The following is a 56,643-nucleotide window of genomic DNA, read 5'->3' as shown; positions in this document are numbered from 1 at the left end:
GACAGCGGTTTGCAGCGCCTGCCGGTGTTCGAGCCATCCACCGGCATGACGCGACTTGAGACGGTAAAAGTGTCGCGCGCGTCTGCCGATCAGCGGGCGGGTCGTGCCGGGCGAACCGAACCGGGTATCGCCATCCGGCTGTGGCATGCGGGTCAGACGGCTGCGCTTCCCGCCTTCACCCCGCCGCAGATCTTGGCGAGCGACCTCTCGGGCCTTGCGCTCGATCTTGCCCATTGGGGTGTGACCGATCCCACATCGCTGGCATTTCTGGATCAACCGCCACAGACCGCGCTCACGGAGGCCCGCGCGCTTCTGGCCAACCTTGGCGCGCTGGATGCGACGATGGCCATAACACCGCGTGGCCGGAAAATGCGCGAATTGGCCATGCCCCCTCGGCTGTCCGCCATGGTGATAGCGGCGCATGACGCTGGATATGGCAATGAGGCAGCCATGCTTGCTGTGCTCCTGACCGAACAGGGGCTCGGCGGCAGCGATATTGATCTGGAGGAAAGGCTTCGGCGCTTCAAGTATGAAAAGGGTGAACGGGCCGTAGCGGCCAAAGGTCTCGCCAGGCGGATTGTCTCCTCTATCGGGAATGCGGGGCGAAACACAGACGCCGCGCCTGTCACAGCCGGCGAACTTCTACTCCATGCCTATCCCGATCGCATCGCTTTTCAACGCGGGGCGCGCGGACGTTACGTGATGGCAAACGGCCGGGGGGCCGAACTTGCCGAAACGGAACGTCTGGCCACGGAAAAAATGCTCGTCGTGGCCGATGTGACAGGGCGTGCCGCGCAGCCGCGCATTCTGGCAGCGGCCTCGATACGTCGCGAAGATGTGGAAGAGCATGTGCCCGATGCGATCTGCACAGAGGACCAGCTGTTTTTCGACAAGGCCAGCGGTCAGGTCCGTGCCCGCCGTATCACCCGCATCGGCGCCATCGTTCTGGAGGAAACGCCGCTTGGAAAACCGGGCGGTGAAAAAGCCGCCCTTGCACTTGCCAACGGTATTCGGGAACACGGGCTTGCCATTCTGTCTTTCTCCAAAGAGGCACAGCAGTTGCGCCAGCGCCTTGGCTTTTTGCACAGGACGATTGGCGACCTGTGGCCCGATACGAGCAATGAGGCGCTGATTGCGCGTCTGGACGAATGGTTCGTCCCTTACCAGCATGACGCCAGAAGCCTTCAGGAAATCAGGCCCAGTGGCATCATGGACGGGCTTCTGTCGCTTGTCCCACATGCGGCACAGCGGGAACTGCCGAAACTGCTGCCGACCCATTTCGAAGCGCCGACCGGCCAGAAGCACCCCATCAGCTATGATGGAGAAGAGCCGACCATCACCATTCGCGTGCAGGAACTGTTCGGGCTGAAGCAACACCCCGCTGTTGCAGGCGGCAAATTGCCACTGCTTCTGGAATTGACCTCGCCCGCGCACAGGCCGATACAGACCACACGGGATCTGCCGGGTTTCTGGGCAGGCTCTTGGAAAGACGTGCGGGCGGATATGCGCGGACGCTATCCGCGCCATCCTTGGCCGGAAGACCCCGCCTCGGCGCAACCTACCAATCGCGTGAAGCCGCGCGGAACATAAATGTTTATTTTTCGCATGTGTTTATCGCAAACCGCTAAGCGAAATACATGCTTTAGAGGAGACGGGCGGATGGTAGCCCAGCCAGAAGAAAACACGCGGCTTGGCCGGGCCAGCCGTCACATCCGTCTGCAAACCATTGTCTGGTTACGCTGGCTGGCGGTGGTGGGGCAGAGCGCGACGATCCTGATCGTTGCCTTCGGGCTGAATTTTCCGCTGCCTCTTTTGACCTGCGCCGTGCTGATCGGCGCGCTTGCCGTCGCGAACCTTTTCCTGTCGGCACGTTTTCCGGCGACCTATCGTCTCGAACCGTGGGAAGCCACACTTCTCCTCGCTTTCGATCTGCTGCAACTGACGGCGTTGATCTACATCACCGGCGGGCTTTCCAACCCGTTTGCGCCGCTGATCTGTGTACAGGTCATCATTGCCTTTGCCTCGCAGCCGATGAAACATTCGTTGATGCTCCTGATCTTTGCGCTGGTTTGCGTGACGGCCATCGCGTTCTCGCCCTTTCCGGTTCCCTGGTATCCGGGCGAAACATTGCCCATCCAGCTCATCATCCATATCGGCATCTGGTGCTCCATCGTCGCCATGATGCTGTTTGCAGCCTTTTACGCCTATCGTGTCTCGCATGAGGCAAACCAGCTAGCGGATGCGCTGGCGGCGACAGAGCTGGTTCTGGAGCGGGAAAAGCACCTGTCGCAGCTGGATGGGCTGGCGGCGGCGGCGGCGCACGAACTGGGCACGCCCTTGGCCACCATCAGTGTCGTAGCCAAGGAAATGGAAAGAGAGCTGGGACAGGACGAACGCTTTCGCGAAGACGTGGCGCTGTTGCGCAGCCAAAGCCAACGATGCCGCGATATTCTCCGGCGGCTGACGTCACTATCTGCTGAGGGTGAAGAGCATTTGCGCAAGCTTCCGCTCTCTTCCCTCATCGAAGAGGTGATGGCACCGCACCGGGAATTCGGCATCAAGCTTCGGCTTGTCGAAAAGAGCGGTCGAAGCGGCGAGCCGGTTGGCGCACGCAATGCCGGCATTCTCTACGGCCTCGGCAATCTGCTGGAGAATGCGGTCGATTATGCGCGCGAATCGGTGACGGTCACCGTTGAGCATGACGCCCAGCAGGTGAAGGTGACGATCGAGGATGACGGCCAGGGCTACGCACCGGATATTCTGGCGCGGATCGGGGAGCCCTACGTGACCAAACGTCAGGACGTGACACGCGCTGGCGGGCTGGGATTGGGTCTTTTCATTGCAAAGACGCTGCTCGAGCGCTCCGGCGCGGCGCTCACCTTTGAGAACCGCGGACCAGATGCCGCAGGGGCAAGGGTCACAGTTGTCTGGCCTCGCGACATTATGGACGATAATAGAAGTAAGTGAGTTGATTGGGCGTCGCTAGCGGCAACACGGCCCAATACCTATATGTATAATGCAATGGTCAGGGAGATCAGGCATGAGCGACGAACACCAGAATCATGAGGCAGAACCCACAACCGTGGAAAATGCCAACCCGATCGGGCCTGACACCTCCCTGCTGATCGTCGATGACGATGGCCCGTTTCTGCGTCGTCTGGCACGCGCCATGGAAACCCGAGGCTTTACCGTAGAGACAGCCGAATCGGTGAGCGAAGGCATCGCCAAATCAAAGCTGGCACCGCCCAAATATGCCGTCGTGGATTTGCGGCTCGGTGATGGTAACGGCCTCGACGTAATCGAAGCCATCCGGCAGCACCGCGATGACACGCAGATTGTGGTCCTGACGGGCTATGGCAACATCGCCACTGCCGTGACTGCGGTCAAGCTCGGTGCGCTTGATTACCTGGCCAAGCCTGCCGACGCCGACGATGTCTTCAACGCGTTGACTCAGCGCGAAGGCGACAAGATGGACCTGCCGGAAAACCCGATGTCGGCAGACAGGGTGCGGTGGGAGCACATTCAGCGTGTCTATGAAATGTGCGAGCGTAACGTGTCGGAGACGGCACGGCGCCTCAACATGCATCGACGCACATTGCAGCGCATCTTGGCCAAGCGCGCACCGAAGTAATATTCAGTCGGAATAATCCTTGCCCGTAGACCACTCGGCCATCATCAGGCGCCGGGCGGCCGTGCGGGAAAAATCGAGCATCAGCGATTTGCGCGTTGCCGGTGGCAATTTATGCTCCGGCGCTTCGCGCACCATATGTGCGCCATAGCCATCCGAAACAAACAGCCCGCACTCTTCGGGAAAGATATCCAGCGGCACGCCACTATGGCTGGCGAAGAATAGTCGGTCGCAATGCTGGCGATAATCCGGCCATTTACGATCCACCTTGAAGTCCTCGATCGAGGATTTGATTTCGATGATCCATATCTCTCCCTTCACGGATACGCTGATGAGATCGGCTCTCCGACCGCTGGACAGCGCCAGTTCAGGCAGGACCGCGTGCCGCATCTCATTCAATAAAATCTGAACGCCACGACGCACGAGCATCGCATTTTGCGATTGGCGACCGTCGATTAACGGATTGTTATTGACGATGGAAAGAATAGTCATGGATAAATCCGGGCCATTGAGGCCTTCTCATGTTGCAAAAAGGCCATCCGGCCACAATTTCGCGCGCCATATTCTCTTGCTGCGATGCAACGGCTTGCCAACACAAGATTAATCGAAAATAACCCATCTATTCAATAGAGCTTCATGCATCGCCTGAAATGGCGATATTTCCCGCGAGAACATCATGCGACTTCGCACTATTTTGACTGCCCTCGGCCTGTCGTCGGTATTTGCTCTGGGCGGTTGCGCCTCGACATCGACACAGACCACGCCTGCGACCGCCTCGGCACCTGCCTATGTTGAAACGACACAGATCTTCGGCGACGAAGTTTATGGCGCGACGACCGATGCCGGTTACGCCCTTCCGGCCATTCCGATCAACCGCGTGGACAAGCGTTTCCACCGCCAGATCGTGAACTACGAAACACCGGAAAAGGCAGGCACGGTCATCGTCAACACCCGTGAGCGCTTCCTTTACTACATCCTGCCAGGCGGCAAGGCTGTTCGCTACGGTATCGGCGTTGGCAAGCAGGGCTTTGCATGGGCCGGTGAAGCCTATGTTGCGTGGAAGCAGGAATGGCCAATGTGGCATCCGCCCAAGGAAATGGCAGATCGCAAGCCTGAAGTTGCACGTTACGTAGAAGGCGGCATGGGCCCAGGCCTGACCAACCCGCTGGGTGCTCGCGCCATGTATCTCTTCAACGAAAAGGGTCAGGATACGCTGTTCCGCATCCATGGTTCGCCAGAGTGGGCATCCATCGGCACGGCCGCCTCATCAGGCTGTATCCGCATGATCAATCAGGACGTGATCGACCTCTACAGCCGTATCCGTCCAGGCCGCGGCTCCAAGGTCATCGTGATCCAGTAAGATCACCTGAAACAGTGATGAAAAAAGCCGCCGGGGATGTCCCCGGCGGCTTTTTTGTTGGGGGAGACGCCCTGGTTTCTACAATTCAGACAGGCCGTAAGGGTGGTGAAGCGCTGATGGCCCGCGCTTCACGGCATAGGATGCCTCATCCGTTGGACTTATTCGTTTTCAACTCAAGGCGGCGGCGATGCAGAACCGGCTCCGTATAGCCGTTTGGCTGTTCTCTGCCCTTCAGCACCAGTTCAAGGGCCGCCTGAAAGGCGATGGAGTTTTCGAAGTTCTTGGCCATCGGCAGATAGGCCATATCGCCTGCATTCTGGCCATCGACGACTGCGGCCATACGTTTCATGGTCTCGACGATCTGCTCTTCGCTCACTACACCGTGGCGAAGCCAGTTTGCCATGTGCTGGGCCGAGATGCGCAATGTCGCGCGGTCTTCCATCAGGCCGATATTGTTGATGTCGGGCACCTTGGAACAACCAACGCCCTGATCGACCCAACGCACGACGTAACCCAGAATGCCCTGCGCATTGTTGTCCAGTTCCCGCTGGATGTCCTCGGCGCTCCAATTGGGACGCACCGCAACCGGTACCGAAAGAATGTCGGACAGTTTTGCGCGTTCGCGGCTTTTCAGACCATTCTGAACCTTTGCCACGTCGACACTGTGATAGTGCGTGGCATGAAGCGTGGCAGCCGTGGGTGACGGCACCCAGGCCGTGTTGGCACCGGCTTTGGGGTGGGCGATCTTCTGTTCCAGCATCGCTGCCATCAGATCGGGCATCGCCCACATGCCCTTGCCGATCTGAGCATGGCCGGACAGACCGCATTCCAGACCGATATCGACGTTCCAGTTTTCATAGGCTGCGATCCAGGACGCCTGCTTCATGTCACCCTTGCGAATCATCGGCCCCGCTTCCATCGATGTGTGGATTTCATCGCCAGTGCGGTCCAGGAAGCCTGTGTTGATGAAGACCACCCGATCCCTGGCGGCGCGAATGCACTCCTTCAGGTTGATCGTCGTGCGGCGCTCCTCGTCCATGATGCCCATTTTGATGGTGTTGGGTGCCATGCCGATCAGTTTTTCCACATGTTGGAAAATCTCGGAGGCAAACGCCACTTCTTCCGGGCCATGCATCTTCGGCTTGACCACATACATGGAACCGGCGCGCGAATTCTGGCGGCGTCCATTGGGACCGACATCGTAGAGCGCAATCAGGCCGGTAATGACGGCATCCATAATGCCTTCGGGAATTTCCCTGCCATCGCGGTCAAGCACGGCGGGATTGGTCATGAGGTGACCGACATTGCGCACCAGCATCAGCGAGCGGCCCGGCACCGTCAGCGCAGAACCGTCTGGCGCCGTGTAATTGCGATCCGCATTCAGGCGGCGGGTAAATGTGGCGCCGCCCTTGGCGACCTCTTCGGTCAAGTCGCCACGCATCAGGCCGAGCCAGTTGCGATAGGCAACGACCTTGTCATCCGCATCGACCGCAGCCACGGAATCTTCGCAGTCCATGATCGTCGTCAGCGCCGATTCCACGACGACGTCGGAAATGCCTGCCGCATCGCTCTTGCCGATATTGGTCGACGGATCGATGACGATGTCGACATGAAGGCCGTTCTTCTTAAGAAGGATTGACGAGGGTGCAGACGCATCGCCACCGAAACCAGCGAACTGGGCTGGATCTTTCAAACCATTCCAATTGCCGTGAGCACCGATTTCCAAAACGCCATCGGTAATTTTGAAACCGGATATGTCAGACCAACTGCCACTTTCCAGTGGCGCGGAACGATCCAGAAAATCACGTGCCCAGGCAATGACCTTTGCGCCGCGCTTGGGGTTGTAGCCCCTGCCCTTTTCGGCACCGTCATCGTCAGAAATCGCATCCGTGCCGTAAAGTGCGTCATAGAGCGAGCCCCAGCGCGCATTGGCGGCGTTAAGCGCGTAGCGTGCATTCATGACGGGAACGACAAGCTGAGGACCGGCAAGGCGAGCGATTTCCGGATCGACATTTTGCGTGTCGACCGTGAAGGCGTCGCCTTCCGGCAGCAAATACCCGATATCGCGCAGGAAGCTTTCGTAAGCGGCAAGATCAACAGGCGCACCGTTGTCGCGATACCAGCTATCCAGCTTTTCCTGAAACGCATCCCGCTTGGCCAGCAGGTCGCGGTTTACAGGTGAAAGCGCATGAACGATCTCGGAGAAGCCAGAGAAGAATGCATTGGCATCCACGCCGGTCTCCGGCAGAACCTCGTCTTTCAGAAAATCATAGAGCGTTTTGTCGAATGAAAGACCATGTTCTTCAATACGGATCACCGTTGTATCTCCCTTGTCGGTATTCTTGCCGCCAAGAGTGGACGCTGAAAGCCCGTCTCGTCAATCACACGATGGTGCCAAAATCTTTTCTTTCCGGAAACAATCTGAAAAACATTGCGAAAGTTACAGGAGCTTTTGAAGCTCCGGCAGCTTATCGTTGACCAGCCAGCCGTAATAATTCTCTTCCGGAAACACCGGGGACCCGCCGCTCTGGCGGATCCTCTGGGCGAGTGCAGCGGCACGCTGTTGTGATCCGCCAAGGTTATAGAGCGTGGAGGTCAGGCCGGGGTTTTTCGAAATATCCATGTCGGCAATCGACTTGTAGTCATCGATGGATTTGCGGATGGCGGCGGCCATATACGCTAACGAATGGTCCGGCTCCATGATAGCCGTGTAAACCGCTGCCGCGTCATTCTCGTCCAGTTTTTCAAATCCCGACACGCGCGCCACCATATCCGACAGCATGAGCGCCGTCAGCGGGTTGATCTGCCCAAGACCGAAGGTCTGGCCTGCATAGAAAGGCTGGAAGAAAACCGCACTGAAGCGGTTGTCAGGGTAGCTGACGCCATCGACCTTCTTGCCCCGGAAACTGTCGTCCCAGACATCTTCGCGGCAGGTCCAGAGGCTGACGGAATCCCGCTTCGACTGGCATTTGGAAAATTGCGCATGCGTCAAAAATTGCGCAATGCTTTCATCCTTGTAGCCGAATCTGAAGCTGTTGCCGGCATAGGATGCAGCCTTGACGTAGTAGGATTGCAGCCGATCATAGGCATCGACATTGTAAGTGTGCTCGCCAACGATGGCACCGATCATGTGAATGGGATCGATACCATAGCGGTTGGCCGTCGATTTTATCTTGGAAATCAGCTGTTTGTCGGTAGAAAGGAGGTCCAGAACTTTCTGGTATTTACGCTCGAAGGTGGAGTTGGAGCCTTTCGTGCGGCGGGCCGACGAGCCCGGAACATCCGGTTGTTCGGCGTTGCGGTTGCCGGGTGGTACGATGGTTGCACCCTCCGCAAAGGATTGCGAGACCGCACCAAAAGCCACGACAGCAGCCAATGCCAGAAGAGTTTTACGCACGAGCAAATGCCTTTTTCTCGGCCGGTGTGATAACCGGACCATTTCTCCTAAGAGCCGTTAACGCTTTCATTAGCGAAAAGCGGGACCAGATGTCGAGAGAAGGCTGGTAAAATAAGAGTGCGGCAAAAATTGCCGCACTCGATATTCGTTTAGAGAATGTAGCGCGACAGGTCTGTATCGGCAGCGATGTCACCGACATGCTCTTTCACATAGGCCTGGTCGATCGTCACCGCCGAGCCACCGCGATCGGGTGCGTTGAAGGAAATATCGTCAAGCACGCGCTCCATGACGGTTTGCAGGCGACGTGCGCCAATGTTCTCCACCGATGCATTCAGATGAACCGCAACGTCGGCCAGCGCATCGATAGCATCATCGGTGAATTCGAGGTTCAGCTCTTCCGTCGCCATCAGCGCGATATACTGTCGGATGAGGCTTGCTTCCGTCTCCGTCAGAATACGACGGAAGTCTTCCTTGGTCAGTGGCTTCAGCTCGACGCGGATCGGCAGGCGACCCTGAAGTTCCGGCAGAAGATCCGACGGTTTCGATACATGGAATGCGCCTGACGCAATGAAGAGAATATGGTCTGTCTTAACAGGCCCGTATTTGGTCGACACGGTCGTGCCTTCCACCAGTGGCAGAAGATCGCGCTGGACGCCCTCGCGCGACACACCGGCACCCATGCCGCCATCGCGGGCTGCAATCTTGTCGATTTCGTCCAAAAAGACGATGCCATCGTTTTCGACTGACTTCACCGCTTCGCGCTGGATCAGCTCAGTGTCCAGCATCTTGTCGGACTCGTCGCGAATCAAATCCGCATAGGATTTTTCGACGGTCGTACGTACCTTTTTGGTCCGGCCGCCCATGGCTTTCCCGAACATATCCGACAGATTGAGAACGCCAATATTGGCACCGGGTGGCATGCCGGGAATATCGAAACCGGGCATGCCCGAACCCGTATCGGCCACTTCGATGTCGATTTCCTTCTTGTCCAGCTCACCATCGCGCAGCTTCTTACGGAAACTGTCACGCGTGGCTGGGGATGAGGTGGAGCCGACCAGCGCATCCAGCACGCGTTCTTCCGCGCTGGCATGGGCTTTCGCCTGTACTTCGACCCGCTTCTTTTCACGGATCAGCCCGATACCGATTTCGACGAGATCGCGGATGATCTGCTCGACGTCGCGACCGACATAGCCGACCTCGGTAAATTTGGTCGCTTCGACCTTAATGAAGGGCGCTCCTGCAAGCTTTGCCAGACGACGGGATATTTCAGTCTTGCCGACACCGGTCGGTCCGATCATCAGAATATTCTTCGGCATCACCTCGTCGCGCAGATCGTCATCCAGCTGCTGGCGCCGCCAGCGGTTGCGCAGCGCAATGGCTACGGCGCGTTTGGCATCATTCTGGCCGATAATGTGACGGTCGAGTTCCGAAACAATCTCGCGGGGAGAAAAAGTCGTCATCTGTTTCCTTTCGGCGTTCTGTTGCGGCCAGCCATAACGGCCCGGCCCGCAGAACCCATGGTTTTGGAAGGCGCAGTTACTCTGCGTCGAGCGTTTCAATCACGAGATTATGGTTGGTATAGACGCAGATATCCGCGGCGATATCGAGCGCCTGACGCGCGACATCTTCGGCCGACTTTTCCGTATCCATCAACGCGCGGGCAGCGGCAAAGGCATAGTTTCCACCAGACCCGATGGCGATGGCGCCATGTTCCGGTTCCAGCACGTCACCATTGCCGGTAATTGCCAGCGTGATCGACTTGTCTGCCACCAGCATCATGGCCTCGAGATTGCGGAGATATTTGTCGGTTCGCCAATCCTTGGCAAGCTCCACGGCTGCCCGCATCAGCTGGCCGGGATATTGCTCCAGCTTCTTTTCAAGGCGGTCGAGCAATGTGAAGGCATCGGCTGTGGCACCGGCAAAGCCTGCGATCACATCGCCGCCCTTGCCGATGCGGCGCACCTTGCGGGCATTGCCCTTCATCACGGTCTGGCCGAGGCTGACCTGACCGTCACCGGCCATCACCACTTGGCCCGCCTTTCTCACAGTAATAATCGTCGTCATCAAACACCTGTTTGCCCTTGAGCGGGCGTTGTCGGACCACCCCTGCGGTCCATTTCGAAGTTTATGTAAGTCCGGTTTTTGCGATTGCAAATCGACAGGCATGTGACTGCCAAGGTGCGATGCGGCAAGACGATGTAATGACTGGATATTTGCAGGCCTTGCTGATAAGGAACGCCCATATTGATACGGAGCAGCCAGATGGCAGAGCGTAGAGCCGAAATTTCTCGCAAGACGAACGAAACGAGTGTTTCCGTGCGCGTCGACGTTGATGGAAAAGGCATGTCGAAGATATCCACCGGGGTGGGTTTCTTCGATCATATGCTCGATCAGCTTGCCCGCCATTCGCTGATCGACATGGAGATCGAGGTCAAGGGCGACCTCCACATTGATGATCACCATACCGTCGAAGACACCGGCATCGCCATCGGTCAGGCCATCGCCAAGGCGCTGGGCGACCGGCGCGGCATTACCCGTTATGCCTCGCTCGATCTTGCCATGGACGAAACCATGACCAAAGCTGCCGTCGATATTTCCGGTCGTCCGTTTCTCGTCTGGAACGTCGCGTTCTCGGCGCCGAAAATCGGTACCTTCGACACAGAGCTGGTGCGGGAGTTCTTTCAGGCGCTGGCGCAGAATGCCGGGATCACCCTGCATATTCTCAACCATTATGGTGCCAACAACCACCATATAGCCGAAACGTGTTTCAAGGCGGTTGCCCGTGTGCTGCGGGCAGCGACCGAAATCGATCCGCGTCAGGCAGATCGCGTTCCCTCGACAAAGGGCATGCTGGCCTGAGCGGGATGAAATCGTCAGACCGGTGCCAAGGCAATAGCGCCTTTATCCGTGGCTGAGACCATTGTCAGGAAAACGGATGATATCTTATCTGGTTCTGGAAGCACCCGGCGGTCCTGATCGCGATCATCGCTCCACGCGGTTCATCGCCGACCGGTTTTCATGGCTCGCGCTGCTGTTTCCCTGGCTCTGGTTTGCCATTCAGCGCCTCTGGTGGCTGTCGATCGGCATCATTATCTTGCAGGTGGCGGCAAGTCAGGTTTCGCGCATCGAAGACCTTGGCATCGTAAACGCACTATTCGCACTAGGAGTCGGTTTGATAGCCGGATTCGAAGGTAGAAACATTGTGGTTCGCCATCTGGTTTCCCGGGGGTGGACACTGAAGACAGTCATTCACGCCCGCGATCTTGCCACGGCGGAAGAGATTTACTTCTCAAACCTGCCCGCAGAAGATTTCTCGCAGGCGTCCAACATCCCGCATCCGGACTGGAAGCGGGATCGCAAGACCGGCAACGGGTTCATGAGCAACGATCCTGCCGGATCGTTTCAGTTCGATCTGAATGGAAGGCGCTGATATGCGTGTGGCAATTATCGATTATGGCTCCGGCAATCTGCGCTCCGCGACGAAAGCCTTCGAGCGTGCCTCCCGCGAAGCCGGGATCGATGCGACCATCGACCTGACGGACAAGCCGGAGACTGTCGCCTCCGCAGACCGTATCGTCCTTCCCGGCGTCGGTGCCTATGCGGATTGCCGCGCTGGCCTCGATGCCGTGACCGGCATGCGTGAGGCGCTGATCGACGTCGTTGAAAACAAGGGCCACCCCTTTATCGGCATCTGCGTCGGCATGCAGCTCATGTCATCGCGCGGTCTGGAAAAGACCACCAGTGAGGGCCTCGGCTGGATCGAGGGTGATGTCGTGGAAATGACGCCGTCCGATCCGACCCTGAAAATACCGCAGATCGGCTGGAACACGCTGGACCTGCACCGCCATCACCCGCTGTTCGACGGCATCAAAACCGGCAATGATGGTCTGCACGCCTATTTCGTGCACTCCTATCATCTGGCCGCCAAACATGCCGACGATGTCATCGCCACCACCCATTATGGTGGCGCGATGACAGCGTTCGTTGGTCGTGACAACACGGTCGGCGCGCAATTCCACCCGGAAAAGAGCCAGACGCTCGGCCTCGCCCTCATCTCGAATTTCCTGCGCTGGAAGCCCTGACATGATCCTATTTCCCGCAATCGACCTCAAAGATGGCCAGTGCGTTCGCCTCAAGCTTGGCGATATGGAACAGGCCACCGTTTATAACGAAGACCCCGGCGCACAAGCCAAGGCTTTCGAAGACCAGGGTTTTGAATGGCTACATGTGGTGGACCTCAACGGCGCCTTTGCGGGTCAGACCGTGAATGGCGATGCCGTCGATGCTATTCTGAAGTCGACTAAGAATCCCGTTCAGCTCGGCGGTGGTATCCGAACCCTGGAGCATATCGAGGCCTGGCTGAGCCGTGGTCTTGCTCGCGTCATTCTCGGCACGGTCGCCGTGCGCGATCCAGTTCTGGTGATCGAAGCCTGCAAGCGTTTTCCCGACCAGGTTGCCGTTGGTATCGATGCCAAGGGTGGCAAGGTTGCGGTGGAGGGATGGGCGGAAGCGTCTGAACTCGGCGTGATAGAGCTTGCCAAGCGTTTCGAAGGTGCGGGCGTTGCCGCCATCATCTACACCGACATCGACCGCGACGGCATTCTGGCCGGCATCAACTGGGCCTCCACGCTGGAACTGGCAGATGCCGTCTCCATCCCGGTCATCGCCTCGGGTGGTCTGGCCTCCATCGAAGACATCAAGCGCATGCTGGAGCCGGATGCTGCCAAGCTGGAAGGTGCCATTTCCGGTCGCGCGCTCTATGATGGCCGCATCGACCCTGCCAACGCGCTGGCTCTCATCAAGGAGGCGCGCGCATGACCCTCAAGGCCCGTATTATTCCCTGTCTCGATGTGAAAGACGGCCGTGTCGTCAAGGGTGTGAACTTTGTCGATCTGATCGATGCCGGTGATCCGGTGGAGGCTGCAAAGGCCTATGATGCTGCCGGTGCCGATGAGCTATGTTTTCTCGACATCACGGCGTCCTCCGACAATCGCGATACGATTTTCGATGTGGTGTCGCGCACGGCAGACCATTGCTTCATGCCGGTCACGGTCGGCGGCGGTGTGCGTGCGGTCAGTGACATCCGCAAGCTGCTATTGTGCGGTGCCGACAAGGTTTCCATCAACTCCGCTGCCGTCAAGGATCCGGATTTCGTGGCGCAGGCGGCGGATAAGTTCGGCAATCAATGCATCGTCGTGTCCATCGATGCCAAAAAGGTATCAGGCGCTGGCGAGGCAGATCGTTGGGAAATCTTCACCCATGGCGGCCAGCAGGCAACGGGGATCGACGCCGTTGAATTCGCCATCAAGATGGTGGAACGTGGTGCGGGCGAATTGCTCATCACCTCCATGGATCGCGACGGAACCAAAAGTGGTTACGACATCGCGCTGACGCGCACCATTGCCGATCAGGTCCGCGTGCCTGTGATCGCCTCGGGCGGCGTCGGGACGCTGGACGATCTTGTGGCAGGCGTGAAGGATGGCCACGCGACGGCGGTTCTTGCCGCATCCATCTTCCATTTCGGCACCTATTCCATCGGTGAAGCCAAGGCCTACATGGCCGATCACGGCATAGCCATGCGCCTCGATTAAGCCAAGGTAGCGAGAGATGACCAGCTTTTCCCTTTCCGATCTGGAGCGCATAGTCGCTGAACGCGCCAGCGCCTCGCCCGAGCAGTCCTGGACGGCCAAACTTGTGGCGGCAGGCCAGCCCCGGGCTGCCAAGAAGCTGGGCGAAGAAGCGGTGGAAGCCGTCATCGCCGCCATTTCCAACGATCGCAAGAACCTGACCGATGAGGCCGCCGATCTGCTCTACCATCTGCTGGTGGTGCTGAAGATCGCGGATATTCCGCTTTCCGATGTCCTGTCCGAACTGGAGCAACGCACCGGCCAATCTGGCCTGCAAGAAAAGGAATCGAGGCCCAATCCATGACGACCGTGGCACGCATGGGAGGACAAGGCATGCCGAACACGCTCGATCATTTCCGCCCCGACGAATATTCGCCCTATCACTTCTTCAGCTCTGAAGAGTGGGCGAAATTTCGCGCCGACACGCCGATGACCCTCTCAGCCGACGAGCTGAAGCGGCTGCGCTCATTGAACGACCCTATCGATATGGATGAGGTCAAGCGCATCTACCTGTCGCTGTCGCGCCTCCTCTCCACCCATGTCGAAGCGTCGCAGGTGCTGTTTGACCAGCGCAACCGGTTTCTCAACATGGAAGGTGTCAACAAGACGCCTTTCGTGATCGGCATTGCCGGATCGGTCGCTGTCGGCAAATCGACGACGGCGCGCATTCTGAAAGAGCTTCTGGCGCGCTGGCCCTCAAGCCCGAAGGTCGATCTCATCACGACAGATGGTTTTCTCTATCCCAACGAGGTGTTGCGGCGGGAAAACCTGATGGAGCGCAAGGGCTTTCCAGAAAGCTATGACATCGGCTCCCTTCTGCGGTTCTTGTCCGCGATCAAGGCCGGGCAGCCGGATGTGAAGGCGCCGAGCTACTCCCACCTGACCTATGATGTGGTGCCCAACGAATTCACCACCATCGACCGGCCCGACATCCTGATTTTCGAGGGCATCAACGTCCTGCAATCTCGCGATTTGCCGGAAGGTGGACGAATTGTGCCGATCGTGTCCGATTTCTTCGATTTTTCGATCTATATCGACGCCGATGAGGCCTTGATCCACCATTGGTATGTCAACCGCTTCATGAACCTTCGTCAGACCGCGTTTCGCGATCCGTCATCCTACTTCAATCGTTACGCTTCGATTTCAGAAGAAGCGGCCATGGCGATTGCCGAGGGTCTTTGGGAAAACATCAACCTGAAAAACCTGCGGCGCAATATCGTGCCGACGCGCCCGAGAGCCGATCTGATCTTGCGCAAGGGACAAAATCACCTGATCGACACGGTGGCGCTTCGCAAGCTTTGACGGCTATTCCTTGTCAGGCCTGCTGCGCATCTTCTTGACGTCGGAACGACCGGATTTGGCTTTCAAACGTCTTTCCACCGAACCCTTGGTGGGCTTTGTTGCCCGGCGCGTAGGCGGCGGCGGTTCTGCGGCTTTGAGGACCAGTTCCTTCAACCGCTCGCGTGCATCCTCACGGTTCCGCTCCTGCGTGCGAAACCGGTTGGCTTCGATCATCAGGACGCCGTCTTTCGACACCCTCCTGCCGCCGAGATGAAGCAGGTTCGTCTTGACGCGATCCGACAAAGACGGAGAATTGGCAACATCGAAGAACAGCTGAACGGCTGTCGAAACCTTGTTGACGTTCTGCCCACCCGGCCCGCCAGCCAGCACGAATTGCTCGGCCAACTCCCATCCGGCAATCGTAATCCTGTTGCTGATAAATAGCGCGGCGCTGGCCATGTTCGTTCTCCGGCAGCGGTGATGCCACAGATCAATGCGGATGAAAACCACCGATAGAAACGAAAAACCCGGCGCGAGGCCGGGTTTCACGTGAATCCATTTTCAGATATTTACTCGGCAGCAGCCAGAACGCCTGGCGCTGCGTCGCGAACCTTGCCGTCCACGTGGTCTTCAAACTTGGTGAAGTTCGTAACGAACATGGAGACGAGCTTCTTGGCCTGCGCATCGTAGGCTGCGCCATCGGCCCAGGTCGAACGCGGGTCGAGAATGCCACTGTCGATGCCTTCGAGCGCTGTCGGAACCGCAAAGCCGAAATTCACATCGGTGCGGAACTGGCCGCTCTTCAGCTCACCCGTCAAGGCCGCGCTCAGAAGCGCGCGGGTTGCCTTGATGGGCATGCGCTTGCCGATGCCGTAGGCGCCACCGGTCCAGCCGGTGTTGACCAGCCAGCAATCGACGCCGTGCTTGCCGATGAGATCACGCAGCAGATTGCCGTATTCTGCCGGGTGGCGCGGCATGAAGGGTGCGCCGAAGCAGGTGGAGAAGGTTGCTTCCGGTTCGGTCACGCCCTTTTCCGTACCAGCAACCTTTGCCGTATAACCGGACAGGAAGTGGTACATGGCCTGTTCCGGCGTCAAACGCGCGATCGGTGGCAACACGCCGAAAGCGTCCGCCGTCAGCATGATGATCGTCTTGGGGTGACCGGCAAGGCCAGTATCAGATGCATTCGGAATGAAATGCAGCGGATAGGCGCTGCGGGTATTTTCCGTCAGCGACGTGTCGTTGAAATCCGGTACCCGGTTTTCATCGAGAACGACGTTCTCCAGAACCGTGCCGAAGCGACGCGTTGCAGCATAAATCTCAGGCTCGGCTTCAGCCGAAAGCTTGATGGCCTTGGCATAGCAGCCGCCTTCGAAGTTGAAGATGCCGTCTTCGCCCCAACCATGCTCGTCATCACCGATCAGTGTGCGCGATGGATCGGCAGACAGCGTGGTCTTGCCGGTGCCGGAAAGCCCGAAGAACACGGCAGCATCACCATCGGGACCGACATTGGCAGAGCAATGCATCGGCATCACGCCCTTGGCCGGCAACAGGTAGTTCAGAACCGTGAAGACGGACTTCTTGTTCTCGCCGGCATAGGAGGTGCCGCCGATCAGGACCAGACCCTTGGTCAGGTCGCAGGCAATGACGGTCTCGGTGCGAACGCCGTGACGGGCCGGATCGGCCTTGAAGCTCGGCAGATTGATGATCGTCAGCTTCTGCTTGAACGCGCCAAGCTTTTCACGCGATGGGCGGATCAGAAGATTGCGGATGAACAGGCCGTGCCATGCAAGCTCGGTCACGACGCGGGTCGGAAGCGCATTGTCCTCATCGGCACCACCGATCAGATCCTGCACATAAAGCGTCTTTCCGGCCGCATGGGCCAGCATGTCCTTGTGGAGGATATCGAAATGCTCAGGCGACAACGGCTTGTTGTTGTCCCACCAGATGCTGTCTTCCGTGGAGGCGTCGCGAACGACGAATTTGTCCTTGGGCGAACGACCGGTATGCTGTCCGGTAACCGCTCGAAGCGCGCCATCGGCGGTGATGTCGGCTTCGCCATTGCGGATGGCGTGCTCATACAATTCACCTTCGATGAGATTGTAATGCACGGCGGCAACAGCGGACAGGCCCAACGCCGACACGCCATTTTCAGGATTATGTACTCCAAGTTCCTTCACGGGCGCATTCCTTTTTCAAAAGACGAAAGCATTAAAATGTGCCCCGAAATTAATCCGGTCAATTTAAAAAAACAAGGCGTCAATTTAAATAATTGAACAAATTCAATATATTAATCGATTTAAAAGATTTTATTTCATTTTAAATCGGTTTAGTTCGTAACTCTCATCGACAAATTTCCGATCCACGAAAATTACTGCTCACAAATCGGCAGCGATACGTCCGTTTTTCTTTGCCACAATTTGTTCCACCTTTATACTCATGAGAAATGCTCACGGCGCACAACCTTGGCTGGGATGGGATGTCGGGAGTAAAATATTATGACGATGGAGACCAATTTTATGCAGACTATTGCGCTTGTGGACGATGACCGAAATATTTTGACGTCCGTTTCGATTGCGCTCGAAGCGGAAGGATACAAGGTCGAGACGTACACCGACGGCGCTTCCGCTCTGGATGGATTGATCGCACGCCCACCGCAACTCGCGATCTTCGACATCAAGATGCCGCGCATGGATGGCATGGAACTGTTGCGGCGTCTGCGTCAGAAGTCGGATCTGCCGGTGATTTTTCTCACCTCCAAGGACGAGGAAATCGATGAGCTTTTCGGCCTCAAGATGGGCGCCGACGATTTCATCACCAAGCCGTTCTCCCAGCGTCTTCTGGTGGAGCGCGTCAAGGCGATCCTTCGCCGTGCCAGCAGCCGCGACGCCGCCGTACCGGGTGCGAGCCCGCTGAAGCCCACCGCAGACCAGCAGGCCCGCACGCTGGAGCGTGGCCAGCTTGCCATGGACCAGGAACGCCACACCTGCACCTGGAAGGGCGAGCCTGTGACATTGACGGTCACCGAATTCCTCATCCTGCATTCGCTGGCGCAGCGCCCCGGCGTGGTCAAAAGCCGTGATGCCTTGATGGACGCCGCCTATGACGAGCAGGTCTATGTGGATGACCGCACCATCGACAGCCATATCAAGCGCCTTCGCAAGAAGTTCAAACTCGTCGATAACGACTTCGACATGATTGAAACACTCTACGGCGTAGGATATCGCTTCCGCGAAGCAGCCTGAGATAAGGCATGCATGGAATAACGCCGCGATATAGCGGCGCTGAGGGACGACGTTGCTGAACAAAATGCAGGACAGCGTATCGGATCATACCGATGCCGACGACCGTGAGAGCGGTCGACGGCATCGTATTCATCCGCTGACGATCGTCCGACGCATTTTCGGCAATGCCGTCTTTTCCAGCCTGACGCGGCGCATTCTGTTTTTCAACGTTGCGGCGACCGTCGTGCTTGTCGGTGGTATTCTCTACCTCAACCAGTTCCGCGAAGGACTGATCGATGCGCGCGTCGAAAGCCTGCTGACACAGGGCGAAATCATCGCGGGCGCGATCTCGGCATCCGCTTCAGTCGATACCAATTCTATCACCATCAATCCTGAAAAGCTGCTGGAGTTGCAGGCGGGTCAGAGCATCACGCCCGTCCCCAATGACGAAGACCTGTCCTTCCCGATCAATCCCGAGCGCGTTGCGCCGGTGCTGCGCAGACTGATCTCGCCCACAAGAACCCGCGCCCGACTGTTCGACGCGGATGCGAACATACTGCTGGATTCGCGTCATCTGTATTCGCGCGGTCAGGTCCTGCGCTATGACCTTCCGCCGGTCACGCCTGAAACGCAGACGTGGGGCGATTGGGTCGCCAGCATCTTCAACCGTATGCTTCAACCCAGCAGTCTGCCGCTCTACAAGGAAACGCCCGGTGGCGATGGCTCGATTTACCCCGAAGTGATGAATGCGCTGACCGGCGTGCGTGGCGCCGTCGTTCGTGTCACCGAAAAGGGCGAACTGATCGTTTCCGTCGCGGTGCCCGTCCAACGCTTCCGCGCGGTGCTGGGTGTGTTGCTCCTGTCAACGCAAGCCGGTGATATCGACAAGATCGTCCATGCCGAGCGCCTCGCGATCATGCGCGTTTTCGGTATCGCGACCCTTGTCAATATCGTGCTTTCGCTTCTGCTGTCGTCCACCATTGCAACACCTTTACGCCGCCTGTCCGCTGCCGCCATCCGTGTGCGGCGCGGCGCAAAGGCACGCGAGGAAATTCCTGATTTCTCTGCTCGTCAGGATGAAATCGGCAATCTCTCCATTGCCCTCCGTGAAATGACCAATGCGCTCTACGACCGGATCGATGCCATCGAAAGTTTTGCAGCCGATGTCAGCCACGAGCTGAAAAACCCGCTGACATCGCTGCGCAGCGCTGTCGAGACATTGCCACGCGCCAAGACCGAGGAATCCAAGCAGCGGCTGACTGAAATCATTTTCCATGATGTGCGCCGTCTTGACCGTTTGATCAGCGACATCTCCGACGCCTCGCGTCTGGATGCGGAACTGGCGCGCGTCGATGCCTCGCCTGTCGATCTGGACGTCGTGCTCGGCAATCTGGTGGAAATATCCCGGCAGATCAGCGCCAAGAAAAAGAGCGTCACCATCGATTTCGTGGTCGATCACAAGCCCGGCACCAAGACCAGCTACATCGTCAATGGCCATGATCTGCGGATCGGCCAGATCATCACCAACCTCATCGAGAATGCGCGTTCCTTCGTGTCGCAGGATGGCGGGCGGATCGTCGTGCATCTTCTACGCCAGAAGGATCGTTGCATCGTGCGTGTCGAGGACAATGGGCCCGGCATTCAGGCTGAGGACATCGACCGCATTTTCGAGCGTTTCTACACCGACCGTCCCGCCAGCGAAGGTTTTGGCCAGAATTCGGGTCTTGGCCTGTCCATCAGCCGCCAGATCGCCGAGGCCCATGGCGGCACACTGAAGGCGGACAATATTCTCGACAAATACGGCGTGATTTCCGGTGCACGTTTCAGCCTGTCGCTTCCTGCCGCCCATCATGAGCGTTGATCCTCCCAATCTTCACGCAACGGCCATCGTCATCGGCAAGACCGGATTGTTGTTCGTTGGACCCTCGGGCAGCGGCAAAAGCGAAATGGCCTTCAGCTTCATCACGGAAGCACAGCGCTGCGGCTTGGAGACGGCCCTGGTGGCCGATGATCAGGTGCTTGTGACCTGCACTGGCGGGACGGTGATCGCCAACCGTCCTGACGCCATCGCCGGGCTTTTGGAACTGCGCGGCAGCGGGATCATATCGCTGAAAAGCGTCGCGTCCGCCGAAATGCATTGTGCGATCACGTCGATGTCGTCGCCGGAGAGCCCTCGCCTGCCACCTGAAAACGAGAGGTTTGAGTTGGGTCGAAGCGCATCGCTGCCGCTCCTGCGCATTCCGCGTGACAGCATCACCCCCTATGGAAAATTTGCTGCACTTGCTCAGAATCTTTTCATAACCAAGGCAATGTGAACGGAAATCGGGCAATTTGGGGCTTGCGCTTCGTCTTTTCCTCATCAAGATGTGGCCCCACCGATAGACATGATTGCGGCATTGCGATAGTCGGCAATCAGAATGCGTGTGCAAGGGAGCGTTTCATGATCGGACTGGTGCTTGTCACTCATGGCAAGCTGGCTGAGGAGTTCCGCCACGCCGTAGAGCATGTGGTCGGGCCTCAGAAATTGATCGAGACGGTGTGTATCGGTCCCGAAGATGACATGGACCAGCGTCGGCAGGATATTATCGACGCCGTGACGCGCGCCAATGACGGCAATGGCGTCATCATCCTGACCGATATGTTTGGTGGAACACCGTCCAATCTGGCGATCTCAGTCATGAACAGCGGCAATGTCGAAGTCATTGCCGGCGTCAATCTGCCCATGCTCATCAAACTGGCGGGTATCCGCGTCGAAGATAACATGGAGAAGGCCTTGCAGGAGGCCTCAGATGCTGGCAGAAAATATATCAATGTCGCCAGCCGCGTTCTCAGCGGCAAATAAGAAGAAGATCGCTGGATGTCGTCTCTTTCGCGGGAATTGCTGATCGTCAACAAGCGTGGCCTCCACGCCCGCGCCTCCGCGAAATTCGTACAGATGGTCGATGGTTTCGATGCGGCCATTACCGTGTCCAAGGATGGCATGACCGTTGGCGGTACATCGATCATGGGCCTGATGATGCTGGCGGCGAGCCCCGGCTGCACCGTTCTGGTCGAGGCCAGCGGAAATCAGGCCGAAGAGGCCCTTGCAGCGCTCGAAACACTGGTCGCCGACCGCTTCGGTGAAGAAATCTGATAACCACGTCATATAAAGACATAAAGACTTCTTTATATCCTTATTGCCAGATTGCCCCTGGCCTGCTACACCGCAACCTGAATTTTCAGGCAGCGGCTGGCCCCTGCCATCTTGGAGCAGGAGACACATATGAGTGCCGACAAAGATTACATCGTAGCTGACATCAACCTTGCCGATTACGGTCGCAAAGAACTGGACATTGCCGAAACAGAAATGCCCGGCCTGATGTCCTGCCGTGAAGAGTTTGGTCAGACCAAGCCTTTGAAGGGTGCGCGGATCTCCGGTTCGCTGCACATGACCATCCAGACAGCTGTTCTCATCGAGACGCTGAAGGAACTAGGCGCCGACATTCGCTGGGCGTCCTGCAACATTTTCTCCACACAGGACCACGCAGCGGCAGCCATCGCCGCCAGCGGCATTCCCGTTTTTGCCGTCAAGGGTGAAAGCCTGACGGAATACTGGGAATACACCGACAAGATCTTCCAGTGGGCAGATGGCGGCGTTTCCAACATGATCCTCGATGATGGCGGCGATGCCACCATGTACATCCTGCTCGGCGCACGTGCTGAAGCTGGCGAAGACATTTTGTCCAAGCCCGATTCCGAAGAAGAAGAAATCCTGCTTGCCCAGATCAAGAAGCGCCTTGCCGCTTCCCCAGGCTGGTTCACCAAGCAGCGCGATGCCATCAAGGGCGTCACCGAAGAAACAACGACAGGCGTTCATCGCCTCTACGATCTCAGCAAGAAGGGCCTGCTGCCCTTCCCTGCCATCAACGTCAATGACAGCGTCACCAAGTCGAAGTTCGACAACAAGTATGGCTGCAAGGAATCGCTGGTCGACGGCATCCGCCGCGCAACTGACGTGATGATGGCCGGCAAGGTCGCCGTTGTCTGCGGCTATGGCGATGTGGGCAAGGGTTCCGCTGCTTCGTTGCAGGGCGCTGGTGCTCGCGTCAAGGTCACGGAAATCGACCCGATCTGCGCCCTTCAGGCGGCTATGGACGGTTTTGAAGTCGTTCGTCTGGAAGACGTCGTTGCGTCCGCTGACATCTTCATCACCACGACCGGCAACAAGGACGTCATCCGCATCGAGCACATGCGCGAGATGAAGGATATGGCCATCGTCGGCAATATCGGCCACTTCGACAACGAAATTCAGGTTGCGGCTCTCAAGAACCTGAAGTGGACGAACATCAAGCCACAGGTCGACATGATCGAGTTTGCCAAGGGCAACCGTATGATCCTTCTGTCGGAAGGTCGCCTGCTCAACCTCGGCAACGCGACGGGACACCCATCCTTCGTCATGTCCGCCTCCTTCACCAACCAGGTGCTAGGCCAGATCGAGCTCTTCACCAAGCAGGGCGAGTACAAGAACGACGTCTACGTTCTGCCGAAACACCTCGATGAGAAGGTCGCGCGCCTGCATCTTGAGAAGCTGGGCGTGAAGTTGACAGAACTTTCTGAGCTTCAGGCAGATTATATCGGCGTGTCCAAGACGGGTCCGTTTAAGGCTGAACACTACAGATATTGATTTTATGGTTAATATCCACATTTAATACACTAGATATGGTTATGGCGGGCTTGACAAAGCTCGCCATTTCTTTTTGGCCCCTCCCTTTCCGGGGGTTTCCGAAGGCGGTATTGTGACAAGACTTGATTCGTGCGCGGGCATGGCGCGCGGAAATGGGATGTCTTGTCGAGAATGCGGCACATAGGACGGAGACAGACCGGGGATGACGGTGGAAAATTCAGTCTCGCAAAAGCGAGCCAACGATGATGTCGCGCCAGACAATGGCGACGCACCTGCGCGAAAACGCTGGCTGACCTCTGTCACAGGGGCGACAGCGCGTATCCGTGCCAAGGCGGTGGCTTTTAAGGCGTTGATGTCTGGAACAGCATTGAGCGGTTTTGCGGTCACGGCACATGCCCAGCAAAACTCCGTTCTGCAAAGAGGCGAACGCTTGTTCTCCTCGTCGGAAACCATCACTTATTCCCTGTTTATCGGCGTCGTCTCGGCAACTCTGTTTTCCATCGTCTGGCTCGTTCGCCAGCGCGGCAATATCGAGGCCGAAACCAGCGAGTACCGCACGGCACTCGCGGAAGCCAATGCCAAGATTTCCAAATATGAAGCGCTGATCGCTGATAAATCCCGTCGCATCGTCATCTGGGAGAGCGCTGGCGAACGCCCTGAATTCATCGGGCAACTGCCGCCTGAAACCGGCGTTCCCTCTGCCGATCAGGATTTTCTCGCCTTCGGTCGCTGGCTTCGCCCGACCTCTGCCGGTCCGCTTGAAAAAGCCATCGAGAAATTGCGCAGCCACGCGCAGAGTTTCGATCTCACCATCGAGACGCAGCGCGGCGAAGTCATCGAGGTTCAGGGGCGCGTCTCCGGCGGCAAGGCGTTTGCGCGCTTCGTGGCCCTCAACAATCTGCGTGCCGAGCTTGCGGAATTGAAGATCGAGCGCGAAGGCCTGGTCTCGTCCATTTCGACATTCCAGGAGTTGCTCGATAGCATCGAGCAGCCGGTCTGGCGTCGCAACTCCGATGGTGCCCTGACGTGGGTCAACCACGCCTATGCGCAGAGTGTGGATGCCCGAACGCCCGAACAGGCAGTCACCGAGCAATGCGAATTGCTGAACACGGTTACGCGCCAGAAAATCCGTGCGAGCGCGACCCCCGAATCGCCCTACCACGACCGGATTTCCACCGTGGTTTCCGGCAACAGAACCTTTTTCGATGTGGTCGATCTCAAGACGCCGGGCGGTTCCGCCGGCATGGCCATCGATGCCACCGAAGCCGAGACTGTGCGTGAAGAGCTGAAGCGGACGTTGAAGAGCCACGCCGAGACGCTGGATCATCTGGCAACGCCGGTCGCGATCTTCGACGGTCAGCAGCGCCTGCAATTCTACAATCAGGCCTTCGTCACCCTCTGGGGCCTCGATCTGGTTCTTCTGGAATCCAAGCCCGACAATTCCGAACTGTTCGATCGCCTGCGCTCCGATGGCAAGCTGCCCGAACAGCTTAGCTGGAAAAGCTGGAAGGAAACCGCGCTTTCCGTCTACCGCTCGCTCGATACAAAGACCGATCTATGGCACCTGCCCAATGGACAGACGCTACGCGTGATAGCAACCGCGCATCCGCAGGGCGGCGCGACATGGGTCTTCGAAAACCTGACCGAACAGGTCGATCTGCAGATGCGCTACAACACGCTGGTCAAGGTTCAGGGCGAAACCATCGACCATCTGGCCGAAGGCGTTGCCGTTTTCGGTGCCGATGGACGCATGCGCCTGTCAAACCCGGCATTCCGCGCATTGTGGGGCATCACGGCCGACGAAGCGGAAGCGGGCAAACACATTCGCTCCATCGAAGAGGTCTGCGCGCAGTCCTACGACAAGCCGGATGGCTGGCGCGCGTTTAGCCAATTCATCACCAGTTTCGATGATGAGCGCCTGTCGAAACAGGGTACGCTGGAGCTGCTATCGGGCCTCGTGCTGGACTATGCGATCATTCCTTTACCGGATTCGCAGACGATGCTGACCTTCGTCAATATGACCGACAGCGTGCGTGCAGAACGCGCCCTCAAGGAAAAGAACGAAGCCCTGCGCAAGGCCGACGAGTTGAAGAACGACTTCGTCCAGCACGTGTCCTATGAACTGCGCTCGCCCCTGACCAACATCATCGGCTTTACCGATCTGTTGAAAACACCGGGGATCGGTGAGCTCAGCGAACGGCAGGCCGAATATCTCGACCATATCTCGACGTCCTCATCGGTTCTGCTGACGATCGTCAACGACATTCTGGATCTGGCAACGGTGGATGCCGGCATCATGCATTTGAACTACACCGAAAACGATCTCACAGACCTGCTGGATGACGTCTCCACCCATATTGCCGACCGTTTGCAGGAAAGCAGCGTCTCGCTCGAAATCGTGGCTCCCGCCCATCTCGGCGCCATTGTTGCCGACCATCAGCGTCTCAAGCAAATCCTCATCAAGCTTTTAACCAACGCCGCCAATTTCGCGCCGGAGGGATCGGCCATCACGCTGACCTGCCAGCGCAGCGAAGGCGACTTCGTCTTTTCTGTTGCCGACCGTGGACCGGGCATTCCCAAGGACATGCTGAAAACCGTTTTCGATCGCTTCTCGACGCGTGGCAATGGCGGTCGCCGCACCGGCGCCGGTCTTGGCCTGTCGATCGTCGAAAGCTTCGTCAGCCTCCACAACGGCAATGTCACCATCGATAGCCGTCCCGGTGAGGGCACGGTCGTCAGTTGCCGCATTCCATCCGGCTCGCATCCGCATTCCATCGCCGCCGAATGACCGAGACGGTTTTGCCTCTTTCCATAAGCCTTGCCGATGAAGCTGAGACGATCCGACTTGGCGAGGCGCTGGCGCTCACCGTCAAACCCGGCGATTGCGTAGCGCTGATCGGGGATCTCGGTGCCGGTAAATCCACACTCGCCCGCTCCCTGATCAGGGCTGTGGCTGGCGATGCCTTTCTTGAGGTCCCCAGCCCGACCTTCACCATCGTCCAGTCCTACGATCTTCGTATCCCCGTCGCCCATCTCGATCTCTATCGTCTCTCAGACGTGTCGGAACTGGACGAACTGGGCATCGACGAGATGTTGTCGGATGGCGTATGCCTGATCGAGTGGCCCGAAATGGCCGCGAGCGAACTGCCTGATGACAGCACCATCACCCTGCGCCTCACCCATCATGGTGACGGACGCATGGCAACCATCGACGCGCCCCACCGGCTGAGAGCCAGGCTGGGCCGCGTGCTTTCCATCGGCGATTTTCTGAAGCGCAACGGTAGAGAGAACGCCGTCAGGCACTATTTCAGCGGTGACGCCGCCTATCGCACATACGAGCTGATCAGTGACGACGATAGCCAATGCCTGCTGATGGACTGGCAACCGCCACCCAGAGGTCCGGTGATCCAGAATGGCAAGACGTACGCCGAGATCGTCCACCTCGCTCGCGACGTGAAACCCTTCGTCGCCATCGACAGTTTCCTGTCGCAGAAAGGGTTTTCGGTCCCCGCCATTCTCGCCCAGGATTTGGAACAGGGTATTCTGCTGCTGGAAGATATCGGCCGTGATGGCGTTCTGGACGCCGACGGCGATCCGATTGCGGAGCGTTATCTGGAAAGCGTCGCTTGCCTTGCAGCAATGCATGAGGCCCCTGCCCCCGGCAATATCGCTCTTCCCGATGGCACAATCTATCAAGTGCCGTCCTTCGACGCTGATGCGATGAAGATCGAGACGTCCCTGCTGCTAGACTGGTATGTCCCCCATATCCGTGGCGAGGAGATCAGTAGCGGTGAAAAACAAAGCTTCTTTGCGGTTTGGGACCAGTTGATCGAAACGCTTGGCGATGCGGAAACCGGTCTTCTCTTGCGCGATTTCCATTCGCCCAACATCATCTGGCAATCGCAAAAAACCGGCACCAACCAAGTCGGGATCATCGATTTTCAGGATGCGATGATCGGCCCGAAAGCCTATGATCTGGCTTCCATCGTTCAGGATGCGCGGGTGACGATTTCGCCTGAGCTACAGGCGCGGTTGATGGAGCACTATCTCGACATCAGGCGTAAAAACCGTGATTTCGATGAGGCCGCCTTCCTGAAAGCATTCGCCATCATGGCCGCACAGCGCAATTGCAAGCTCGTTGGCATCTGGGTTCGCTTGATGAAGCGCGATGGCAAGCCGCATTACATGACACACATGCCGCGCACCTTTTCCTACCTGCGCTCGGCACTGGAACACCCTGATCTCGCACCCTTGAACGACTGGTTCAGGAATGCGAGCATCGACATTCACTAACAGCAAAGTTTCCCATGACGATCAAACAAGCGATGGTGCTGGCAGCAGGTCTCGGCACGAGAATGCGCCCGATTACCGATACGATACCCAAACCTCTCGTCGGTATCGCGGGACGCTCGATGATCGATTATATCCTCGATCTTCTCGTTGCGGCGGGCGTGGAAACCATCGCCATCAATGTCCACCATCATGCAGATCAGATGATCGCCCATCTTCAATCGCGGGATGACATCAATATTCTGATTTCGGATGAGCGTGAGCAACTGATGAATTCCGGCGGCGGTCTTGCCAAGGGCTTGAAACTTCTGGAACCCGGCCCCGTCATCGTCATGAATGCCGACCTGTTCTGGATCGGCGAAACACCCGGCGAAACCACCAACCTGCAAAAGCTCGCGGCATTTTTCGACCCCGACACCATGGATATGGCGCTGCTTTGTGTCGATATGGACCGGACCACCGGCCATAATGGCAAGAAGGATTTCAACCTTGCTGACGACGGTCGTCTGACGCGATACAAGGACGGTGAGCCGCGACCGGTGGTGTATGCGGGTGCCATCGCGATGGATTCGCGGCTGCTGGACGACGCGCCTGCCGATGCTTTCAATCTCAACATCTATTTCGACCGCGCCATCGCCGGGAAACGGCTTTTTGGCGTGTCGCTTACCGGTCAGTGGATTACCGTCGGCACGCCGGATGCTATAGAGGATGCGGAACGAACCATCGCAGCCTTAGCAACCGACAAGTGAGATGACCCATTGGCGCATGCCAAGCGTATTCTAACCATCGCTCCCGGAACGCCGTTTCTCAGAACACTGGCGGCGGGCCTGTGTGATGGCAGTCTGACATCAGGCTTTCGTTATAATGCCGCCGATCCGCTGTCGCTGGCCAAGGTCACCATCTATGTCCCGACCCGCCGTTCCGCCCGCGTGCTGCGCTCCGAATTCGTGGATCTGCTGGGCGGGCAATCCGCCATTCTGCCGATTATCCGGCCCCTTGGCGAAACCGACGAAGATAGCGGCTTCTTCGACGTCGAGACGCCTGCCACCATCGATCTCGCACCGCCGATTTCCAGCACCGCACGGCTGGTCGAGCTGGCCCGTCTCATCCTCGCCTGGCGCAACAGTCTACCCGATGCGATCCGCGCCGTGCATTCCGATTCGCCGCTGGTTGCCCCCGCAAGCCCAGCCGATGCCATCTGGCTTGCGCGCTCGCTGGGCGAAGTCATCGATGACATGGACACCGAAGATCGGGATTGGGATGCGCTCTCCAGCCTCGACACCGCCGACCATGCCCAATGGTGGCAACTGACCGCAGACTTCCTGAAGATCGCCAGCGTTTTCTGGCCATCGCGGCTGGAAGAGCTCAATAAGTCGTCGGCTGGCCGACACCGCAACGCCATCTTGCGGGCGGAAGCCGAGCGCCTCACAAAGATCGGCTCCGATGACCCGATTATCGTTGCCGGTTCCACTGGCTCCATTCCCGCTGCTGCGGACCTGATTGCATCGGTCGCATCCCTGCCGCAGGGCACCGTCGTTCTGCCCGGTCTGGATGTCGAAATGCCGGAGGAACAGTGGCAGACCATCAACGAGAGCCCCGACGACCCGTCCAGTCGTACGCATTCGCAATATGGCCTGTTCGTTCTCCTCAAAAAGCTGGGCGTGTTGCGCAATGAGGTCGTGCAGATAGGGGCATTGGATGCCGATCTGCAAAACCGCGCCGCGATCTTTTCCACAGCCCTTGCACCCGCCAAGGCCACCAGCGAATGGAATGAGTGGCGCTCGGAAAAAAGCGAGGCCTTTTTCGATGACGCCTTCGCATCGGCATCCATCATCGAAGCAGCCAATGAGCGCGAAGAGGCAACGTCCATCGCCATTGCCCTGCGCCTTGCGCTCGAAAAACCGGGCATAGGCGGTGGCCAATCGCAGGCCGCGCTGATCACGCCGGACCGTGGCCTGGCGCGCCGCGTCGCAACCGAGCTTGCCCGCTTCGGCATCGAAGCCGACGATTCCGCCGGTACGCCGCTCTCTGCCACGCCGCAGGCGGGCGTTGTGATGCTGGCACTCGAGACGATTTTGCGCCCCGGCGACCCCGTTGCGGTCATGTCCCTGCTGAAACATCCCTTGACACGCTTCGGCCTTGGCGACGTGGCGGTCGGTCAAGCCGTCGCCGGTCTCGAACTTCTTGCCCTTCGCGGCGGGCGAACGGAAACGACGCTCGACACGCTGGAAGCCCTGCTGCAACGGCAGCTCTCTCTTCACATCGATGACCGGCATCCGCCGCAATGGCGCAAGTCGCTGGCCGAGGGCACCGACCTTGCCGCAGCCGATCTGGCAGGTCGCATCAGGACAGCCATCAATCCGCTGGATGCTGCTTTCGTGCGTAAAGACCCTGTCAGTGGCCGGCTAACCGCACGTTTGACGCTCGCCGACTGGGCCGAGCGCACGGGCCGGGTGATCGAAGCGATCTGCATCGATGAGAAGGGCGATCTGGCAAATCTCTGGTCCCACGAGGCGGGGGAGAAACTGTCCGGTCTTTTGGCCGAACTCATGGACTGCGGCAGCGTTCTAGAGGCTGACGGGCCGCAATGGATCGACATCATGACGGCCTTGATTGCCGGGGAATCGATCAAGCCACGCGCCATGCGCCATCCGCGCGTCTTTATTTTCGGTGCACTGGAGGCGCGTCTTCAAAGCGTCGATACCGTCATCATCGGCGGTTTGAACGAAGGCATATGGCCGGGCCAGACGGCCAATAATCCGTTCCTGTCGCGCAACATGAAAACTGCCATCGGTCTAGAGCCGCCGGAGCGCCGCATCGGTCAGCTGGCGCATGATTTCGAGATGGCAAATGGCACACGGCAGATTTTTTATAGCCGTGCTTTGCGACAAGGTTCCACGCCGGCCGTTGCGTCGCGCTGGCTGCAACGGCTTCTGGCGCTGGGCGGCGAAGAGTTTGCCGAAACATTGAAGGCGCGTGGCACCGTTTACCGCCATTGGGCCACCATGCTGGATGAAGGCGAAAGCCAGCCATCCGCCAAGCGCCCGTCCCCGACACCGCCTGCCGATCTACAGCCAAAATCCTATTCCTTCAGCGAAGTCGGCAGACTGCGGCGCGACCCCTATTCCATCTATGCGCGACGCATTCTCAAACTCGATCCGCTGGATGAGTTCAATCGCGATCCGGGTGCTGCCGATCGCGGCACACTCTACCACCGCATCATGGAACATTACTCCCGTGAAGAGCATGTCCCTGGCACGCCTGCTGCCGAAGAGGCCATGTTTCGTGTGCTGCATGCCTGTTTCGATGCGGAAAACCTACCGCCGCATATCGATGTTGTCTGGCGACCCCGCTTCGAGGCGGTGGCGCGAGAGTTTCTTCTATGGGAAAAAGACCGTCGTGCACTGGTCAAACGCAGCCACATCGAAGCAAGGGCGGGACAGGAAATTCCGGAAGCGGGCATTCGCCTGACCGGCGTTGCCGACCGGATCGACATCAAGACATCTGGCAAGGCCGATATCATCGATTACAAGACCGGGCTTTCGCCGTCCGTCAAACAGGCACGCTCGCTGCTAGACCCGCAATTGGCGCTGGAGGCCGCTGCCCTGATGCGCGGTGCCTTCCGGGATGCTGGCTCTCCGACACCGGAAGATCTGATCTATGTGCGCCTGCGGCCCGGTCAGCGTTTCGACACCGATACGATCAACAACGAACACGCCAAGGCAACGGCCAAAACCACGCCGAAATCGGCGGTAGAGCTGGCAACTGATTCCATCGACCAGCTCGCCAACTTCGTCATTTCGCTGCGCGAAGGCAAAAACGGCTTCGTCTCGCGGCTGATCCCTGAAGAGCAGCAGGCCTATGGCGGCGAGTACGATCACCTTGCCCGCGTCTCTGAATGGTCGACCGCAGAACCGGGAGATGGCGATGCTGAATGAAACAATCGACCACGGCCCCGGCCAGGACGATCCGAAAAGCTGGATCGACTGGACCAGCGCGCAACAGACCCGCGCTTCGGACCCCACCAGCTCCGCATGGGTGTCGGCCAATGCCGGTTCCGGCAAGACCCACGTTCTGACGCAGCGGGTCATTCGCCTGCTTCTGGCCGGTTGCCGCCCATCCGCCATTCTCTGCCTGACCTATACCAAGGCGGCGGCATCGGAAATGTCGAGCCGTGTCTTCGACCGTCTCGCCGATTGGGCCACGCTGTCCAATGCCGACTTGAGCAATCGCATCACTGCCATCGAAGGCCGCGTGCCTGATCTCATCAAGCTGAAAGAAGCGCGGCGACTGTTTGCAAAGGCGCTGGAAACACCGGGTGGCCTGAAAATTCAGACCATTCACGCCTTCTGCGAAGCGCTGCTGCACCAGTTCCCCCTGGAAGCCAATGTCGCGGGGCATTTCTCGGTTCTGGATGACCGGGCAGCGGCCACCCTTCTGGCAGAAGCACGCCGCACCCTTCTGACCGCCGTGTCCATGGAAGAGGATCAGCCGCTCGCGCAGGCGCTGGCCTATGTGCTCGATATCGCCGACGAAACCGGGCTGGAAGCTCTGCTCGGCGCCATCGTTTCCAACCGCAATGCGATCAGCGGTTTTCTCGAACAGGCACGCAAAAACGGCGGCATCGATACAACACTTCGTATGCGCGCAGGCATTGGCGCGCGAGAGACGGAAGAAACGGCAGCGGCGGCCTATTGGCCCCTGCCCGGCCTTTCCGGCCTGTCGATGGACACCTACCTGACCCTCGCGGACGAAATCGGCGGGTCCCGCGTCATCGATGTCGCCTATGCCCTTCGCGAAGCCGCCCGCGCAACCGATGTTTTCAAACGGGTCGAGTTCATCGAGGCAGCGCTTTTGACCTCGCAAGGCGCGCCCAAATCCGATGCTTACGTCATCAACAAGGCCATGCAAAAATCAGCGCCTGATCTGCTGGACGATCTGATAGCAGCGCGCGCCCATGTGGTGGCCTGCCGGGATCGCTACCGCACGATCCGCATGCTGGAGGCGACCAGACATGCGCTGACACTGGCCGAACGGCTGATCGGTGATTTCGAGGATCTGAAGAAGCAGCGCAGTCAGCTGGATTTCGAAGATCTGATCGAACGTGCAGCCACCCTGCTCAACCGCGATACGGCGGGTGCCTGGGTACATTACAAGCTGGATCAGGGTATCGATCACATTCTGGTCGATGAGGCGCAGGACACGAGCCCGGTGCAATGGTCGATCATTCAGTCGCTGGCTGCCGATTTCTTCCATGGTGAGACGGCGCGCATGGGCCAGCGCACGGTGTTTGCCGTGGGTGACGAGAAACAGTCGATCTATTCGTTTCAGGGCGCGCGACCCGAGCGCTTTTCGCAGGAAAGCCGGGAAACACAACGGCGCGTCACGGCGGTAGAACAAACATTCCATTCCGTGCGCCTGCCCCTTTCATTTCGTTCTACGGACGATGTTCTCGCCGCCGTCGATCAGGTCTTTTCCCTGCCAGAGCATGCCGAGGGTCTGAGCGCCGAGAAGGAACCCGTCGAACATCGCTCCAACCGCCAAGGCCAAGCCGGCACCGTCGAGCTTTGGGATATGATTGCCGCAGAGCCGGTGGAAAACGAGGAAGACTGGACCGCCCCCTTCGATGCGCTGCGAGAAAGCGCGCCACCCGCCATCGTTGCGCGCCGCATCGCTGCGCGCATTGCCGAGATGATCGGTAAGGAAACCGTGGTCGAAAAAGGCGTGGAACGCACCATCGAGGCGGGCGACATTCTCGTTCTGGTTCGCAAGCGCCATGCCTTCGTCAATGCGCTGACACGCGAGTTGAAACAGCGCAAGAACATTCCCGTCGCCGGTGCCGATCGCTTGCGCCTGACCGACCATATTGCCATTCAGGATCTGCTGGCGCTGGCCCGCTTCGTACTCTTGCCGGAAGACGACCTTTCCCTGGCGGCACTGCTGAAAAGCCCGCTGTTCAACCATTCCGAAGACGACGTCTTCGACATCGCCGCCAAACGTCCGCCTGATACGAGTGTCTGGCAGTATCTGAAGACGGTCTCGGTTCTGGAAGAAGGCCGTCATTTCGCAGCCTCCGTGGCGCTGCTGTCGCGTTTTCTCATCCTGTCGAAAACGCAGACGATCCATGACTTCTTCGCCGCCGTGCTCACCTTGCATGAAGGCCGTGCCAAGTTTCTCGGGCGTCTTGGCAACGAAGCGAGCGACGTCATGGACGAATTTCTGTCGTTTGCACTCGACCATGAAAAGACCGGCCTTCCCGGCCTGCAATCCTTCATTTCGGTGATGGAAACCGACGCGCCTGAGATCAAGCGCGAGCAGGACAAGGAGCGCGGCGAAGTCCGCATCATGACCGTACACGCTTCCAAGGGTCTCGAAGCGCCGGTTGTTTTTCTGGTCGATGGCGGCTCCAAAGCCTTCATTCACAGTCACCTGCCGAAATTGCGCTTTATCGAGACCGACAAGGTATCGCTGCCCATCTGGCTGCCCATCTGGCTGCCCGGCAAGGGCTTTGACAATGCGCTGGTGTCCAAGGATGAAGACCGCCTCAAGCTTTCAGCCGAGCAGGAATATCGCCGCCTTCTGTATGTGGCGATGACACGCGCCGCCGATCATCTGATCGTTTGCGGTTATCGCGGCCCCCGGGAGAACCTGGACTGCTGGCATGCGATGATTGCGCGCTCGCTGGCAGCAGATGAAAACCGCTGCAAACGGCAAGCGTTTTCCGCAGGCAGCGAGGAATGGGACGGTCTTTTGTGGCATTCCACCCCGCGAGACGCAAAAGCCATTACCCAGACCGAGCCTCCTCCCGCTCCGGTGCGAGAGGTGTTGCCACCATCGCTGATGCAACCCTTGCCGCCGCCACCCATCCTGCCGCGCCCGCTTAGCCCGTCCGGTGCCGGAACCATCATCGATGACGGTTCGGAAGATTTGCTCGTTACATCTCCGCTTTTTGCCAAGCAGGAAGTGTCATCCGGTCTTGCCCTGCAACGGGGACGCCTGGTGCACCGCATGCTTCAAACCTTGCCGGAATATCCGATCGGCCAGCGCGAAGAAGCGGCTCGCCGTTACGCGGAACGCGCAGCACGCTTCTGGCCCGACAACGAGCGTGAAAAGCTCATTCGCTCGACGCTGGCTGTGCTGTCGGAGCCTGCGCTTCAGTCCGCTTTCTCTGCCAACAGTCGTGCGGAAATCTCGATCATGGGAACCCTGCGCCTTGGCAATAAGGACTTTGCCGTATCCGGCCGCATCGACAGGCTGGCGGTAGAAGAAGACAGAGTTATTCTGGTCGACTACAAGACCAACCGCGTACCGCCCGTCAAGGACGCCGACATACCTCTCGCGCATAGAGCCCAGCTTGCCATCTACAAAAGCATTCTGGAGCCGCTTTATCCCGATAAGATCTTTATATGCGCGCTGGTCTACACTGAAAACGCCTCATTCGTGACGCTGAGTGACGATGCGCTGTCCGCTGCCCTTGCTGCAATCGAGACAAAGTGAGATACCGGACATTGAAAAAGCCTGCCACCGGCATCACATTCTAATCAACCAAGAGACACCGAAAGGAGAGCCATCCATGGCTACCGTGAAAGTCGATACGTCCAATTTCCAGGCCGAAGTTCTTGATTCTGCCGAACCCGTCGTCGTTGATTTCTGGGCTGAATGGTGCGGACCGTGCAAGATGATTGCCCCGAGCCTCGAAGAAATCGCCACCGAGCTTGCAGGTAAGGTGAAGGTCGTCAAGCTCAACATCGATGAGAACCCGGAACTGGCAGCACAGTTCGGTGTCCGCTCGATCCCGACGCTGGCCATGTTCAAGGGTGGCGAAGTCGCAGACATCAAGGTTGGTGCAGCGCCGAAGACAGCGCTCGCAGCCTGGATTTCCAGCGCCGCTTGATCTGGTACGCAGAGAAGAACGAAAAGCCTCGGAGCGATCCGGGGCTTTTTCTTTTGATGGGCTACTTCGGCACTGTGCCGTTCAAAGCCAGCGCATTACCCGCCAGATATAGCGAACCACCAATCAATATGCGTGGCGCAGGTTGTCCGGGCAAAAGTCGCTTCGACAACTCTTCCAGCGCTTCTTCAATGGATGATGTCGGGGCTGCCACCAGCCCGGCGTCGAAGACCGCATGGGCCAGCACCACCGGATCGATTGCAGCATCCGTCCCGTGGATCGGCACCGTAAACACATATTGGGCGATATCGGCGAAGGCCTTGAAATAGCCGACCTGATCCTTGGTGTTGATCATGCCCGCGATGAGAAACAGCGGGCGGGCCTGCTTCTCCTCAAAACCGGCCATGGCCTCTGCAATCACCTCGCCAGCACCGGGGTTGTGACCACCATCGATCCATATTTCAGAGCCAAAAGGCGCAAGATCGACAATATGCCCGGTTTTGATGCGTTGCAGGCGGCCCGGCCACTCGACCGTCGCCATCGCCATTTCGATCATCTTGTCCGATATCTCGAAACCCGCAGCCTTGACGGCGCGGATGGCGGCAGCGGCGTTTGCAAGCTGGTGTCGGCCGGGAAGACGTGGCAGCGTGGCATCCACCAGGCTGAATTCATCCTGATAGACCATGCGCCCAAACTCCTCGTGGGCGGAATAATCCTGCCCATAGACCGCGGTTGGACATTTCAATCGTTCCGCCGTCTGGACCAGAACATCGAGCGCTGCATCATATTCCTGGTGACCGATGACGACGGGTGATCCCGTTTTCATGATCCCGGCTTTTTCAGCTGCGATCAGTTCGACACTGTCACCGAGATAGGCCTGATGATCGAGCGAGATCGGCATGACCACCGAGACGGCGGGACTGGCGATCACATTGGTCGCATCGAAACGACCGCCTAGACCGACTTCGATGATCGCAGCATCGGCAGGCTGTTCGGCAAAAAGAACGAAAGTCACGGCTGTGAGGATTTCAAAGACGGTGATCATCTGGCCGTCATTGGCCTTGGCGACACGCTCGAGCGCGTCTGCCAGAACCGCGTCCTCGACATAGCGTCCCTTTTCACCACGGCGACCGAGGCGGTAGCGCTCGTACCAATTGACCAGATGCGGAGAGGTGTGGACGTGAACGGCAAGGCCTGCGGCTTCGAGAAGCGCACGGCTGAAGGCTGTCAAAGAGCCTTTGCCGTTGGTGCCAGCGACATGAATGACCGGCGGCAATCTCTTGTGAGGATTGCCGAGCTTTTCCAGGAGAATGGTGATCCTGTCGAGCGACAAATCGAAGCCTTTGGGGTGTAACCCCAAAAGCTTCTCGATGATCCGCTCTGCCTCGCTCTGGGCGGGCGTCGTCATATCCGTCATCGGCTCCTCCGGAGCCCAGCGACTGGCGTCAGGCCGAAGCTGCCAGGGGCAGGACTTCGCTCGACGTCTCGGCTGGCGCCTTCGTCATGATCTTCAACAGGCTTGCGAGCGTATCGACAATTTCGCGCCGATCCACGACCATATCGACCATGCCGTGATCCAGCAGATATTCCGATGTCTGGAAGCCTTCAGGCAGTTTTTCGCGGATTGTCTGCTCGATTACGCGCTTGCCGGCAAAGCAGATTTCAGCACCGGGTTCGGCAATGTGGACGTCACCCAGCATAGCGTAGGAAGCGGTGACACCACCTGTGGTCGGGTTGGTGAGCACGACGATGTAAGGCATGCCCGCTTCCTTGAGCATGTTGACCACGACAGTGGTGCGTGGCAGCTGCATCAAAGAGAGAATGCCTTCCTGCATGCGCGCGCCACCGGAGGCCGGGAACATGACCACCGGGCAACGCTCGGAAATGGCGCGCTCGAAAGCTTTGACGATGGCTTCACCAGCAGCAATGCCAAGCGAACCACCCATAAACTGGAACTCGTGCACGATGGCGACGATCTTCAAGCCCTTGAGCTTGCCGACGCCAGCCAGGATCGTGTCTTCCTGCTCGGTCTTCACACGGCTGTCGCGCAGACGGTCCGCATATTTCTTGGAATCGCGGAATTTCAGCGGGTCTTGGGCGACCTTCGGCTGAACCAGCGCTTCATAGACGCCGCCGTCGAAAAGATCCTCAAGCCGTGCCTTGGCTGGCATCTTCATGTGAAAGCCGGAAGCGGGTATGACCCACTTGTTTTCTTCCAGGTCCTTGTGAAAAACCATCTCACCCGTTTCGGGGCATTTGATCCAAAGATTTTCCGGCGTCTCGCGGCGGCCAAGCATGGAGTTGATCCGAGGCCGTACGTAGTTGGTGATCCAATTCACGTCTAATACTCCTGACTATCTGCGCTGGACCGATAGGGTTATTCGGCAGCCGCAAGGCGTGATGCACGCACACCTGTTGAAAGTCCCTTTACCAGCGTTGTGACAGAAGGAACAGTATCATTGGTCGCCCGACCGTCCTTGGTCAGGCTTCCGGCAATCTGATTGACGATCACCGAACCCACCACGACGCCATCGGCCACAGCACCGATTGCGCGGGCATGATCGGCTGTCTTCACGCCAAAGCCGACGCAGACCGGAAGTCCGGTGTGTGACTTGATGCGACCGACCGCACTCGAAATGGTCGAGGGATCTGGCAGGGCCGAACCGGTGATGCCGTTCATCGAGACGTAATAAACGAAGCCCGAGGTATTTTTGAGAACCGCAGGCAGACGCTTATCATCCGTGGTGGGCGTTGCGAGACGGATGAAATTGATGCCACGGGCAAGCGCGGGTACGCAAAGTTCGTCATCCATCTCGGGCGGCAGATCGACGACGATCAAACCGTCGATACCGGCTTCGATCGCATCATCGAGAAACTTTTCGACACCATAGATATAGATGGGGTTGTAGTAGCCCATCAGGACGATCGGGGTATCGTTGTCACCCTTGCGGAATTCGCGCGAAAGAGACAGCGTCGTCTTCAACGTCTGTCCACCCTTCAAGGCACGCTGCGCTGCCATCTGAATGGCCGGGCCATCCGCCATAGGGTCGGAAAACGGCATCCCGAGTTCGATCACGTCGGCACCGGCTTCCGGCAGCGATTTCATGATCCCGAGCGACGTATCGAAATCCGGGTCGCCACCCATGAAATAGGTGATCAGAGCGGGGCGGTTTTCAGCGCGCAGATCAGCAAAGCGCTTGTCCATACGTGCAGTCATGATTACGCACCCATTTCCAGAAGTTTCGCTACGGTGAAGATGTCCTTGTCGCCACGGCCGCACAGGTTCATGACGATGATCTGATCCTTGTCCATCTTGGGCGCGCGCTTGACGACTTCCGCAAGTGCATGGGCCGGTTCAAGCGCTGGAATGATGCCTTCGGTGCGTGTCAGCAACTGGAATGCTTCCAGAGCTTCGGTGTCCTTGATCGGCACATATTCGACGCGGCCCGTATCTTTCAGCCATGAATGCTCTGGGCCGATGCCGGGATAATCGAGACCAGCGGAGATCGAATGACCTTCCTTGATCTGGCCGTCACCGTCCTGCAGCAGATAGGTGCGGTTGCCATGCAGCACGCCGGGCGAACCTGCCGTCAATGATGCGCAATGCTCTTCGCCTTCAAGACCCTTGCCGCCCGCTTCGACGCCAATGATTCTGACACTCGAATCATCCAGAAACGGGTGGAACAGGCCGATGGCGTTTGAGCCGCCGCCAACAGCCGCGATCAGCATATCGGGCAGACGCCCCTCAGCCTTCATCATCTGCTCGCGCGTTTCACGACCGATAATCGACTGGAAATCGCGAACCATTTCTGGGTATGGATGCGGACCGGCGGCGGTGCCGATCATGTAGTAGGTGTCATCGACATTGGTGACCCAATCCCGCAGCGCTTCGTTCATGGCATCTTTCAGCGTGCCGTGACCTGATGTCACCGGAATGACCTCGGCGCCCAGCAACTTCATGCGAAAAACGTTCGGCGCCTGGCGTTCCACATCCGTCGCGCCCATGTACACGACGCAAGGAATCCCGAAACGGGCGGCAACGGTTGCCGAGGCAACGCCATGCTGGCCTGCGCCGGTTTCAGCGATGATGCGGGTCTTGCCCATGCGCTTGGCAAGCAGGATCTGGCCGAGGCAATTGTTGATCTTGTGCGAGCCGGTATGGTTCAGTTCATCACGCTTGAAGTAGATTTTTGCGCCACCCAACTCCTGCGTCAAACGTTCCGCAAAATAGAGTGGGCTCGGACGGCCGGTGTAATGGGTGTTAAGATGGGAAAGCTCCGCCTGGAACTCCGGATCGGTCTTGGCCTTGTTCCACTCGGCCTGAAGGTCGAGGATCAGCGGCATCAGCGTTTCGGCAACGAAGCGGCCTCCGTAGATACCGAAGCGACCGTCCTCATCGGGACCGGCGCGGAAAGAGTTGGGTTTCACCGTTTCGTTCACTCTCAAACTCCCTACGACCTTGCCGATCGTACCGCATCGAAAAATGCGTCGATCATGGCCAAATCCTTGACGCCCGGTGCGCTTTCCACACCGGAAGATGTATCTATTCCCAAAGCGCCGGTTTCGTCCAAGGCCTCGGCAACATTGTCTTTGTTCAATCCCCCGGAAAGCATGTAATCCACACTCTCGTCAAGAGTACGCAGCAAGGTCCAGTCGAAGGAAACGCCGTTACCGCCCGGAAGATCGGAACCCACCGGTGGCTTGGCATCGAACAGGAACTTGTCTGCTATTCCTATATAGGGATCAATTTTGGCAAGATCAGCGGCGTCGCGGATGGAAAATGCCTTTATGACAGGCAATCCGTAGAGAGCTTTGACGCTAAGAACCCTCTCTGGTGTCTCATGCCCGTGCAGCTGCAGCATATCAGGCTTCAAGAGATGGATGATTTCGTCCAGATCGTCATTGTCGGCATCCACCGTGACGGCGACGATCTTGACGCTGCCGCGGACTGCATCCGCCAAATGACCGGCAATATCAGGCTCTATATTGCGCGGGCTTTTTTCAAAGAAGATGAAGCCGATATGGCTCGCACCGCGTCGCACGGCGCGCTCGATGGCCTCAGCCGACTTCAATCCGCAAATCTTGATATCCGGTTTCATGGCTTCGGAGGTGCCATGAAATAACGGTGGAGTCGAGGCAAATCGAAGAGAAGTCTTATAGAGACAAATGTTTCACGTGAATCCAAACCGGTTTCGAAACGCACTACTCGAAATCGATGGCGTGCAGTTGCGAACCGTTGCGCTTTAACCATGCCTTGGAGGTTTCCGTTGCGGGGCAGAGTTTTTCGCACAAAGCCCAGAATTTCGGGCCGTGGTTCATTTCCCGCAAATGGGCGACCTCATGGGCGGCGAGATAGTCGATGACACTGTCCGGCGCCATGACGATACGCCACGAGAAACTCAAATTGCCTTCATGAGAGCACGAGCCCCAGCGGCTGCGGGTGTCCTTCATGGAAATCGAGCGCGCCGGTTTACCGACAGCTTTGGCATGGAGGGCGACCAGCCTCTCCAGATCGGCCCTCGCCTCTTTCTTCAAAAATGTTGCGATGCGTCGACCGAGATGTTCTGGCAGACCGCTGACCTTCAGCACCGGCTCTCCTTCTGCATGTTTGACGATATGCGTGACGCCACGCAATGTGCCGGTATGTTCAATGCGATGCGGCACACCGCGAATGGTAATCATACCGCCGTTCTCAACGCGTCCATCGTCGGAGAACTTCGACAGACGGGTTTTCAGCCAGCCATTGTGACGATCCAGAAAGTCATCCACGTCGCGGTGGTGGAGACCGTAAGGTATCGTCATTTTCAGCGCCTTGCCACCCGGCTCTATGCGAAGCGTGATGCGGGTCGCGCGCTGATTTTCCTTGATCGTGATGGGCAGGCTGCGGCCACCGACATCCACCATGCGCTGAGATGGTGCAGCCTTGACTGGCGAGGTGGATTTCGGGGACTTTCGGAGAAGCGAAAACATTGCCTTTCATAGCGATTCGCGCCGTAAAAAGCTATTGGGTCAACGTTATGCCGCAGTCTCATGTTTGCGGATGAAATCCAGCATGCGCGGCACGATATCGCGGCGGAAGCGCGAACCGTTGAAGACGCCGTAATGCCCGACATCCGGCTGTAAGTAGTGCTCACGCTTGTCGGCTGGAATGTTCACGCAGAGGTCATGGGCAGCCTTTGTCTGGCCCACGCCGGAAATATCGTCGTTTTCGCCCTCGACGGTGAACAACGCCGTTCGCCGGACCGAGGACGGCTCCACCGCCCTGCCCCGATGCAACATGCTGCCCGTGGGCAAGGCATGTTCGATGAACACGGTTTCGACCGTCTGAAGATAAAATTCGGCCGTCAGGTCCATAACGGCAAGATATTCATCGTAAAACTCACGATGCTTTTCCGTGGAATCGCCATCGTTCTTAACAAGGTTCATGTAGAAATCCTTGTGTGCGGTCATGTGTTTGTCGAGGTTCATCGACATGAAGCCGGTGAGTTGCAGGAAACCGGGATAGACCGCGCGGCCGAAACCTGGCTGTGGCCAGGGCACATGCATGACGACGTTATCCCTGAACCACTCGATTGGCTTGCCCTTGGCCATCTCGTTGACCGCCGTGGGATTGATCCGCGTATCGATCGGCCCCCCCATCAGCGTCATGGAGGCGGGCGCACATTTGTCGTCATTCGCTTCCATCAAGGAAACCGCAGCAAGGACAGGGACGGAAGGTTGGCAGACGGCAACGACATGCACGCTTGGCCCAAGGTGATGAAGCATGTCGATCAGGTAGTCTATGTAATCATCGAGATCGAAGCGGCCATCGTCCAGGGCGACGGTGCGCGCGTCGATCCAGTCGGTAATGTAGAGGTCGGCAGACGGCAGCAGTGCCTCGACGGTTCCGCGCAGCAGCGTCGCATAGTGACCGGACATGGGTGCGACCAGCAGGACTTTGGGATCGGCAGCGTGACCGACAGGCAGATCGCGTTTGAAATGCAGCAGATTGCAGAATGGCTGTGCCCAGACGATCTCTTCGCTGACCGCAACGGACTGCCCGTCAACAACGGTGCTCGGCACTTCGAACTGCGGTTTGCCATACCGACGCGTCAGGCGCTCGAAAACCTCGAAACCAGCGTCGAGGCTTCGTCCGAATGCCGTATTGGACAGGGGGTTGACGGGATTGTTAAAGGCCTGTCGCATCATATCGGCGCTGGCCCGCAGCGGCATCATGGCCGCGTGGTTCATTTCGTAAAACTGATAGAACATGGATGAACGCCTCCCGTCGTTTATCGTCGCCTTTCTGTCATGATAGCATCTTTTCGCACATGCACAAAATGCGTAAAGCGCCAGCGGTCTCCCGCCGGCGCTTACAGGTATCGGATCGTAGGATAGATGCCGCTCAGATATCAGCCACGAATGTCTGCTTCTGCGTCCCTAGCCCTTCGATGCCGAGCTCGACAACATCGCCTGCTTTCAGGAACCGCTGCGGCTTCATTCCCAGGCCTACGCCGGGCGGTGTGCCGGTGGAGATGATATCACCGGGATGCAGCGACATGAACTGGCTGAGGTAGGACACGACGTGGGCCACGCCATAGACCATGGTCTTGCTGGAACCGTTCTGCATCATCTCGCCATTGACCTTAAGCCACATTCCGAGATTTTGCGGGTCATCGATTTCATCCTTGGTTACGAGCCATGGACCGACCGGACCGAAAGTGTCGCAGGATTTTCCCTTCGTCCACTGCCCCTGACGCTCGGACTGGAAGGCTCGTTCCGACACATCATGCGACACGCAATAGCCGGCAACGTAGTCCAGCGCGTCTGCCTCGGAAACATATTTGGCCGTCTTGCCGATGACGACGCCGAGTTCGACTTCCCAGTCGGTCTTATTCGAACCACGCGGGATGACCACGTTGTCGTCAGGACCGACGATGGCAGATGTGGCCTTCATGAAGATCACCGGCTCCGATGGCACTTTTGCGCCCGTTTCGGCGGCGTGGTCGGAGAAGTTGAGACCGATGCAGATGAATTTTCCGGTGCCGGAGACGCAGGCGCCGATGCGCTCATCGCTAAGGAGCGGGAGGGTGGAAAGATCGAGAGCTGCTATCTTTTTGAGGCCTTCAGGAGAAATGGCCTCACCGGCAATGTCTTTCACATGCGCCGACAAATCTCGCGCCTTTCCGTCAGCATCGAGGATGGCTGGCTTTTCCTGACCCGGTTGGCCGACACGCAACAATTTCATGACATTTTCTCCCATTGCCTGACAAGTTCATGCATATATGAACGATGTATTTACCCGTGTCACCCCCCCTCTTCCGTGTCTAAAAGCATGGCTTTTCGGATTGTAGGACGCATTTTCCGCGTTGGGGGTGTATGACGTTTCTCAAGCGCCCGACGTCAGCGCCCGTCCACCATAACGTCGAACATTGTCGAGGAGATGATATGACTTACAGCAATTCACGCCAGTCCGAGTACCCGGTCGATCCGATATTTCTGGATCGCTGGTCGCCACGCGCGTTCGACGGAAAGGGAATGCCGAGGGAGCATCTGCTAACCATTCTTGACGCGGCGCATTGGGCACCGTCTTCGTCCAATCAGCAGCCCTGGCGTTTCGTCTTTGCTCATAACGGCACCGAAAACTGGGAGACATTCGTCAGCCTGCTGATGGAAGGCAATCAGCGCTGGGCGAAAAACGCCGCGGTTCTGCTTTTCGTTCTATCCCGCGACCATACGATTTCGCGTGACGGAGAAAAGAAACCCGCAACGACCCACTCCTTTGATGCCGGTGCCGCCTGGCTGTCGCTTGCCATGCAGTCGCATATGCTCGGCTACCATGCCCATGGCATGGCGGGGATCTTCAAGGACAAGATTGTCGAGACCCTCGGCATTCCCGAAGGCTTCGTCGTGGAGGCCGGTGTTGCTATCGGTACGATGGCCGATAAATCGAGCCTTCCGCCAGAGCTTGCGGAACGGGAAATTCCCAGCACCAGAATGCCACTTTCCGATGTGGCCTTCGAGGGCAAGTTCACCGGCAATCCGGAATAAGGCTCTACTCTGACCTGAGCCATATTGAAACGAAAAGGCCCGACGGAGCATGTCCATCGGGCCTTTTCTTAAGATTGCGTTTCACGTGAATCGTCCGAGACGACGATCCACTAGAAAACTAGATATCGAGGTTGGCGACGTTCAGCGCATTTTCCTGAATGAAGTCGCGGCGGGGCTCGACCTCGTCTCCCATTAGGCGGGCAAACAGGCTGTCGGCATCTGTCGCGTCTGGAATCTTGACCTGCAGCAGCGAACGTACATTGGCGTCGAGCGTGGTTTCCCAGAGCTGTTCGGCATTCATTTCGCCAAGGCCCTTATAACGCTGCATCGACAGTCCCTTGCGACCGGCGGCAAAGATCGCATCGAGAAGCGAGCGCGGGCCTGCTATCGTCATCGTGCCGTCCTTGCGCTGCAGAACGGGCGGCGTCTTGTAGATGTCGCCCATGCGGGTGGCCAGCTGGTCGATGTGTCGCGCGTCGGCGGACCCCATCAGGCCCATATCCAGCGTCGAGACTTCCTTGACGCCACGCACCATGCGCCAAAAGCGCAGGCCACCATCATCAAGAACTTCACCGGTCCAGCCGCGCTCCGTCTCTTCGGCAATCATGTCGAGACGACGCGCAACCTCAGCAACCGTTGCCTCAGCCTTGCTCGCATCTGCTGACAGTTCCGGGTTCAGCGCACCGGCGATGGCCGCCTGCTCGACAATAGAACGGCTGTAGCGTGAATGGAGATTGTCGATCAGCGAGCGCATGCGAACCGCGTCCAGAATGACCTCGCGCAAATCCTGGCCGACGCGGACTTCGCCGGAGCCCACCGTCAGCGATGCCTCTTCGATGCCCATGGAAATCAGATAGTCTTCCAGTGCCTTTTCGTCTTTCAGATACTGGACGGACTTACCGCGCGTGACCTTATAGAGCGGTGGCTGGGCAATATAGAGGTGACCGCGCTCAATCAGTTCCGGCATCTGACGGAAAAAGAAGGTCAGCAGAAGCGTGCGAATATGCGCACCATCCACGTCAGCATCGGTCATGATGATTATCTTGTGATAACGCAGCTTGTCGGCGTTGAACTCGTCCTTGCCGATGGACGTGCCAAGCGCCATGATGAGCGTGCCGATCTCCTGGCTGGACAACATCTTGTCGAAACGCGCACGTTCCACATTAAGGATTTTGCCGCGCAGTGGCAGGATAGCCTGTGTTTCACGTGAACGCCCCTGCTTTGCAGAACCACCGGCCGAGTCGCCCTCCACGAGGAAGACTTCGGACTTCGCTGGATCGCGCTCGGAGCAATCGGCCAGCTTACCCGGCAAGGACGAGATATCGAGCGCGCCCTTGCGGCGGGTCAATTCACGGGCCTTGCGGGCAGCTTCACGGGCAATTGCCGCTTCTACCACTTTGCCGACGAGAATCTTCGCTTCGGTCGGGTGTTCTTCGAACCAGGTGCTCAAGGCTTCGTTGACGAGGTTTTCGACAACGGGTCGAACTTCAGAGGACACCAGCTTGTCTTTTGTCTGCGACGAGAATTTCGGGTCGGGAACCTTGACGGAGAGAACAGCCGTCAAACCTTCACGGCAATCTTCACCCTGGAGGGAAACCTTTTCACGCTTGGTAATGCCGGAACTATCGGCGTACGACGTCACCTGGCGCGTCAGCGCACCACGGAAACCGGCCATATGCGTGCCGCCATCGCGCTGGGGAATGTTGTTGGTAAAGCACAGCATGTTTTCATGGTAGGTATCATTCCACCACATGGCGACTTCAACGGTAATGCCATCTTTTTCGCCGATGATATAGACCGGCTTGTCGACCAAGGGCTTCTTGGCTCTGTCCAGATACCGCACGAAGGCTGCAAGACCGCCATCATACAGCATCTCTTCCTGCTTGATGTCGGAATGGCGCTTGTCGGTCAAAAGGATACGCACACCGGAATTCAGGAAGGCCAGTTCGCGCAACCGGTGTTCCAGCGTCGCGTAGGTATATTCGGTCATGGTGAAGGTTTCGGTGCTGGCAAGGAATGTCACTTCCGTGCCGGAGCGACCCTCATAGTCGCCCACGATCTTCAGCGGGCCATCGGCGACGCCATGCGTGAAGGAGATCTCATGGATTTTTCCGTTACGGCGGATGCGCAGCTTTAGCCAGACCGACAGCGCGTTCACCACGGAAACACCGACGCCGTGCAGACCACCTGATACCTTGTACGAGTTCTGGTCGAACTTTCCGCCCGCATGCAACTGCGTCATGATGACTTCAGCCGCCGAGACGCCCTCGCCGGTGTGAATATCGGTTGGAATGCCGCGACCGTTATCCGTTACCGACACCGAACCATCGGCGTTCAGCGTGACCGTTACGAGATCGGCATGCCCAGCCAGAGCCTCATCGATGGCGTTGTCGACGACTTCGTAAACCATGTGGTGCAGACCGGAACCGTCGTCGGTGTCGCCAATATACATGCCGGGGCGTTTGCGCACCGCATCAAGGCCTTTCAGGACCTTGATCGAGTCGGCTCCATAGGCTGCACTGGCGGCGTTTTTTTCGCTCGACGTCGTTTCAGTCATAAGCACTCTTTCCAAATGTATCTGTCGCAGCGCCCTCTGAAACCAAGATAGCGCGGCAGCGAATCACTTTAAATCTGACGTGTGACTATAGAAATTCCGCCCCGATATCCAAAGTCCACAAGCGCCAAAACCAGCTAGAAAGCAGGGGATAGCGTGGGTTTCAATCGCAAGAACGGCTTTTTTGCAGCACCTCTGCCAATTCCTCTATCACAATTGGCGGCAGCTTGCGAATATTCCGCGCCAATCCGTTGGCGAAAGCGGTATATTCCTGCGGTAACCCGGCGGTATCAATGACGACACGTGGGTCGGATGTACCGGCCAGCGAGAAAAGCTCGTCCGCCTCATCCCAGATGATGTTGAAATAACCGGCGATGCGCTGAAGCAGATCGAAGCTTGGCTTGCCACGTTTTCCATGTTCCAGTGCAGAGAGATAGGCAGGCGATACGCCGATCGACAATGCCATCTGCTTTTGCGTCACGCCCTTCTTTTCGCGAAGAAGACGAACCGCCTCGGCAAACGGTGTCATGAGGTGTCTCCGCGTCGGCGGGCGAGACGGACATAGAGCGCGCCATCACCGCCATGGTTCATCGAGGCGTCCTCATAGGACGAAATGAGGTGGCGGTATTCCGGTTTGGAAAACCACATCGGTACCGCCCGTTTCAGGGCACCATCGCTGCCCATCGAGCGGCCCTTGCCAGTGATGACCAGAACGTGGCGCAGCCCGCGCTCATGGGCGCGGACCAGAAAATCGAGAAGAACCGCGTGGGCCTCGCTCTGGAACATGCCGTGAAGATCGATCCGCGCTTCGAGCGGCAATCGCCCGCGGGTAAGCTTGCGCTTTACAGGCTTTTCCAGTGGGCTGTGAATGCGCTTTTTGTCCAGTTCCATCGCGACCGGTTGCGGTACCGGCTCGATGATCATCTTCGGAAAAGGAGGAATGGGCTTTTTTGCGGGTGTTGCCGGGGGAGCGGGTTCGACCTCGGCTTCCAGGGCCTCGAAGGCGATAAGATCTTCGACGCGCCCGGAAATCAGCCGCGTCGTCTTGGCGACCTTTCCCCATAAGATGCGTTCGTCCCGACCGAGTTTGCGCCCACCCTTCATCTAGCGATACCTTTCCGCCGCCTCACGCGGAATAAGGATATAGAAATCAGCGTTGTTGCGCACCGTCCCGGCCAGTTCCCCTGCCTGATCACCGGAGCCGGTGAAAATATCGCCACGCGCAGGACCAACAATGGCAGAACCCGTATCGAGCGCCAGCATCAAACGCGCAAAAGGGCGCCCGTCATCCAGATGGGTCAGGCTTTGCGAACTGATATAAAACGGAAAGCCGAAGGTGTGGATCAGGCGATCAACCGCAAGCGCCCTGCCCGCAACCAACGGCACCTTGGCCGCCGCAACCGGTCCAAGCTCCAGGCCCTCCACATCCGCCTCCCGGAAGAAAATGTAGGATCGATTGTGCCACAAGACCTCGTTCACGTCATCAGGGTGGTCGTTGAGCCATTGGCGAATGGTCTGCATCGAGATGGTGGAGGGTTCAAGCTCGCCCCTGTCCAGCAAAAGGCGACCAATGGCTGAAAACGGGTGTCCTGCCTTTGCCGCATAAGTGATGCGCCTGATCGTTCCATCGGCATAACATAACCGCGCAGCGCCTTGCACATGCACGAAAAACAGATCGACCTTCGATTTTGCCCAGGCAATCTCAAGGCCTCGACCATCCAGATAACCCCGGTCGATCTCGCCCCTGTCGGGATAGGTCGAAATCCTATCACCACGCTGCAGGCCGAAGGCATAGGATGTATCCATATCGGGTGGCCTGTTCGCATCATCCAGATCAACCAGATCAGGTGGGCGGCGATAGATCGGATATTTGAAGGTCGCATCGGGCTTTGCCGCCACTGCGAGTTCCGGCTCGTAAAACGCGGTTACGAAGCCACTTTTGCCGTGAGAGGGCACTATCTTGAAGGGTACGCAATGGTCTTCGAAAAACAGCCGAGCCGAGCCTGCGTCCTTGAAGCTGGTTTCATCAGCTTTCTCCAGTATCGCAGAAAGCTCCTGTGCACTCAGTCCCAATGCGCCGGTGCGGTAGGGTTTAGCATGGCGCAGATGAGAGAGGACGGATTGCATGGCCGGAAACAGCGAAGAAGGATCGTCCGCCTGCCAACGTGGCAGTTGGTCGAATGACACCTCTTCTAAGACGAAATCCCGGCCAGTGCTGCTCATTGTTCGGATTCGGTCGCAATCAGCTTCCAGTTTGGATCGCGTGAGCGGATATCACGTGAGAAGGTCCAGATGTCGTCGACATCCGATACGCTTTCGGGGTCCCCATCGATCAGCTTGCCGTCCTTGTCGTAGGTGGCGGAAATCAACTGGCTGACGATGCGCAAGGTGATCTGCTCTTCGGAATCGCGAATGCTGGCCTGGGTAATATCGATCTTTTCAGTGCCGACGAATGTGGATTTCACCACTTCGCCACGGCTTTCCCGGTCGGAAATGGCGGCGTCGAAGCCCTCGTACACTTCCTTGGAAAGGAGGTCTTTGAGGATCTTTCTGTCGCCTTCGGCAAACGCCATGACAATCATCTCATACGCCATCCGCGCGCCGTTCAGGAATTCCTTCGGACGGAAGGTCGGATCAGTCTTGTTCAGTTCCCGTAAAGAATCATTGAGCGCAGATCCCACAGGTGCGACAGCGTCGATCTCCGCGAAGCGGTTTTCCTCTTCGTCGTCGCCGCGCTTCGGCAAGGTCACGACCTTGTTATCGTCAGCAGTAGGAGATTTGACCGCATCGCGCGGAGAATAGGGATCAACAGGCGGCTTTTCATTGCCGGTACGACGACCAAGGACACTGCGAAGCTGGAAGAAAACCAGCACCGCAACCACAAGAAAAAACAATGTTATAAGGTCGCTTGCGTTCATCTTTTACCGACACCACCATTTAAATTCAAATTTCTACACATCATATAGTCTGCATCTGTTCATCATTCAAATATGCAGATTCACGCGCTGGTCTCCCAAGGCGGGCAATTTGTCGATATGGTCCAGGTTCAAGCATCGGACGAACCTGAAACGCTTTGTGTTACGTCCGGTGCGCAGGTTCATTTCGTTGGGACATCTTCGTTTGCGTTCGGATGAGACGCACGGGTTCCGACAACACGCAAGGTTCGGATTATGCGTTTCTCTTTGTTGCCCGTCGTCGTCCTGTTGATGCCGATCCTGGAAATTGCCGGCTTCATCGTCGTTGGCAAGGCGCTCGGCGTCTGGCTGACGCTGGCGCTCATTCTGTTCACCTCGTTCCTCGGCCTCGTTATCTTGAGGTCCGGCGGCCTTGGGATGATGCGCAATCTTCAAAATGCCAGCCGCACCGGCGGCGAGCCAGCGCAAGCCATCGTCAATGGCGGCATGCGTGTCATCGCGGGTATTCTCCTGTTCCTGCCCGGCTTCATCACCGATACGATCGGCCTTCTTCTTCTTATCCCCGGCTTCCGGTCGCTGATCTGGAAATCCTTCGGTCCACGCATCGTCGTGGCAAGCTCGTTCAAATCGAGGGGATTTCGTCCCGGTGCGCAGGGCGAACCATCGGCAAAGGTGGTCGATCTGGATGAAGACGACTTCCACCGCGATGGTCCTGCGCAATCTCCCTGGTCGCAAAACCGGGATGACCGAGACTTGCCCAAACCCTGATGCCAACCCTCATATCAAAGGGTTGTAAGCCCATGGTCGAGATGATAGACGGGCTTCCAAGAATTCAATCCGCGAGGACATATTATGACCACTGAAAACGGTGCGCAGGACGGTGCAAACCCCTCCCTCAACATTCTGACCCAGTACACGAAAGACCTGTCTTTCGAGAATCCGGGCGCTCCCCGTTCGCTTCAGGCCCGCGATGGTGCGCCTGCGATCAACATCAATGTCAACGTCAATGCGAACCCGATTTCCGGTTCGGACTTCGACGTGGTGCTGACGCTAAACGCCGAAGCCAAGGATGGTGACAAGGTTCTGTTCGTGGCCGAACTGGTCTATGGCGGCGTCTTCCGCATCACCGGTTTTCCGCAGGAGCATATGCTGCCGGTTCTCTTTATCGAGTGCCCGCGTCTTCTCTTCCCATTCGCGCGCCAGATCATCGCAGACGTGACGCGCAATGGTGGCTTTCCGCCACTGATGATCGACCCGATCGATTTTTCGCAGATGTTTGCGCAGCGCGTTGCAGAAGAACAGGCCCGCGCCAAGGTTCAAGCCGTTCCGAACTGATCTTCAAACCATTGATCGAAAACAAACCCGGGTCTCAAGCCCGGGTTTTTTAATGCGCGGATTTTCCGACGCCACATCGACATGGTCAGTTCTGCTGATATTTGTTCCAGATCGCCTTTTCGCCCATCGACAGAACAAGCTTGCCGTGCGCCGCCGCTGCGTCGGCATCCAATCGCGATGGCAACGTTCTTTCCCGTGTTATCCCTTCAACCGGGATGTCGTCCACGATCCCTGTCGATTGAGTCTTCACGGCAGTTCCGAAACCCAGGGCCGTCTGCCGCCCGCCAATCATCTCGATATAGACTTCGGCCAGAAGTTCGGAGTCCAACAACGCGCCGTGCCTGGTGCGATGGGAATTGTCGATCCCATATCGACGGCAGAGTGCATCCAGCGAGTTCGGACCCATCGGGTGCTTGCGCCGCGCCATCGACAGGGTGTCGGTCACGACTTCAGGCGAGACGGCTTCGATGCCGAGCCGGGCGAATTCGGCGTTGATGAAGCCCATATCGAATGTCGCATTGTGGGCGACCCAGCGTGCGCCTTCGAAGAAATCTCTGATTTCCTGAACGACATCCTCGAATTTCGGCTTGTCCTGCAGGAACTCATCAGTCAGACCGTGCACGGCCAAAGCGTCAGGATGAACCTTGCGATCCCCCGGATTAATGTAGAGATGCAGCGTGCGGCCGGTTGGAAAATGGTTGAACAGCTCGATGCCACCGATTTCGATGATGCGGTCGGCCTTGGATTCCAGCCCCGTCGTTTCCGTATCGAAGATGATTTCGCGCATTGTCACATGTCCCCGTGTTGATCTGACCGCAAGGCGGCCAGCACTGCCATCACCTGTTCTTTCGCATCATCCAGGCTTTTGCCCGTATCGATGACGAAATCGGCACGCCTTCTCTTTTCCTCATCCGGCATCTGCCGCGCAAGGATCATCTGAAACTTTTCCTCGCTCATCCCCGGTCGTGAAAAAACACGCTGCCGTTGGATCTCGGGCGGACAAGAGACGACGACCACGGTGTCCACCCGCGCCTGCGCGCCGGTTTCATACAGCAACGGAATATCCAGAAGCCCGAACTCCGCACCCCTCAAGCGCTGCGCATCCAGAAACTGCTTCTGCTTCTTTTGGACGAGCGGATGAACCAACTGTTCCAGCACCTGAAAGTGAGCCGGATTCTCACGCAGTGTCCCAACCAGCCTTTCGCGATCCACGCGCCCGTTTTGCGTGGTGCCAGGGAACGCATTTTCGATCAACGGCACCGCCTCATCGCCGTAGAGATCATGCACCAGCGCATCGGAATCGCAGACGGCCACGCCCTCACCAGCAAACAGTCCAGCCGTGGTCGATTTTCCCATTCCAATGGAGCCTGTCAGGCCAATGGTGATCATGCGTGCTTGTCCATGTCAGCGATGATGATCGCCCGCAATTCTTCGTTTACGTCAGGTGTTTCTCCGAACCATTTTTCAAAGCCGGGTTTTGCCTGATAAAGAAGCATGCCAAGGCCATCGACGGTCGTGAAACCCTGGTCCTGCGCCGCTTTGAGGATCGGCGTCTTCAAGGGAATATAGACCACGTCCGTCACGACAGCATTCGAGAAAATGGCAGAAAAATCGATCTGTGGTGCTTCTGCGCCATCCATGCCCAATGAGGTCGTGTTGACGAACAGGCCTGCACCAGCGAGAACCTCCGGCAGTGCTTCCAGAGGATGGGCAAAGACACGCACGCCAAACCGACTACGCAATTCTTTTGCGCGACCAACCGTCCGGTTGACGACATTGATTTCGCCGATACCGCGATTGCGGAGCGCCTGAATAACCGAACGACTGGCACCGCCTGCGCCCAGAACCACCGCCCTGTCGGCCATATCCCAGCCTGGGCAGCGGGCGTCGAGATTTGACAGGAAGCCATAGCCATCGGTATTGGTCGCATGAAGCTGACCATCTTCCAACCATAAAGTGTTTGCGGCACCCAGCTCTTGCGCGACGTCATCAGGCTTGTCAGCCAATCGGTAGGCGGATTCCTTATGCGGTATCGTGACGTTGCCACCGACAAAGTTGCTCTTGCCAGACTTCAAATCGACGATGAAATCTTCGAACATCTCAGGCGCAACCGCAATCGCATCATAGGAACCGTCAAGACCGAAAGCTTTGAGCCAATAGCGGTGAATGAGTGGAGACCGGGAGTGTTTGATCGGGTATCCCGTCACAAAGGCCTTGATGGTTAATGTTTCACGTGAATCAACCATCGATCAGGCCCAGATCCCGCAGTTTTGTTAAGAGAGGCAAAAGCGGTAGTCCGAGAATGGTAAAATAGTCGCCTTCTATCGCACTGAACAGCTGGATGCCCTCCCCTTCCAACTGATAGGCGCCGACACTGGATAACACCTTCTGTCCCACCCGCTTCAGATGACGTTCGACGAAATCGTCGGTCAGCGGGCGAACCGTCAGGTCTGCAAATGTCACGGTTTCCCAGATAACAGTTCCTTTGTGCGCCAGGGCCGCACCGCAATTCAGGCGATGCGTTTTTCCAGACAACGAAATGAGATTAGCATGAGCCTCGGCTATATCTCTCGGCTTGTGATAAATGCGTGATCCCAGTGACATGGTTTGGTCACAACCCAGCACGAAAGCGTCCGATTGCGCTGCGCTGACGGCAAGGGCTTTTGCTCTGGCAAGTTCCACGGCAACACGGTCAGGCGTAGCGCCGTCTTTCACCAACTGCGTGTCTATGGCGCGCTCGTCGATATCGGCCGGCTGGGCCGTAAAGGTCAGACCGGCATTGCGCATCAGCATCTGCCGGGACGCACTCGTGGATGCAAGGATAAGGTCCGGTTTCATCAACCCAGTCTCCGAAGAAGGAAGCGAAGGGATTAACGTGTCCTTTGCCGAAGGGCAAGAATGGCGGCAGCTGTCTCTTCGATCGAGCGCCGCGTTACGTCAATCAGCGGCCAATCATTGCGGGCGCAAAGCGCGCGGGCATATTTCAGCTCCTCCATAATGGTCGCCCGGTCTGTATATTGTCTGCGGTCAAAACCGCCTGTTGTACCCAATTCGCGGTTTTCCCGAACCTGAGATATCCTATCGGACGTCGCGACCAGTCCGACGATCAGCGGCCTTGTGGCCTTATAAAGGCTCTCCGGCAAAGACACGTCCGGTACGACGGGAATGTTGGCGGTTTTGATACCGCGATTGGCGAGATAGATGCTGGTGGGTGTTTTCGATGTGCGGCTGATACCGATAATGACGACATCCGCTTCGTCATAACTTTCCGGCATCTGCCCGTCATCATGATCCATCGCGAAGTTCAGGGCCTCGATGCGGGCGAAATAATCCGCATTGAGTGCATGTTGTGCACCGACCCTGCGCCTGGATGTAGTGCCGAGATAGGTCTGGAAAATGCCGATGACCGGCTCCAGCACATTGACGCAGGGAACGCCGATCGCGTGGCATTGAAAATCCAGGAACTGCGCAAGCTGCTCATCGACGATCGTGTAGAGGACGATACCAGGTTCTTTATCGATGCTATCGATGACCTGCTGAAGCTGTTTCTGGTTTCTGATCATCGGATAAACGTGTTCCAGCGGCATCGCCGCGTGAAACTGGGCCGACACCGCCCTGCCCGCCGACATCAGAGTCTCGCCCGTGGAGTCAGAAATCAGATGAAGATGGAAGAAGCTTTTTGTGTTCTCCACGCTGTTTTCCGCTCCCTGTTGATAACACTGGACAACCTGCCGCGTTGGCCTTGGCCCTGAACCGTCCGGTGTAAAAGTGCCATTTTATCCACAATCGGGTTTTTGTGTAGCAAGTGAAAGGCGACTTGTGAATTGTGAGGAGAACTGAAAGCTCTCAAAAATCATGCCCCGCTTATCCACAGAAAGCTAATCACGGCATTAATATCTAACGAACTGAAAAAAAAGATTAATTCAGATTTATCCCCAATAGCTCCCGAGCTGATGGTTGAACGTTCCAACGCCCTGACAGGTTTTGTCTCCATGCGGCATATCCGCCGGACAGGATTTAATCCTTGCTACTCACAGACTCTAAGAAATAGAAAATCTTTAAGAATCTCTTTTATTATATTTTAGAAAAGATGGGCTGATGGCTGAACGGAACGTTTTGAAGGTATTGAACGGGGAGACACTCACCCCTCCTCCCATCTGGCTTATGAGGCAAGCGGGTCGGTATCTCCCGGAGTATCGAGAAACGCGGAAGGTCGCAGGAAGTTTCCTTGATCTTTGCTATAATCCTGCGCTGGCGACGGAAGTCACCCTTCAGCCTATCCGTCGTTTCGATCTGGATGCAGCGATCCTTTTTTCCGATATTCTGGTGATCCCCGACGCGCTGCATCGCAATGTCACCTTCACCGAAGGGCGCGGTCCGGCGATGGACCCGATCACGGCCGATGAGATTTCGGCACTGAAGGCCGACAATGTTTTGCCGCATCTTGCACCGGTGTTTGAGGCGGTGACACGGCTGAGGCGTGAGCTGCCGTCCAAGACGACACTGCTTGGCTTCTGTGGCGCTCCCTGGACGGTCGCCACCTACATGATTGCGGGACACGGAACACCTGACCAGGCACCTGCGCGGCTGTTCGGCTACCAGCATCCGCAGGCTATGGAACACCTGCTGGCGTTTCTTGCGGAGGCGTCTGCCGACTATCTCGTTTCACAGCTGGATGCGGGTGCAGATGCGGTGCAGATTTTCGATTCCTGGGCGGGTGTTCTCGGTGAAAAGGAATTCGAGGATTATGCGATCAAGCCGGTCGCGCGCATCATCCAGTCCGTTCGGGCCCGGCGCCCTGATGCCAAGATCATCGCTTTTGCCAAGGGTGCCGGTATTCTGTTGAAAGATTACCGCCAGAAAACCAAGGCTGATGCCATTGGCCTCGACTGGAGCGTCCCGCTTTCCTTTGCCCGTGATCTTCAAAAGGACGGGCCTGTGCAGGGCAATCTGGATCCGATGCGCATGGTGGCCGGCGGCAAGGCGCTGCAAGACGGTATCGATGCGATCCTGGAACAGCTTGGCAATGGTCCACTGATCTTCAATCTCGGCCACGGTATTACGCCGCAGGCCGATCCGGAAAATGTAACGAAACTGGTGGCGCGGGTGCGCTCTTACGGGGAGCGGCGATGACACGGGAGAGAGCGACGTCTGACACATCAGGTCGCAAGGCGCGTTTGCGCGCGGCTGCCGCTCTTGTGGTCTTCGTCGGCCTGATTGCCGCTGTCCTGCATGTCGATCCAGCAGATGCCTATCTCTGGATCAAGGCTCTGCACATCATCGCCGTGATCTCTTGGATGGCCGGGTTGTTCTACTTGCCACGGCTTTTCATCTACCACACCGATGCTGAGCCTGGTTCGGACAAGTCCGAGACCTTCAAGGTGATGGAGCAGCGTCTGATCAAGATCATCATGAACCCTGCGATGATGATCTCCTGGGTGTTGGGGC

The 56,643-nt window shown here is 57.6% G+C and carries 53 protein-coding genes (2 of these 53 cut by a window edge); 28 read left to right on the top strand and 25 right to left on the bottom strand.

Translation table 11 applies throughout. The features are described 5' to 3' along the window. The 3 genes from hrpB to RMR21_RS14395 form a co-directional block, all read left to right on the top strand. Positions 1–1,590, top strand: the 3' portion of a protein-coding gene (gene hrpB, locus RMR21_RS14405) for an ATP-dependent helicase HrpB (protein WP_498670183.1). 882 nt of this gene lie to the left of the window's left edge; only the last 1,590 of its 2,472 coding nucleotides appear in the window; its start codon lies off the left edge, out of view; its stop codon occupies positions 1,588–1,590. A gap of 69 nt (positions 1,591–1,659) precedes the next feature. Beyond that, complete coding sequence (locus RMR21_RS14400) at positions 1,660–2,967, top strand: ActS/PrrB/RegB family redox-sensitive histidine kinase (protein ID WP_498668653.1); 1,308 nt, start codon at positions 1,660–1,662, stop codon at positions 2,965–2,967. A 73-nt stretch (positions 2,968–3,040) separates the two neighbouring features. Then, positions 3,041–3,631, top strand: a complete 591-nt coding sequence (locus RMR21_RS14395; protein ID WP_498668652.1) for an ActR/PrrA/RegA family redox response regulator transcription factor — start codon at positions 3,041–3,043, stop codon at positions 3,629–3,631. Positions 3,632–3,634: 3 nt separating this feature from the next. Here the strand turns inward: RMR21_RS14395 and RMR21_RS14390 are convergent, their stop codons facing one another. After that, the gene (locus RMR21_RS14390) at positions 3,635–4,120 is read right to left on the bottom strand and encodes an MmcB family DNA repair protein (protein WP_498668651.1); all 486 of its coding nucleotides are present in this window, start codon (positions 4,118–4,120) and stop codon (positions 3,635–3,637) included. 184 nt (positions 4,121–4,304) lie between these two features. Between RMR21_RS14390 and RMR21_RS14385 the strand changes: the two genes are divergently transcribed. Then, positions 4,305–4,988, top strand: a complete 684-nt coding sequence (locus tag RMR21_RS14385; protein ID WP_498668650.1) for a L,D-transpeptidase — start codon at positions 4,305–4,307, stop codon at positions 4,986–4,988. A 145-nt stretch (positions 4,989–5,133) separates the two neighbouring features. On the opposite strand, the gene RMR21_RS14380 is transcribed toward RMR21_RS14385, so the two are convergent. From RMR21_RS14380 to hslV, 4 genes are all read right to left on the bottom strand, one after another. Continuing rightward, a complete protein-coding gene (locus tag RMR21_RS14380) occupies positions 5,134–7,305 on the bottom strand; it encodes a malate synthase G (RefSeq protein ID WP_498668649.1) in 2,172 nt (723 codons plus the stop codon). A 123-nt stretch (positions 7,306–7,428) separates the two neighbouring features. Continuing rightward, positions 7,429–8,385 (bottom strand): DUF1402 family protein, encoded by a 957-nt coding sequence (locus RMR21_RS14375; protein WP_498668648.1) that lies wholly within the window; start codon positions 8,383–8,385, stop codon positions 7,429–7,431. Positions 8,386–8,534: 149 nt separating this feature from the next. Continuing rightward, positions 8,535–9,845: an ATP-dependent protease ATPase subunit HslU gene (gene hslU / locus RMR21_RS14370; RefSeq protein ID WP_498668647.1), complete on the bottom strand. Its 1,311-nt coding sequence runs from the start codon at positions 9,843–9,845 to the stop codon at positions 8,535–8,537. Positions 9,846–9,921: 76 nt separating this feature from the next. Further along, positions 9,922–10,449 (bottom strand): ATP-dependent protease subunit HslV, encoded by a 528-nt coding sequence (hslV, locus tag RMR21_RS14365; RefSeq protein ID WP_498668646.1) that lies wholly within the window; start codon positions 10,447–10,449, stop codon positions 9,922–9,924. Positions 10,450–10,647: 198 nt separating this feature from the next. Here hslV and hisB point away from each other — a divergent pair, with 198 nt between their 5' ends. The 7 genes from hisB (at position 10,648) to coaA (ending at position 15,314) form a co-directional block, all read left to right on the top strand. After that, positions 10,648–11,244 (top strand): imidazoleglycerol-phosphate dehydratase HisB, encoded by a 597-nt coding sequence (gene hisB / locus RMR21_RS14360; protein ID WP_498668645.1) that lies wholly within the window; start codon positions 10,648–10,650, stop codon positions 11,242–11,244. Between the two features lie 76 nt (positions 11,245–11,320). Continuing rightward, positions 11,321–11,815, top strand: a complete 495-nt coding sequence (locus tag RMR21_RS14355) for a DUF2628 domain-containing protein (RefSeq protein WP_498668644.1) — start codon at positions 11,321–11,323, stop codon at positions 11,813–11,815. A 1-nt stretch (position 11,816) separates the two neighbouring features. Then, positions 11,817–12,467 carry an imidazole glycerol phosphate synthase subunit HisH gene (gene hisH / locus RMR21_RS14350; protein ID WP_498668643.1) on the top strand — a complete coding sequence of 217 codons (651 nt, stop codon included), beginning with the start codon at positions 11,817–11,819 and terminating at the stop codon, positions 12,465–12,467. A gap of 1 nt (position 12,468) precedes the next feature. Beyond that, positions 12,469–13,203, top strand: a complete 735-nt coding sequence (gene hisA, locus RMR21_RS14345; protein WP_498668642.1) for a 1-(5-phosphoribosyl)-5-[(5-phosphoribosylamino)methylideneamino]imidazole-4-carboxamide isomerase — start codon at positions 12,469–12,471, stop codon at positions 13,201–13,203. Then, complete coding sequence (gene hisF, locus RMR21_RS14340; RefSeq protein ID WP_498668641.1) at positions 13,200–13,976, top strand: imidazole glycerol phosphate synthase subunit HisF; 777 nt, start codon at positions 13,200–13,202, stop codon at positions 13,974–13,976. Before hisA ends, hisF begins: the two co-directional genes overlap by 4 nt. A 16-nt stretch (positions 13,977–13,992) precedes the next feature. Then, positions 13,993–14,316, top strand: coding sequence for a phosphoribosyl-ATP diphosphatase (locus RMR21_RS14335; protein ID WP_498668640.1), 324 nt, complete (start codon positions 13,993–13,995; stop codon positions 14,314–14,316). A gap of 14 nt (positions 14,317–14,330) precedes the next feature. Then, a complete protein-coding gene (coaA, locus tag RMR21_RS14330) occupies positions 14,331–15,314 on the top strand; it encodes a type I pantothenate kinase (protein ID WP_498670182.1) in 984 nt (327 codons plus the stop codon). A gap of 3 nt (positions 15,315–15,317) precedes the next feature. Here coaA and arfB read toward each other — a convergent pair whose 3' ends face one another. Together arfB and RMR21_RS14320 are read right to left on the bottom strand one after the other, a co-directional pair. Continuing rightward, positions 15,318–15,752, bottom strand: coding sequence for an alternative ribosome rescue aminoacyl-tRNA hydrolase ArfB (gene arfB / locus RMR21_RS14325; RefSeq protein ID WP_498668639.1), 435 nt, complete (start codon positions 15,750–15,752; stop codon positions 15,318–15,320). A 110-nt stretch (positions 15,753–15,862) separates the two neighbouring features. After that, a complete protein-coding gene (locus RMR21_RS14320) occupies positions 15,863–17,473 on the bottom strand; it encodes a phosphoenolpyruvate carboxykinase (protein WP_498668638.1) in 1,611 nt (536 codons plus the stop codon). Positions 17,474–17,812: 339 nt separating this feature from the next. On the opposite strand from RMR21_RS14320, the gene chvI reads away from it, so the two are divergent. The 12 genes from chvI to trxA all read left to right on the top strand — a co-directional run bounded on the left by chvI (position 17,813) and on the right by trxA (position 35,364). Beyond that, positions 17,813–18,538: a two-component system response regulator ChvI gene (chvI, locus tag RMR21_RS14315; protein ID WP_108722659.1), complete on the top strand. Its 726-nt coding sequence runs from the start codon at positions 17,813–17,815 to the stop codon at positions 18,536–18,538. 64 nt (positions 18,539–18,602) lie between these two features. Continuing rightward, positions 18,603–20,378 (top strand): sensor histidine kinase, encoded by a 1,776-nt coding sequence (locus tag RMR21_RS14310; RefSeq protein WP_498670181.1) that lies wholly within the window; start codon positions 18,603–18,605, stop codon positions 20,376–20,378. Then, entirely contained in the window at positions 20,368–20,832 is a 465-nt protein-coding gene (locus RMR21_RS14305; protein ID WP_498668637.1) for an HPr kinase/phosphorylase, read from the top strand. The genes RMR21_RS14310 and RMR21_RS14305 overlap by 11 nt, the downstream gene beginning before the upstream one ends. 125 nt (positions 20,833–20,957) lie before the next feature. Continuing rightward, entirely contained in the window at positions 20,958–21,359 is a 402-nt protein-coding gene (locus RMR21_RS14300; protein WP_045231065.1) for a PTS sugar transporter subunit IIA, read from the top strand. Positions 21,360–21,374: 15 nt separating this feature from the next. Further along, positions 21,375–21,650: an HPr family phosphocarrier protein gene (locus RMR21_RS14295; protein ID WP_498668636.1), complete on the top strand. Its 276-nt coding sequence runs from the start codon at positions 21,375–21,377 to the stop codon at positions 21,648–21,650. A 129-nt stretch (positions 21,651–21,779) separates the two neighbouring features. Beyond that, positions 21,780–23,180 carry an adenosylhomocysteinase gene (gene ahcY, locus RMR21_RS14290; protein ID WP_498668635.1) on the top strand — a complete coding sequence of 467 codons (1,401 nt, stop codon included), beginning with the start codon at positions 21,780–21,782 and terminating at the stop codon, positions 23,178–23,180. A 352-nt stretch (positions 23,181–23,532) separates the two neighbouring features. Beyond that, positions 23,533–25,968: a sensor histidine kinase gene (locus tag RMR21_RS14285; RefSeq protein ID WP_498670180.1), complete on the top strand. Its 2,436-nt coding sequence runs from the start codon at positions 23,533–23,535 to the stop codon at positions 25,966–25,968. Next, positions 25,965–27,473, top strand: coding sequence for a tRNA (adenosine(37)-N6)-threonylcarbamoyltransferase complex ATPase subunit type 1 TsaE (gene tsaE, locus RMR21_RS14280; protein WP_498668634.1), 1,509 nt, complete (start codon positions 25,965–25,967; stop codon positions 27,471–27,473). Before RMR21_RS14285 ends, tsaE begins: the two co-directional genes overlap by 4 nt. Before the next feature lie 14 nt (positions 27,474–27,487). Continuing rightward, a complete protein-coding gene (locus RMR21_RS14275) occupies positions 27,488–28,219 on the top strand; it encodes a nucleotidyltransferase family protein (protein WP_498668633.1) in 732 nt (243 codons plus the stop codon). Between the two features lie 9 nt (positions 28,220–28,228). After that, positions 28,229–31,408 carry a double-strand break repair protein AddB gene (gene addB / locus RMR21_RS14270; RefSeq protein ID WP_498668632.1) on the top strand — a complete coding sequence of 1,060 codons (3,180 nt, stop codon included), beginning with the start codon at positions 28,229–28,231 and terminating at the stop codon, positions 31,406–31,408. Next, positions 31,398–34,967, top strand: a complete 3,570-nt coding sequence (gene addA, locus RMR21_RS14265; RefSeq protein WP_498668631.1) for a double-strand break repair helicase AddA — start codon at positions 31,398–31,400, stop codon at positions 34,965–34,967. The genes addB and addA overlap by 11 nt, the downstream gene beginning before the upstream one ends. Before the next feature lie 76 nt (positions 34,968–35,043). Further along, positions 35,044–35,364 carry a thioredoxin gene (trxA, locus tag RMR21_RS14260; RefSeq protein WP_498668630.1) on the top strand — a complete coding sequence of 107 codons (321 nt, stop codon included), beginning with the start codon at positions 35,044–35,046 and terminating at the stop codon, positions 35,362–35,364. Positions 35,365–35,425: 61 nt separating this feature from the next. On the opposite strand, the gene RMR21_RS14255 is transcribed toward trxA, so the two are convergent. The 8 genes from RMR21_RS14255 to RMR21_RS14220 form a co-directional block, all read right to left on the bottom strand. After that, positions 35,426–36,769 carry a bifunctional folylpolyglutamate synthase/dihydrofolate synthase gene (locus tag RMR21_RS14255; protein WP_498670179.1) on the bottom strand — a complete coding sequence of 448 codons (1,344 nt, stop codon included), beginning with the start codon at positions 36,767–36,769 and terminating at the stop codon, positions 35,426–35,428. Positions 36,770–36,806: 37 nt separating this feature from the next. Next, positions 36,807–37,700: an acetyl-CoA carboxylase, carboxyltransferase subunit beta gene (accD, locus tag RMR21_RS14250; RefSeq protein ID WP_498668629.1), complete on the bottom strand. Its 894-nt coding sequence runs from the start codon at positions 37,698–37,700 to the stop codon at positions 36,807–36,809. A 38-nt stretch (positions 37,701–37,738) separates the two neighbouring features. Next, positions 37,739–38,578 (bottom strand): tryptophan synthase subunit alpha, encoded by an 840-nt coding sequence (trpA, locus tag RMR21_RS14245; RefSeq protein ID WP_498668628.1) that lies wholly within the window; start codon positions 38,576–38,578, stop codon positions 37,739–37,741. Between the two features lie 2 nt (positions 38,579–38,580). Further along, a complete protein-coding gene (gene trpB, locus RMR21_RS14240) occupies positions 38,581–39,801 on the bottom strand; it encodes a tryptophan synthase subunit beta (RefSeq protein WP_498668626.1) in 1,221 nt (406 codons plus the stop codon). A gap of 11 nt (positions 39,802–39,812) precedes the next feature. Continuing rightward, positions 39,813–40,460, bottom strand: a complete 648-nt coding sequence (locus RMR21_RS14235) for a phosphoribosylanthranilate isomerase (RefSeq protein WP_498668625.1) — start codon at positions 40,458–40,460, stop codon at positions 39,813–39,815. A gap of 103 nt (positions 40,461–40,563) precedes the next feature. Continuing rightward, the gene (locus RMR21_RS14230; protein WP_498668624.1) at positions 40,564–41,331 is read right to left on the bottom strand and encodes a M48 family metallopeptidase; all 768 of its coding nucleotides are present in this window, start codon (positions 41,329–41,331) and stop codon (positions 40,564–40,566) included. A gap of 45 nt (positions 41,332–41,376) precedes the next feature. Beyond that, the gene (locus RMR21_RS14225) at positions 41,377–42,612 is read right to left on the bottom strand and encodes a polyhydroxyalkanoate depolymerase (RefSeq protein ID WP_498668623.1); all 1,236 of its coding nucleotides are present in this window, start codon (positions 42,610–42,612) and stop codon (positions 41,377–41,379) included. Positions 42,613–42,745: 133 nt separating this feature from the next. Beyond that, positions 42,746–43,588 carry a fumarylacetoacetate hydrolase family protein gene (locus RMR21_RS14220; protein WP_498668622.1) on the bottom strand — a complete coding sequence of 281 codons (843 nt, stop codon included), beginning with the start codon at positions 43,586–43,588 and terminating at the stop codon, positions 42,746–42,748. Between the two features lie 200 nt (positions 43,589–43,788). On the opposite strand from RMR21_RS14220, the gene RMR21_RS14215 reads away from it, so the two are divergent. Continuing rightward, a complete protein-coding gene (locus tag RMR21_RS14215; RefSeq protein ID WP_498668621.1) occupies positions 43,789–44,391 on the top strand; it encodes a nitroreductase family protein in 603 nt (200 codons plus the stop codon). A 118-nt stretch (positions 44,392–44,509) separates the two neighbouring features. On the opposite strand, the gene gyrB is transcribed toward RMR21_RS14215, so the two are convergent. From gyrB to RMR21_RS14190, 5 genes are all read right to left on the bottom strand, one after another. Beyond that, positions 44,510–46,948 (bottom strand): DNA topoisomerase (ATP-hydrolyzing) subunit B, encoded by a 2,439-nt coding sequence (gene gyrB / locus RMR21_RS14210; protein WP_498668620.1) that lies wholly within the window; start codon positions 46,946–46,948, stop codon positions 44,510–44,512. Positions 46,949–47,108: 160 nt separating this feature from the next. Then, positions 47,109–47,474 carry a helix-turn-helix domain-containing protein gene (locus RMR21_RS14205; protein ID WP_498668619.1) on the bottom strand — a complete coding sequence of 122 codons (366 nt, stop codon included), beginning with the start codon at positions 47,472–47,474 and terminating at the stop codon, positions 47,109–47,111. Then, positions 47,471–48,049 carry a Smr/MutS family protein gene (locus tag RMR21_RS14200; protein ID WP_498668618.1) on the bottom strand — a complete coding sequence of 193 codons (579 nt, stop codon included), beginning with the start codon at positions 48,047–48,049 and terminating at the stop codon, positions 47,471–47,473. Before RMR21_RS14200 ends, RMR21_RS14205 begins: the two co-directional genes overlap by 4 nt. Then, complete coding sequence (gene mltA, locus RMR21_RS14195) at positions 48,050–49,168, bottom strand: murein transglycosylase A (protein ID WP_498668617.1); 1,119 nt, start codon at positions 49,166–49,168, stop codon at positions 48,050–48,052. Next, complete coding sequence (locus RMR21_RS14190; RefSeq protein ID WP_498668616.1) at positions 49,165–49,863, bottom strand: Tim44/TimA family putative adaptor protein; 699 nt, start codon at positions 49,861–49,863, stop codon at positions 49,165–49,167. The genes mltA and RMR21_RS14190 overlap by 4 nt, the downstream gene beginning before the upstream one ends. A gap of 252 nt (positions 49,864–50,115) precedes the next feature. Between RMR21_RS14190 and RMR21_RS14185 the strand changes: the two genes are divergently transcribed. Both RMR21_RS14185 and secB read left to right on the top strand, forming a co-directional pair. After that, positions 50,116–50,628, top strand: a complete 513-nt coding sequence (locus RMR21_RS14185; RefSeq protein WP_498668615.1) for an FxsA family protein — start codon at positions 50,116–50,118, stop codon at positions 50,626–50,628. Positions 50,629–50,712: 84 nt separating this feature from the next. Beyond that, a complete protein-coding gene (gene secB, locus RMR21_RS14180) occupies positions 50,713–51,195 on the top strand; it encodes a protein-export chaperone SecB (RefSeq protein WP_113493620.1) in 483 nt (160 codons plus the stop codon). A gap of 85 nt (positions 51,196–51,280) precedes the next feature. Here the strand turns inward: secB and dnaQ are convergent, their stop codons facing one another. Genes dnaQ through RMR21_RS14155 form a run of 5 tightly spaced genes read right to left on the bottom strand, consistent with a single transcriptional unit; the run spans position 51,281 to position 54,887 of the window. Beyond that, the gene (dnaQ, locus tag RMR21_RS14175; RefSeq protein ID WP_498668614.1) at positions 51,281–51,982 is read right to left on the bottom strand and encodes a DNA polymerase III subunit epsilon; all 702 of its coding nucleotides are present in this window, start codon (positions 51,980–51,982) and stop codon (positions 51,281–51,283) included. A 2-nt stretch (positions 51,983–51,984) separates the two neighbouring features. Beyond that, positions 51,985–52,584, bottom strand: coding sequence for a dephospho-CoA kinase (gene coaE / locus RMR21_RS14170; protein ID WP_498668613.1), 600 nt, complete (start codon positions 52,582–52,584; stop codon positions 51,985–51,987). Next, positions 52,581–53,441: a shikimate dehydrogenase gene (locus tag RMR21_RS14165; RefSeq protein ID WP_498668612.1), complete on the bottom strand. Its 861-nt coding sequence runs from the start codon at positions 53,439–53,441 to the stop codon at positions 52,581–52,583. The genes coaE and RMR21_RS14165 overlap by 4 nt, the downstream gene beginning before the upstream one ends. Beyond that, positions 53,434–54,033, bottom strand: a complete 600-nt coding sequence (locus RMR21_RS14160) for a Maf-like protein (protein WP_498668611.1) — start codon at positions 54,031–54,033, stop codon at positions 53,434–53,436. The genes RMR21_RS14165 and RMR21_RS14160 overlap by 8 nt, the downstream gene beginning before the upstream one ends. Positions 54,034–54,065: 32 nt before the next feature. After that, positions 54,066–54,887: a pyruvate, water dikinase regulatory protein gene (locus RMR21_RS14155; RefSeq protein WP_498668610.1), complete on the bottom strand. Its 822-nt coding sequence runs from the start codon at positions 54,885–54,887 to the stop codon at positions 54,066–54,068. A gap of 406 nt (positions 54,888–55,293) precedes the next feature. Between RMR21_RS14155 and hemE the strand changes: the two genes are divergently transcribed. Next, positions 55,294–56,328 (top strand): uroporphyrinogen decarboxylase, encoded by a 1,035-nt coding sequence (gene hemE, locus RMR21_RS14150; RefSeq protein WP_498668609.1) that lies wholly within the window; start codon positions 55,294–55,296, stop codon positions 56,326–56,328. Next, positions 56,325–56,643 carry the 5' portion of a protoporphyrinogen oxidase HemJ gene (gene hemJ, locus RMR21_RS14145; protein ID WP_498668608.1) on the top strand. Its footprint extends 227 nt past the window's final position, so only the first 319 of its 546 coding nucleotides appear in the window; its start codon is at positions 56,325–56,327; its stop codon lies off the right edge, out of view. Before hemE ends, hemJ begins: the two co-directional genes overlap by 4 nt.

This window comes from Agrobacterium sp. rho-8.1 (assembly GCF_033957725.1).
In the GTDB taxonomy this organism is placed as follows: Bacteria; Pseudomonadota; Alphaproteobacteria; order Rhizobiales; family Rhizobiaceae; genus Agrobacterium.
The sequence above is the reverse complement of the archived record's forward strand: the minus strand, read 5'-3'. Positions and strand labels throughout refer to the sequence as shown.

Excerpts from the sequence above, each read along its gene's own strand:
- hisF (WP_498668641.1), top strand. The coding sequence starts at position 13,200 with ATGACCCTCAAGGCCCGTATTATTCCCTGTCTCGATGTGAAAGACGGC.
- hemE (WP_498668609.1), top strand. The coding sequence starts at position 55,294 with ATGGCTGAACGGAACGTTTTGAAGGTATTGAACGGGGAGACACTCACC.
- RMR21_RS14295 (WP_498668636.1), top strand. The coding sequence starts at position 21,375 with ATGTCGTCTCTTTCGCGGGAATTGCTGATCGTCAACAAGCGTGGCCTC.
- RMR21_RS14255 (WP_498670179.1), bottom strand. The coding sequence starts at position 36,769 with ATGACGACGCCCGCCCAGAGCGAGGCAGAGCGGATCATCGAGAAGCTT.
- mltA (WP_498668617.1), bottom strand. The coding sequence starts at position 49,168 with ATGAGCAGCACTGGCCGGGATTTCGTCTTAGAAGAGGTGTCATTCGAC.
- addA (WP_498668631.1), top strand. The coding sequence starts at position 31,398 with ATGCTGAATGAAACAATCGACCACGGCCCCGGCCAGGACGATCCGAAA.
- RMR21_RS14220 (WP_498668622.1), bottom strand. The coding sequence starts at position 43,588 with ATGAAATTGTTGCGTGTCGGCCAACCGGGTCAGGAAAAGCCAGCCATC.
- hisA (WP_498668642.1), top strand. The coding sequence starts at position 12,469 with ATGATCCTATTTCCCGCAATCGACCTCAAAGATGGCCAGTGCGTTCGC.
- trxA (WP_498668630.1), top strand. The coding sequence starts at position 35,044 with ATGGCTACCGTGAAAGTCGATACGTCCAATTTCCAGGCCGAAGTTCTT.
- RMR21_RS14390 (WP_498668651.1), bottom strand. The coding sequence starts at position 4,120 with ATGACTATTCTTTCCATCGTCAATAACAATCCGTTAATCGACGGTCGC.
- RMR21_RS14185 (WP_498668615.1), top strand. The coding sequence starts at position 50,116 with ATGCGTTTCTCTTTGTTGCCCGTCGTCGTCCTGTTGATGCCGATCCTG.
- hslU (WP_498668647.1), bottom strand. The coding sequence starts at position 9,845 with ATGACGACTTTTTCTCCCCGCGAGATTGTTTCGGAACTCGACCGTCAC.
- dnaQ (WP_498668614.1), bottom strand. The coding sequence starts at position 51,982 with ATGCGCGAAATCATCTTCGATACGGAAACGACGGGGCTGGAATCCAAG.
- hisH (WP_498668643.1), top strand. The coding sequence starts at position 11,817 with ATGCGTGTGGCAATTATCGATTATGGCTCCGGCAATCTGCGCTCCGCG.
- RMR21_RS14400 (WP_498668653.1), top strand. The coding sequence starts at position 1,660 with ATGGTAGCCCAGCCAGAAGAAAACACGCGGCTTGGCCGGGCCAGCCGT.
- RMR21_RS14305 (WP_498668637.1), top strand. The coding sequence starts at position 20,368 with ATGAGCGTTGATCCTCCCAATCTTCACGCAACGGCCATCGTCATCGGC.
- RMR21_RS14310 (WP_498670181.1), top strand. The coding sequence starts at position 18,603 with ATGCAGGACAGCGTATCGGATCATACCGATGCCGACGACCGTGAGAGC.
- RMR21_RS14165 (WP_498668612.1), bottom strand. The coding sequence starts at position 53,441 with ATGGTTGATTCACGTGAAACATTAACCATCAAGGCCTTTGTGACGGGA.
- ahcY (WP_498668635.1), top strand. The coding sequence starts at position 21,780 with ATGAGTGCCGACAAAGATTACATCGTAGCTGACATCAACCTTGCCGAT.
- coaE (WP_498668613.1), bottom strand. The coding sequence starts at position 52,584 with ATGATCACCATTGGCCTGACAGGCTCCATTGGAATGGGAAAATCGACC.
- trpA (WP_498668628.1), bottom strand. The coding sequence starts at position 38,578 with ATGACTGCACGTATGGACAAGCGCTTTGCTGATCTGCGCGCTGAAAAC.
- arfB (WP_498668639.1), bottom strand. The coding sequence starts at position 15,752 with ATGGCCAGCGCCGCGCTATTTATCAGCAACAGGATTACGATTGCCGGA.
- RMR21_RS14190 (WP_498668616.1), bottom strand. The coding sequence starts at position 49,863 with ATGAACGCAAGCGACCTTATAACATTGTTTTTTCTTGTGGTTGCGGTG.
- chvI (WP_108722659.1), top strand. The coding sequence starts at position 17,813 with ATGCAGACTATTGCGCTTGTGGACGATGACCGAAATATTTTGACGTCC.
- hisB (WP_498668645.1), top strand. The coding sequence starts at position 10,648 with ATGGCAGAGCGTAGAGCCGAAATTTCTCGCAAGACGAACGAAACGAGT.
- RMR21_RS14275 (WP_498668633.1), top strand. The coding sequence starts at position 27,488 with ATGACGATCAAACAAGCGATGGTGCTGGCAGCAGGTCTCGGCACGAGA.
- RMR21_RS14225 (WP_498668623.1), bottom strand. The coding sequence starts at position 42,612 with ATGTTCTATCAGTTTTACGAAATGAACCACGCGGCCATGATGCCGCTG.
- RMR21_RS14285 (WP_498670180.1), top strand. The coding sequence starts at position 23,533 with ATGTCTGGAACAGCATTGAGCGGTTTTGCGGTCACGGCACATGCCCAG.
- RMR21_RS14215 (WP_498668621.1), top strand. The coding sequence starts at position 43,789 with ATGACTTACAGCAATTCACGCCAGTCCGAGTACCCGGTCGATCCGATA.
- RMR21_RS14160 (WP_498668611.1), bottom strand. The coding sequence starts at position 54,033 with ATGAAACCGGACCTTATCCTTGCATCCACGAGTGCGTCCCGGCAGATG.
- RMR21_RS14395 (WP_498668652.1), top strand. The coding sequence starts at position 3,041 with ATGAGCGACGAACACCAGAATCATGAGGCAGAACCCACAACCGTGGAA.
- RMR21_RS14235 (WP_498668625.1), bottom strand. The coding sequence starts at position 40,460 with ATGAAACCGGATATCAAGATTTGCGGATTGAAGTCGGCTGAGGCCATC.
- hslV (WP_498668646.1), bottom strand. The coding sequence starts at position 10,449 with ATGACGACGATTATTACTGTGAGAAAGGCGGGCCAAGTGGTGATGGCC.
- RMR21_RS14385 (WP_498668650.1), top strand. The coding sequence starts at position 4,305 with ATGCGACTTCGCACTATTTTGACTGCCCTCGGCCTGTCGTCGGTATTT.
- RMR21_RS14300 (WP_045231065.1), top strand. The coding sequence starts at position 20,958 with ATGATCGGACTGGTGCTTGTCACTCATGGCAAGCTGGCTGAGGAGTTC.
- RMR21_RS14205 (WP_498668619.1), bottom strand. The coding sequence starts at position 47,474 with ATGACACCGTTTGCCGAGGCGGTTCGTCTTCTTCGCGAAAAGAAGGGC.
- RMR21_RS14335 (WP_498668640.1), top strand. The coding sequence starts at position 13,993 with ATGACCAGCTTTTCCCTTTCCGATCTGGAGCGCATAGTCGCTGAACGC.
- coaA (WP_498670182.1), top strand. The coding sequence starts at position 14,331 with ATGGGAGGACAAGGCATGCCGAACACGCTCGATCATTTCCGCCCCGAC.
- RMR21_RS14230 (WP_498668624.1), bottom strand. The coding sequence starts at position 41,331 with ATGTTTTCGCTTCTCCGAAAGTCCCCGAAATCCACCTCGCCAGTCAAG.
- RMR21_RS14200 (WP_498668618.1), bottom strand. The coding sequence starts at position 48,049 with ATGAAGGGTGGGCGCAAACTCGGTCGGGACGAACGCATCTTATGGGGA.
- tsaE (WP_498668634.1), top strand. The coding sequence starts at position 25,965 with ATGACCGAGACGGTTTTGCCTCTTTCCATAAGCCTTGCCGATGAAGCT.
- RMR21_RS14355 (WP_498668644.1), top strand. The coding sequence starts at position 11,321 with ATGATATCTTATCTGGTTCTGGAAGCACCCGGCGGTCCTGATCGCGAT.
- gyrB (WP_498668620.1), bottom strand. The coding sequence starts at position 46,948 with ATGACTGAAACGACGTCGAGCGAAAAAAACGCCGCCAGTGCAGCCTAT.
- secB (WP_113493620.1), top strand. The coding sequence starts at position 50,713 with ATGACCACTGAAAACGGTGCGCAGGACGGTGCAAACCCCTCCCTCAAC.